Origin of the sequence: Pararhizobium sp. LjRoot238, assembly GCF_964252955.1 — a bacterium.
Lineage (GTDB): Bacteria > Pseudomonadota > Alphaproteobacteria > Rhizobiales > Rhizobiaceae > Pararhizobium.
In genome coordinates, this window is the sequence record NZ_CAXUPP020000001.1 from 273429 (window position 1) to 328348 (window position 54920).

The 54920-nt window shown below is 61.2% G+C and carries 57 protein-coding genes, 1 pseudogene and 1 riboswitch (2 of these 59 cut by a window edge); of the genes and pseudogenes, 25 read left to right on the plus strand and 33 right to left on the minus strand.

Going from position 1 to position 54920, the window contains the following annotated elements:
• Together ACSQ3F_RS01480 and ACSQ3F_RS01485 are read left to right on the plus strand one after the other, a co-directional pair.
• Positions 1–1066 (plus strand): annotated as a pseudogene (locus ACSQ3F_RS01480) (methyl-accepting chemotaxis protein) (it extends 806 nt beyond the left edge of the window).
• Between the two features lie 221 nt (positions 1067–1287).
• The gene (locus ACSQ3F_RS01485; RefSeq protein WP_436098582.1) at positions 1288–1452 is read left to right on the plus strand and encodes a hypothetical protein; all 165 of its coding nucleotides are present in this window, start codon (positions 1288–1290) and stop codon (positions 1450–1452) included.
• A gap of 97 nt (positions 1453–1549) precedes the next feature.
• Here ACSQ3F_RS01485 and ACSQ3F_RS01490 read toward each other — a convergent pair whose 3' ends face one another.
• Together ACSQ3F_RS01490 and ACSQ3F_RS01495 are read right to left on the minus strand one after the other, a co-directional pair.
• The gene (locus ACSQ3F_RS01490) at positions 1550–2644 is read right to left on the minus strand and encodes a 2Fe-2S iron-sulfur cluster-binding protein (RefSeq protein WP_436098583.1); all 1095 of its coding nucleotides are present in this window, start codon (positions 2642–2644) and stop codon (positions 1550–1552) included.
• Position 2645: 1 nt separating this feature from the next.
• Positions 2646–3890: an aromatic ring-hydroxylating oxygenase subunit alpha gene (locus tag ACSQ3F_RS01495; protein WP_436098584.1), complete on the minus strand. Its 1245-nt coding sequence runs from the start codon at positions 3888–3890 to the stop codon at positions 2646–2648.
• 118 nt (positions 3891–4008) lie between these two features.
• A riboswitch (cobalamin riboswitch) is annotated at positions 4009–4206 on the minus strand.
• Positions 4207–4561: 355 nt separating this feature from the next.
• Here ACSQ3F_RS01495 and ACSQ3F_RS01500 point away from each other — a divergent pair.
• A complete protein-coding gene (locus tag ACSQ3F_RS01500) occupies positions 4562–5164 on the plus strand; it encodes a DUF6656 family protein (RefSeq protein WP_436098585.1) in 603 nt (200 codons plus the stop codon).
• Between the two features lie 18 nt (positions 5165–5182).
• Here the strand turns inward: ACSQ3F_RS01500 and ACSQ3F_RS01505 are convergent, their stop codons facing one another.
• Positions 5183–6244 (minus strand): diguanylate cyclase domain-containing protein, encoded by a 1062-nt coding sequence (locus tag ACSQ3F_RS01505; RefSeq protein WP_436098586.1) that lies wholly within the window; start codon positions 6242–6244, stop codon positions 5183–5185.
• Positions 6245–6463: 219 nt separating this feature from the next.
• On the opposite strand from ACSQ3F_RS01505, the gene ACSQ3F_RS01510 reads away from it, so the two are divergent.
• Positions 6464–7450 carry an L-threonylcarbamoyladenylate synthase gene (locus ACSQ3F_RS01510; protein WP_436098587.1) on the plus strand — a complete coding sequence of 329 codons (987 nt, stop codon included), beginning with the start codon at positions 6464–6466 and terminating at the stop codon, positions 7448–7450.
• Between the two features lie 190 nt (positions 7451–7640).
• Positions 7641–9071 (plus strand): FAD-binding oxidoreductase, encoded by a 1431-nt coding sequence (locus ACSQ3F_RS01515; protein WP_436098588.1) that lies wholly within the window; start codon positions 7641–7643, stop codon positions 9069–9071.
• Positions 9072–9080: 9 nt separating this feature from the next.
• Here the strand turns inward: ACSQ3F_RS01515 and ACSQ3F_RS01520 are convergent, their stop codons facing one another.
• Positions 9081–11387, minus strand: a complete 2307-nt coding sequence (locus ACSQ3F_RS01520) for a DUF1217 domain-containing protein (RefSeq protein ID WP_436098589.1) — start codon at positions 11385–11387, stop codon at positions 9081–9083.
• Positions 11388–11735: 348 nt separating this feature from the next.
• Here ACSQ3F_RS01520 and ACSQ3F_RS01525 point away from each other — a divergent pair, with 348 nt between their 5' ends.
• Positions 11736–12302 (plus strand): DUF6101 family protein, encoded by a 567-nt coding sequence (locus ACSQ3F_RS01525; RefSeq protein WP_436098590.1) that lies wholly within the window; start codon positions 11736–11738, stop codon positions 12300–12302.
• A gap of 168 nt (positions 12303–12470) precedes the next feature.
• Positions 12471–12665, plus strand: a complete 195-nt coding sequence (locus ACSQ3F_RS01530) for a hypothetical protein (protein ID WP_436098591.1) — start codon at positions 12471–12473, stop codon at positions 12663–12665.
• A gap of 50 nt (positions 12666–12715) precedes the next feature.
• Here ACSQ3F_RS01530 and ubiA read toward each other — a convergent pair whose 3' ends face one another.
• From ubiA to ACSQ3F_RS01545, 3 genes are all read right to left on the minus strand, one after another.
• The gene (ubiA, locus tag ACSQ3F_RS01535; RefSeq protein WP_436098592.1) at positions 12716–13675 is read right to left on the minus strand and encodes a 4-hydroxybenzoate octaprenyltransferase; all 960 of its coding nucleotides are present in this window, start codon (positions 13673–13675) and stop codon (positions 12716–12718) included.
• 66 nt (positions 13676–13741) lie between these two features.
• A complete protein-coding gene (locus ACSQ3F_RS01540) occupies positions 13742–14551 on the minus strand; it encodes a MipA/OmpV family protein (protein WP_436098593.1) in 810 nt (269 codons plus the stop codon).
• Between the two features lie 253 nt (positions 14552–14804).
• Positions 14805–15617, minus strand: a complete 813-nt coding sequence (locus ACSQ3F_RS01545) for an AraC family transcriptional regulator (RefSeq protein WP_436098594.1) — start codon at positions 15615–15617, stop codon at positions 14805–14807.
• Between the two features lie 110 nt (positions 15618–15727).
• Here ACSQ3F_RS01545 and ACSQ3F_RS01550 point away from each other — a divergent pair, with 110 nt between their 5' ends.
• The 5 genes from ACSQ3F_RS01550 to ACSQ3F_RS01570 all read left to right on the plus strand — a co-directional run bounded on the left by ACSQ3F_RS01550 (position 15728) and on the right by ACSQ3F_RS01570 (position 22488).
• A complete protein-coding gene (locus ACSQ3F_RS01550; RefSeq protein WP_436098595.1) occupies positions 15728–16927 on the plus strand; it encodes an MFS transporter in 1200 nt (399 codons plus the stop codon).
• 124 nt (positions 16928–17051) lie between these two features.
• Complete coding sequence (locus tag ACSQ3F_RS01555) at positions 17052–18095, plus strand: polyamine ABC transporter substrate-binding protein (RefSeq protein ID WP_436098596.1); 1044 nt, start codon at positions 17052–17054, stop codon at positions 18093–18095.
• Complete coding sequence (locus ACSQ3F_RS01560; protein WP_436098597.1) at positions 18092–20485, plus strand: putative bifunctional diguanylate cyclase/phosphodiesterase; 2394 nt, start codon at positions 18092–18094, stop codon at positions 20483–20485. Before ACSQ3F_RS01555 ends, ACSQ3F_RS01560 begins: the two co-directional genes overlap by 4 nt.
• Positions 20486–20580: 95 nt before the next feature.
• Complete coding sequence (gene purD, locus ACSQ3F_RS01565) at positions 20581–21852, plus strand: phosphoribosylamine--glycine ligase (RefSeq protein WP_436098598.1); 1272 nt, start codon at positions 20581–20583, stop codon at positions 21850–21852.
• Positions 21853–21963: 111 nt separating this feature from the next.
• On the plus strand, positions 21964–22488 hold the full coding sequence (locus ACSQ3F_RS01570) for a plant virulence effector HPE1-like domain-containing protein (protein ID WP_436098599.1): 525 nt from the start codon (positions 21964–21966) through the stop codon (positions 22486–22488).
• 163 nt (positions 22489–22651) lie between these two features.
• Here ACSQ3F_RS01570 and ACSQ3F_RS01575 read toward each other — a convergent pair whose 3' ends face one another.
• The 7 genes from ACSQ3F_RS01575 to ACSQ3F_RS01605 form a co-directional block, all read right to left on the minus strand.
• Positions 22652–23143, minus strand: coding sequence for a DUF523 domain-containing protein (locus ACSQ3F_RS01575; protein WP_436098600.1), 492 nt, complete (start codon positions 23141–23143; stop codon positions 22652–22654).
• 12 nt (positions 23144–23155) lie between these two features.
• The gene (gene glyS / locus ACSQ3F_RS01580) at positions 23156–25510 is read right to left on the minus strand and encodes a glycine--tRNA ligase subunit beta (protein ID WP_436098601.1); all 2355 of its coding nucleotides are present in this window, start codon (positions 25508–25510) and stop codon (positions 23156–23158) included.
• Positions 25511–25603: 93 nt separating this feature from the next.
• Entirely contained in the window at positions 25604–25903 is a 300-nt protein-coding gene (locus ACSQ3F_RS01585) for a HigA family addiction module antitoxin (RefSeq protein WP_436098602.1), read from the minus strand.
• Positions 25904–25919: 16 nt separating this feature from the next.
• On the minus strand, positions 25920–26201 hold the full coding sequence (locus ACSQ3F_RS01590) for a type II toxin-antitoxin system RelE/ParE family toxin (protein WP_436098603.1): 282 nt from the start codon (positions 26199–26201) through the stop codon (positions 25920–25922).
• 97 nt (positions 26202–26298) lie between these two features.
• A complete protein-coding gene (locus tag ACSQ3F_RS01595; RefSeq protein WP_436098604.1) occupies positions 26299–28227 on the minus strand; it encodes a DUF2207 domain-containing protein in 1929 nt (642 codons plus the stop codon).
• 42 nt (positions 28228–28269) lie between these two features.
• Entirely contained in the window at positions 28270–29544 is a 1275-nt protein-coding gene (locus ACSQ3F_RS01600) for a 3-phosphoshikimate 1-carboxyvinyltransferase (RefSeq protein ID WP_436098605.1), read from the minus strand.
• A 93-nt stretch (positions 29545–29637) separates the two neighbouring features.
• Entirely contained in the window at positions 29638–30186 is a 549-nt protein-coding gene (locus tag ACSQ3F_RS01605) for a LemA family protein (protein WP_436098606.1), read from the minus strand.
• Between the two features lie 203 nt (positions 30187–30389).
• On the opposite strand from ACSQ3F_RS01605, the gene ACSQ3F_RS01610 reads away from it, so the two are divergent.
• Positions 30390–30587, plus strand: a complete 198-nt coding sequence (locus tag ACSQ3F_RS01610; protein WP_436098607.1) for a hypothetical protein — start codon at positions 30390–30392, stop codon at positions 30585–30587.
• Between the two features lie 100 nt (positions 30588–30687).
• Here ACSQ3F_RS01610 and ACSQ3F_RS01615 read toward each other — a convergent pair whose 3' ends face one another.
• Positions 30688–31026 carry an antibiotic biosynthesis monooxygenase gene (locus ACSQ3F_RS01615; RefSeq protein ID WP_436098608.1) on the minus strand — a complete coding sequence of 113 codons (339 nt, stop codon included), beginning with the start codon at positions 31024–31026 and terminating at the stop codon, positions 30688–30690.
• A gap of 333 nt (positions 31027–31359) precedes the next feature.
• Between ACSQ3F_RS01615 and ACSQ3F_RS01620 the strand changes: the two genes are divergently transcribed.
• Positions 31360–31497, plus strand: coding sequence for a hypothetical protein (locus ACSQ3F_RS01620; protein ID WP_436098609.1), 138 nt, complete (start codon positions 31360–31362; stop codon positions 31495–31497).
• Between the two features lie 212 nt (positions 31498–31709).
• Here the strand turns inward: ACSQ3F_RS01620 and ACSQ3F_RS01625 are convergent, their stop codons facing one another.
• The 3 genes from ACSQ3F_RS01625 to ACSQ3F_RS01635 form a co-directional block, all read right to left on the minus strand.
• Positions 31710–32672 (minus strand): glycine--tRNA ligase subunit alpha, encoded by a 963-nt coding sequence (locus tag ACSQ3F_RS01625; RefSeq protein WP_436098610.1) that lies wholly within the window; start codon positions 32670–32672, stop codon positions 31710–31712.
• 104 nt (positions 32673–32776) lie between these two features.
• Positions 32777–33187: a PIN domain-containing protein gene (locus tag ACSQ3F_RS01630; RefSeq protein WP_436098611.1), complete on the minus strand. Its 411-nt coding sequence runs from the start codon at positions 33185–33187 to the stop codon at positions 32777–32779.
• The gene (locus ACSQ3F_RS01635; RefSeq protein WP_436098612.1) at positions 33184–33414 is read right to left on the minus strand and encodes an AbrB/MazE/SpoVT family DNA-binding domain-containing protein; all 231 of its coding nucleotides are present in this window, start codon (positions 33412–33414) and stop codon (positions 33184–33186) included. The genes ACSQ3F_RS01630 and ACSQ3F_RS01635 overlap by 4 nt, the downstream gene beginning before the upstream one ends.
• A gap of 185 nt (positions 33415–33599) precedes the next feature.
• On the opposite strand from ACSQ3F_RS01635, the gene ACSQ3F_RS01640 reads away from it, so the two are divergent.
• Both ACSQ3F_RS01640 and ACSQ3F_RS01645 read left to right on the plus strand, forming a co-directional pair.
• A complete protein-coding gene (locus tag ACSQ3F_RS01640) occupies positions 33600–33890 on the plus strand; it encodes a hypothetical protein (RefSeq protein ID WP_436098613.1) in 291 nt (96 codons plus the stop codon).
• Positions 33880–34194: a type II toxin-antitoxin system RelE/ParE family toxin gene (locus ACSQ3F_RS01645; RefSeq protein ID WP_436098614.1), complete on the plus strand. Its 315-nt coding sequence runs from the start codon at positions 33880–33882 to the stop codon at positions 34192–34194. The genes ACSQ3F_RS01640 and ACSQ3F_RS01645 overlap by 11 nt, the downstream gene beginning before the upstream one ends.
• 35 nt (positions 34195–34229) lie before the next feature.
• Here ACSQ3F_RS01645 and ACSQ3F_RS01650 read toward each other — a convergent pair whose 3' ends face one another.
• The 4 genes from ACSQ3F_RS01650 to ACSQ3F_RS01665 all read right to left on the minus strand — a co-directional run bounded on the left by ACSQ3F_RS01650 (position 34230) and on the right by ACSQ3F_RS01665 (position 36620).
• Positions 34230–34421 (minus strand): hypothetical protein, encoded by a 192-nt coding sequence (locus tag ACSQ3F_RS01650; protein ID WP_436098615.1) that lies wholly within the window; start codon positions 34419–34421, stop codon positions 34230–34232.
• Positions 34422–34451: 30 nt separating this feature from the next.
• Positions 34452–35318, minus strand: a complete 867-nt coding sequence (locus tag ACSQ3F_RS01655; RefSeq protein ID WP_436098616.1) for a S49 family peptidase — start codon at positions 35316–35318, stop codon at positions 34452–34454.
• A gap of 85 nt (positions 35319–35403) precedes the next feature.
• On the minus strand, positions 35404–36174 hold the full coding sequence (locus tag ACSQ3F_RS01660) for a tRNA1(Val) (adenine(37)-N6)-methyltransferase (RefSeq protein ID WP_436098617.1): 771 nt from the start codon (positions 36172–36174) through the stop codon (positions 35404–35406).
• Between the two features lie 221 nt (positions 36175–36395).
• The gene (locus ACSQ3F_RS01665) at positions 36396–36620 is read right to left on the minus strand and encodes a putative signal transducing protein (protein ID WP_349437548.1); all 225 of its coding nucleotides are present in this window, start codon (positions 36618–36620) and stop codon (positions 36396–36398) included.
• A gap of 109 nt (positions 36621–36729) precedes the next feature.
• Between ACSQ3F_RS01665 and ACSQ3F_RS01670 the strand changes: the two genes are divergently transcribed.
• The 4 genes from ACSQ3F_RS01670 to moaB all read left to right on the plus strand — a co-directional run bounded on the left by ACSQ3F_RS01670 (position 36730) and on the right by moaB (position 41309).
• Positions 36730–37746: a polyprenyl synthetase family protein gene (locus ACSQ3F_RS01670; protein WP_436102011.1), complete on the plus strand. Its 1017-nt coding sequence runs from the start codon at positions 36730–36732 to the stop codon at positions 37744–37746.
• Between the two features lie 271 nt (positions 37747–38017).
• On the plus strand, positions 38018–39838 hold the full coding sequence (locus ACSQ3F_RS01675; RefSeq protein ID WP_436098618.1) for a tetratricopeptide repeat protein: 1821 nt from the start codon (positions 38018–38020) through the stop codon (positions 39836–39838).
• A 12-nt stretch (positions 39839–39850) separates the two neighbouring features.
• Complete coding sequence (locus tag ACSQ3F_RS01680; RefSeq protein WP_436098619.1) at positions 39851–40780, plus strand: 4-(cytidine 5'-diphospho)-2-C-methyl-D-erythritol kinase; 930 nt, start codon at positions 39851–39853, stop codon at positions 40778–40780.
• On the plus strand, positions 40767–41309 hold the full coding sequence (gene moaB, locus ACSQ3F_RS01685) for a molybdenum cofactor biosynthesis protein B (RefSeq protein ID WP_436098620.1): 543 nt from the start codon (positions 40767–40769) through the stop codon (positions 41307–41309). Before ACSQ3F_RS01680 ends, moaB begins: the two co-directional genes overlap by 14 nt.
• Positions 41310–41579: 270 nt before the next feature.
• On the opposite strand, the gene ACSQ3F_RS01690 is transcribed toward moaB, so the two are convergent.
• Positions 41580–42488: a LysR family transcriptional regulator gene (locus ACSQ3F_RS01690; protein WP_436098621.1), complete on the minus strand. Its 909-nt coding sequence runs from the start codon at positions 42486–42488 to the stop codon at positions 41580–41582.
• 1017 nt (positions 42489–43505) lie between these two features.
• Entirely contained in the window at positions 43506–43637 is a 132-nt protein-coding gene (locus ACSQ3F_RS01695; protein WP_436098622.1) for a hypothetical protein, read from the minus strand.
• A gap of 51 nt (positions 43638–43688) precedes the next feature.
• Here ACSQ3F_RS01695 and ACSQ3F_RS01700 point away from each other — a divergent pair, with 51 nt between their 5' ends.
• Together ACSQ3F_RS01700 and ACSQ3F_RS01705 are read left to right on the plus strand one after the other, a co-directional pair.
• Positions 43689–44033 (plus strand): ArsR/SmtB family transcription factor, encoded by a 345-nt coding sequence (locus tag ACSQ3F_RS01700; RefSeq protein WP_436098623.1) that lies wholly within the window; start codon positions 43689–43691, stop codon positions 44031–44033.
• A complete protein-coding gene (locus ACSQ3F_RS01705) occupies positions 44026–44445 on the plus strand; it encodes an SRPBCC family protein (protein WP_436098624.1) in 420 nt (139 codons plus the stop codon). Before ACSQ3F_RS01700 ends, ACSQ3F_RS01705 begins: the two co-directional genes overlap by 8 nt.
• 22 nt (positions 44446–44467) lie before the next feature.
• On the opposite strand, the gene ACSQ3F_RS01710 is transcribed toward ACSQ3F_RS01705, so the two are convergent.
• Positions 44468–45004, minus strand: coding sequence for a glycosyl transferase (locus tag ACSQ3F_RS01710; protein WP_436098625.1), 537 nt, complete (start codon positions 45002–45004; stop codon positions 44468–44470).
• A 238-nt stretch (positions 45005–45242) separates the two neighbouring features.
• On the opposite strand from ACSQ3F_RS01710, the gene ACSQ3F_RS01715 reads away from it, so the two are divergent.
• From ACSQ3F_RS01715 to ACSQ3F_RS01725, 3 genes are all read left to right on the plus strand, one after another.
• Positions 45243–46400 carry a PA0069 family radical SAM protein gene (locus tag ACSQ3F_RS01715; protein ID WP_436098626.1) on the plus strand — a complete coding sequence of 386 codons (1158 nt, stop codon included), beginning with the start codon at positions 45243–45245 and terminating at the stop codon, positions 46398–46400.
• A 150-nt stretch (positions 46401–46550) separates the two neighbouring features.
• Positions 46551–47234: a ribonuclease HII gene (locus ACSQ3F_RS01720; RefSeq protein ID WP_436098627.1), complete on the plus strand. Its 684-nt coding sequence runs from the start codon at positions 46551–46553 to the stop codon at positions 47232–47234.
• 203 nt (positions 47235–47437) lie between these two features.
• Entirely contained in the window at positions 47438–47731 is a 294-nt protein-coding gene (locus tag ACSQ3F_RS01725; RefSeq protein ID WP_436098628.1) for a hypothetical protein, read from the plus strand.
• A 103-nt stretch (positions 47732–47834) separates the two neighbouring features.
• On the opposite strand, the gene ACSQ3F_RS01730 is transcribed toward ACSQ3F_RS01725, so the two are convergent.
• The 8 genes from ACSQ3F_RS01730 to ACSQ3F_RS01765 form a co-directional block, all read right to left on the minus strand.
• Positions 47835–48326: a F0F1 ATP synthase subunit B gene (locus ACSQ3F_RS01730; protein WP_436098629.1), complete on the minus strand. Its 492-nt coding sequence runs from the start codon at positions 48324–48326 to the stop codon at positions 47835–47837.
• Between the two features lie 10 nt (positions 48327–48336).
• Positions 48337–48945, minus strand: coding sequence for a F0F1 ATP synthase subunit B (locus ACSQ3F_RS01735; RefSeq protein ID WP_436098630.1), 609 nt, complete (start codon positions 48943–48945; stop codon positions 48337–48339).
• Positions 48946–49017: 72 nt separating this feature from the next.
• A complete protein-coding gene (locus tag ACSQ3F_RS01740; protein ID WP_018330055.1) occupies positions 49018–49245 on the minus strand; it encodes a F0F1 ATP synthase subunit C in 228 nt (75 codons plus the stop codon).
• Positions 49246–49327: 82 nt separating this feature from the next.
• Positions 49328–50089, minus strand: coding sequence for a F0F1 ATP synthase subunit A (locus ACSQ3F_RS01745; RefSeq protein ID WP_436098631.1), 762 nt, complete (start codon positions 50087–50089; stop codon positions 49328–49330).
• A gap of 62 nt (positions 50090–50151) precedes the next feature.
• Positions 50152–50517, minus strand: coding sequence for an AtpZ/AtpI family protein (locus ACSQ3F_RS01750; RefSeq protein ID WP_436098632.1), 366 nt, complete (start codon positions 50515–50517; stop codon positions 50152–50154).
• 294 nt (positions 50518–50811) lie between these two features.
• Positions 50812–51966 carry a cell wall hydrolase gene (locus tag ACSQ3F_RS01755; RefSeq protein ID WP_436098633.1) on the minus strand — a complete coding sequence of 385 codons (1155 nt, stop codon included), beginning with the start codon at positions 51964–51966 and terminating at the stop codon, positions 50812–50814.
• 267 nt (positions 51967–52233) lie between these two features.
• Positions 52234–54135: a potassium transporter Kup gene (locus ACSQ3F_RS01760; RefSeq protein WP_436098634.1), complete on the minus strand. Its 1902-nt coding sequence runs from the start codon at positions 54133–54135 to the stop codon at positions 52234–52236.
• A 17-nt stretch (positions 54136–54152) separates the two neighbouring features.
• Positions 54153–54920: the 3' portion of a magnesium transporter CorA family protein gene (locus tag ACSQ3F_RS01765; RefSeq protein WP_436098635.1), read on the minus strand. Its footprint extends 210 nt past the window's final position; only the last 768 of its 978 coding nucleotides appear in the window; its start codon lies off the right edge, out of view; it ends in the stop codon at positions 54153–54155.

Here is a 54920-nt window from a genome sequence, read left to right on the forward strand (position 1 = left end):
TGCGGCGCAGAAGCGTCTTCAGGAAGCGACGTCGGGTCTGGCGGCTGGCCTGCGCCGTCTCGCATCTGGTGATCTTGCCTTCGAACTGAACGAACCCTTCGCTCCTGATTTTGAAGCGCTGCGCCATGATCTGAACGCCGCTGTTGCCCAGCTTGGTGAAACGTTGCGTGCCGTTGCGCAATCCACAGTCTCTCTTGACAGCGGCACCCGTTAGATCGGGCAGAGTGCCGAAGACCTGTCGAAGCGCACCGAGCAACAGGCGGCATCCCTGGAGGAAACCGCCGCTGCCCTCGACCAGATTACAGTCAACGTGACCAATTCCTCGAAACGTGCGGATGAGGCACGCACCATTGCAGTGCAGGCCAACACGAGCGCCACCCAGTCCGGCGCGGTCGTTGCCGATGCGGTCGATGCGATGGGACGGATCGAGCAATCCTCGAACCAGATTTCCAATATCATCGGCGTCATCGATGAGATCGCTTTCCAGACCAACCTGCTGGCACTGAATGCGGGCGTCGAGGCGGCACGCGCGGGTGATGCCGGAAAGGGCTTCGCTGTCGTAGCACAGGAGGTTCGGGAACTTGCGCAGCGCTCCGCCCAGGCCGCCAAGGAGATCAAGGACCTGATACGGAATTCCAGCGTCGAGGTGCAAAGCGGGGTGAAGCTGGTGCGCGAGACCGGTGATGCGCTCAAGACCATCGAAGGTTTCGTCGTGACGATCAATCATCATATGGATGCAATCGCGACATCCGCCCGCGAACAGTCGGTCGGTCTTTCCGAGGTCAACACGGCGGTTAACCAGATGGACCAGGTGACGCAGCAAAACGCGGCGATGGTGGAAGAGACCAATGCTGCGAGTGCAACCCTTGCCAACGAGGCAGGACGCCTGCGCGAACTGATCAGCCAGTTCCAGCTTGGAGGCAACAGTTCGTCGCAAGCGGCGGCACTGCGCCAGACCGCATCGGTCATGGCGTCGTCAAGTCAGCCACGCAGAACCGCGTCCGCCAGCCGTCCCGTCTCAAATGGCAATGTCGCCGTGAAACAGGAAGAATGGGCGGAATTCTGACGGCCGCGCCGCTCACAATCGCTGAAACATAGTCACAACGGCGAAACGGCTGGAACCATCACAGTCCGGCTTGGGGCCAGAATCCCCGGAAGACCGGCGCCGTTGTGACTGATCATCTCGCACGTCTGCAAGACAGCCCGGCTTGCCATCGAAGGTCACTTGCGAGAGAATCCCTGTCCGTCCTGTTGAGGCTTCGCAAGCTGCCATGATTGGAGAAAATTATGCCTTTGAAGTTTCTCATCGCAGCCGCCGCAATCGTGCTTTTGGCGCTTTCGGGCTGCGCAAGTACCGGCGCGAACAATACGACCTATAGCCAGTGGCAAGGCGCATACCCGCAGCCGGATTTCGGCGCTTCGAGTTCCGGCGGCGTGCGCGTTTCCTACTAACGCCCGGTTCGGCACTGGTTCGAGTTGACGCCCCGAACCTCGCCCCTTTGAAAGGGCACCACCCGTCAAACACGTCGTGCGGGGAAGCCCGGTGTCCTCACGCCTCGATCTGCACGTCCCCGAGTGGCCGCGAACAGCAGGCGAGGATGTAGCCTTCGTCGATCTCGTCGTCGAGGATGCCACCATTGTGGTGCATCTCGACCTCACCGGAGACCTTCATGACGCGGCAGGTGCCGCAGAGGCCGCCTTCGCAGGCGGCACCGATGCGGACTCCGGCGGCGCGCGCCGTCTGCAGGATGGTCTGGCCCGGCTGGCACTTGGCCTCCTTGCCGGCCATAGTGAAGGTGACGGTGGAGACGGCGGCGGCGTCGACCTCGGCTCCTGCACCGACCGCAAATTCTTCCGATGCAGGCGCTGCGGCCGGCTGAAAACTTTCCTCGTGGTAGCGGTTCATGTCGAAGCCGACGCTTTCCAGCATCGATTTCACGCCGCGCATGAACGGCTCCGGCCCGCAACAGAAGACGGTGCGGTCGCGGAAATCCGGGGAAAGCAGTGCGAGCTTCGACGTCTCGATACGGCCGCGCAGGCCGTGCCAGCCGTGGCGCGGCGCGTGGGTTTCGACGATGAAGCCGAGATTGAGGTTCGGCATGTTACGGGAGATGTTCTCGAGTTCATCGCGGAACAGGAGATCGTCCGGCTGCCGGGCGCAGGAGAGGAAGGTGACGTCCGTCTGCGGGGCGCAATCAGCCATCCAGCGGGTCATCGACATCATCGGCGTGATGCCGGAGCCCGCCGAGATGAACAGGTATTTTTCGCCCGGATGGCGCGCGAAGGAGAAATCGCCGAGCGGGCCGAAGGCCTTCAGCTTCATGCCGGGCTTCAGGTTCTCGAACATCCAGCGCGTGCCGATGCTCGATGCCTGCGCCTTGACGGTCACGGCCACCGAGAAGGGCCGCGACGGCGTCGAAGACAGCGTGTAGGTGCGCATCACCGGATCGTCCGGCTTAACCGGCAGCTCAAGCGTGACGAACTGGCCCGGCAGGTAGCGGAACCAGCTGTCCTTGTCGGCCTTGAAGCCGAAGGTCATCACATCCGGAGCCTCGGCGGTGACGGAGATGCATTCCAGGAGATGCTGCCGGTCGTTGAACGGCAGCAATTCGTCGAAGTGCCGGAAGGATGAAGCAATCGTCATGTCAGGCAACCCGGACCAGAGGGGTGGAGGCTCCGTGCAGGCGATCCTGCATGAAGTTGACGTACCATTCGACGAACTGCATCACGCCGCCTTCATGCTCCTGCGAATAGGGGCCGGGCTGATAGGCGGGCGAGCGGATGCCGAAGGCGTTTTCCTCGACGATCTGGCGGTCCTGATCGTTGGTCTCGGTCCAGACATGCGTCAGTTCTTCAAGGTTATAGTCGACACCTTCGACGGCGTCCTTGTGCACCAACCATTTCGTCGTCACCTGGGTCAATTCAGGGCCGAGCGGCAGCACGCGGAAGGTGATGGCGTGGTCGGCCAGAATGTGGTTCCAGGTGCTCGGATAGTGGAACATCAGCAGCGTGCCGATATGGCTCTGGCTGACATCGTCGGAGAGTTGACGCTTGACGGCGCGCTTGCCGGACATCGTGTAGCTCTCGGCCTCCTGGATCAGCGGCATGCGGGCGACGCGGAACTGACCGGTCGGCGACATCCTGAACTCGCTCGGCAGGCCCTGGGCCTCGCATTTCGCCCAGTGCTCGGCGATGATCGGATCGTCCTTGGCGCCCTGCACGCCGGTCGCGGTCGGCGCTTCCGGATAGGTGCGGCAGAGCTCGGGATGGTTGGCGGCGCAGTGGTAACACTCGCGGTTGTTTTCCCAGACGAGCTTCCAGTTGCCCTTTTCGATGATCGTGCTTTCGAAGGCGACCTTGGTGTCCTTCAGGTTATGCGGCGTCACATAGGACGACACCATGTCGCGCATCGGCTGGAAATCCATCGGCTCCTCGGCGAGGCAGATGAAGATATAGCCGCCGATGGTTTCGCAATGGATGGGCTTCAGGCTGTGCTGCGCCTTGTCGAAATCCTCGCCCATCTGGCGTGCGAAGAGCAGCTTGCCGTCGAGCTCATAGGTCCACTGGTGATAGGGACAGACAAGCTTGGCCGACGAGCCCTTCTGCCCGGCACAGACGCGCGAACCGCGGTGGCGGCAGGAATTGTGAAGCGCCCGGACAGCGCCCTGGCGATCGCGGACGACGACGACCGGATAATCGCCGACCTGGACGGTGAAATAGTTGCCGGCCTTGGGGATTTCGCAGTCATGACCGATGAACAGCCAGTCCTTGTACCAGATCTGCTCCATGTCGAGCTTGTAGAGATCGGGATCGGTGTAGAAGGCCTGTTCCAGGCTGTGCCCGTCGCGGCGGGTCTTGAGTTTGCGGAGGACTTCGCTGCGGAGATCCATGTTCGTTTCCTTGTGCTCGCCACTTTTCGGTTGAGCGAGCAGGAAAGGAACCACCGCCGCGCCGGGAGTGCGCGTGGATATACTGGTTCTCCTTCCGGCTGCCCGCCGCAACCCAGACATCAATTTCACAAACAAGGCTGGTTTCCGGGCTCAGGAGCTGTCCTTTCGGACCGTCGCGGCGCCTTCCCGGATCTCTCCAGTGGCCTTTTGCCGAGGTTTCGCTCCACCACCGTTGCGGGGGCAGCGCCGGATTTCGACCGGCTTCCCAATTCTCCGCCCTCCCTATAAAGGCGGCACCTTGAGTGTCTTCATCTAATCTGCAGATCTGGCCGGACAGCCGCCGATTAGCGACATCCGGTTCCAGAATGGCGACACACGCACAGTTGCGTTTCCAGATGACCGGAGTGGCTATTTTATAAGCAGAAACAACGGAGTTTCCTGATTTTTCGGCAGATGGCGCCTTTTCCGCCACACACCGCCAAATTCTGTGCAGAGACTGTCTCTTTGCGACATATTGCGGCGCGACGGGCCGGTTGAAAGCGCAAGCCTCGCACCATGGAGGGCGGGTAATGCTTGGAAAGACTGCATTAACCCTCGCAATGTAGCTTTTCCTCATGAACGTTTCCGCCGCGGTGTGCCCCAGCACTCCGACGCAATCCTGGTGCAGGCCGATGGCAAACTTGAGATATTTCGACGCTGCTGCCGTCAAGAAACCGGTTCAATCGCCGAAGAGCGCTGTCCACACCGAATTCCTGCGCACCGGGCGCATCAACCGGCCGCAGCAATGGAGCGCCGAGGAAAAACGCTACCTAACCCATCAGGAAGTGGCCGCCCGCACCGGCCGCAGGCTCGAGGCTGCCGGCACCGTAACGCACGAACGCATCAACGGCTTCCATGCCTCCATCCGCTTCCCGAAGCTGATTTTCCATCGCACGCTTTCGGGCAGCCCGCATCTCGGCTATTGCCACGTGACCGCGGCGCGGACGAAGTTCGCCAAGTTCGACGATGTCCGGTGGTCGTTCTACATCGCCAACTTCTTCTCCGACATCGGCGACGACGAGCACTTCTTCGAGAAGATCAAGATGGGCTATTCGCGAATGTATTTCGCCGTCGCGACCGAACTCGACGCGGAGGAAGGCAAGCTCACGCTCAACCGCAGCGTCCACGAAAACGGCCTCCTGTTTCGCACTCGCGATCCGAAGGAAGCCCTGAAAAACGTGCTTTTGCTCGGCGCCTGCAACGAACAGCTTCGCAAGATCATCAACAGCCTCTGACGCTTTCGCGGCAGCCGCCTATCGCTTGTAGATCAGCCAGTCCCGCCCCGCCGGCTGCTCGTCCTCTGCTCCGTGAACGACGGTATAGTCGCCGCCCTTGGCCTGTGCCTTGGCAAGCGCCTTTTCGGCAGTTCCCACAAGATCGAACGCATTGCCGGCGCTGTGCGACATGCACACGCCGACTGAAAGCGTGACGCTGCCAAGGCTGCGGCCGGTTTTCGGATGCTTGAAATGGACGCCGCGCAGGGCCGAACGCAGCAGCGCCATCAGGCGCACGACTTCGCGCTCCTCGCCCGCATTGATCAGGAAGCCGAAGCGGACGCCGTCGAAACGCGCCGCCAGTTCGCTCGGCGGAAAGGCCTGCTGGGTGATGCCGCCGATATGGCGGGCGAGATGATCGGCGATCGCGGCGGCCTGTTCACCGGAGAGCCGCTGGCTGGTATCCGGCTCGGCAATCGCAACGCCGCAGGCGAGCGGCAGCTCGGGATCGGCATAGACCTTGGCCAGCGCCTTGTTGAAAGCGCGGCGGTTGGCAAGGCCGGTCACGGCATCCGAGAATTTCGTCGCCTCGAAATCGGCAAGCTCCTTCTGGACGCCGGCGATGACGTTGGATTGGGCCGTGACGCTCTGCTCCAGTTCGGCGTTTTGCGATACCTGCCGTTCGGTTGCCCGCTTCAGAGCCTGGATCGAGTTCTTCAATGCCGCCTGGCTTGCCTCGTCCGAAACGACGAGTGCCTTCGACGCCTCGCCGATCAACCGGCCATAATCGTCGAGCGAGTTCTTTTCGCGCGAGAGCAAATTCATGAAGTTGCTCATCTCATCACGCACGATCGTCGTCGAGCGCGCCAGAACGCTCGCCTCATGGTGATGCGGCAGGTATTTGCGGCCGAGTTCGTCGAGCGCGGCCTGCGACTTGTTTTTGCCGAGCGCGATGAAGTCCCGCACGAGTTCGGGGTTGGCACCCGCATAGGCCTCGTAGACCAGTTCGTAGTTTCTCGGGACAGCGTCGATGCCCATCTGGTGCATGGCAGTGGCGATGCGCAGGGCAAGGTCGTTGGGCATGGATTTCTTGTTGGCCATTTGCGCTCCGGCAGGGTGTAGGACGCAACAGCTAGCATGTCCAACTTTCAGCTCCGCTAATCGAAGCTGTCGCATTTTAAGAAATCTTGAAGCGGGCTGTATCGATCAGGCACAGTCCGCGACGCCCGCCGAATGCGCTTGGCAATATCCCGCCGAGCCCTGTAATAGAGACCGCAAAGCCCTGCCCTTTCGGGCCTCCCATCGACTTTTGGAAGCTGCATGACCCTCATCATCGACACCAGGACCGAACCGGAGCGCGCATTGACGGTGGCGTGCGAAACGCTGGCCCAAGGCCTGCCGGTCGCGATCCCGACGGAGACGGTCTATGGCCTGGCGGCCGACGCGACAAACCCGGACGCGATCAGCCGCATCTACGAAATGAAGGGCCGCCCACGCTTCAACCCGTTGATCTGCCATGTCGCCGACTTCGACATGGCGCGACGTTATGTCGATTTTGATCCGATCTCGCAAAAGCTCGCCGGGGCCTTCTGGCCGGGGCCGTTGACGCTGATCCTGCCGATGAAACCGGCAAGCGGCGTTCATCCGCTTGCCTCCGCCGGTCTCGACACGCTCGGCATCCGCATGCCCGAAGGGTTTTCGCGGTCGGTAATCAAGCGCTACGGCAAGCCGCTGGCAGCGCCGAGCGCCAACACCTCCGGCAAGATCAGCCCCACCAGCGCCCAGCATGTCGAGGCCGATCTCGGCGGCAAGCTGGCGCTGATCCTCGATGCCGGGCCGGCCGAAATCGGCCTGGAATCGACGATCATCAAGGTCGACGGCGACGAAATCCGGCTGCTGCGGCCGGGCGGGCTCGAAGTCGCTGACATCGAGAAACTGACCGGAAAGACGGTCCTGCGTCCCGATACGGCCGGTGCGGCGATCGAGGCGCCGGGCATGCTCGCCTCCCACTATGCGCCGGGAGCGGCGGTGCGGCTGAACGCGACGGATGTGAAGCCGGGCGAAGCGCTGATCCGCTTTGGCGGCGCGGCTCTGCCCGGGGAAGAAAAGGCCGCTGTGGTTCTTGATCTCAGCCCGTCCGCCAGCCTGCGCGAGGCGGCCGCCAATCTGTTTGCCTATATGAAAAAGGCCGACACTTCCGGCGCCGCGACGATCGCCTTCGGCGCCATTCCAAATGAGGGACTGGGCGAAGCCATCATCGACCGGATCGAACGCGCGGCAGCCCCGAGAGAGGGTAACGGGGCATGAATCTACGCCGAAAATACCCCCCTCTGCCCTGTCGGGCATCTCCCCCTCAAGGGGGGAGATCCTTTCAGGCTTGCCCCTGGCCCCAATCACAAATCTTGGCCGTTGAGCACGATCGATCTCCCCCCTTGTGGGGGAGATGTCCCGAAGGGACAGAGGGGGGTGAAGCGGCTAGCAGCAAGGTATCGATCACATGACGAACACCATCCCCTCCCCCGACATCATTGCCCGCTTCGCCGCCATCGTCGGCGACCGCAACGCGCTGACCGAGCAGGAGGACATCGCACCCTATCTCATCGAATCGCGCGGCCTCTACGAGGGCAACACGCCGCTGGTGCTGAAGCCGGGCAGCGTCGACGAGGTCTCGCAGATCCTCAAACTTGCCAGCGAAACCGGCGTAGCGATCGTGCCGCAGGGTGGCAATACCGGGCACGTCGCCGGCCAGATCCCGCGCACCGGAGCGGCCGATATCGTTCTGTCGCTGGAGCGGCTGAACCGCATCCGCGACATCGACCCGGTCGGCAACGTCATCGTCGCCGACGCGGGCTGTATCCTTGCCGATATCCAGAAGGCGGCCGAAGCGCACAACAGGCTGTTTCCGCTGTCGCTCGGCTCGGAAGGCTCCTGCCGGATCGGCGGCAATCTCTCCACCAATGCCGGCGGTACCGCCGTGCTTGCCTATGGCAACATGCGGCAATTGTGCCTTGGCCTGGAGGTCGTGCTTCCGACCGGCGATATCTGGGACGGGCTGCGGCGGCTGAAAAAGGACAATACCGGCTATGACCTGCGCGACCTGTTCATCGGTGCCGAGGGCACGCTCGGCGTCATCACCGGCGCGGTGCTGAAACTCTTTCCGCAGCCGCTTGGCCATCAGGTCGCCTTTGCCGGCCTGAAAAGCGTTGCCGACGCGCTTGCGCTTTTCGACAAGGCATCGAGCCTCTGCGGTCCGGCCTTGACCGGCTTCGAACTGATGCCGCGGCTTGGCGTCGAGTTTACGGCGAAACACATTCCGGGCGTTCGCGACCCGTTGGACACGGTGCATGCCTGGTACGCGCTGATCGACATCTCGACTTCGGATTCGGCAGAAACCGCCGAACGGATGATGAGCGAACTATTGGAAACGGAGATTTCAGGCGGTCTCGTCGAAAACGCCGCGGTGGCTGCCAGCGAGGCCCAGCGCAAGAGCCTCTGGCACATGCGCGAAAGCATGTCGCCGGCGCAGAAGCGGGAGGGCGGCTCGATCAAGCATGATGTCTCCGTGCCGGTATCGAGCATCCCGGCCTTCATGGCTGAGGCGGATGCGGCGGTGATGGCAGCCATTCCCGGCGCCCGCATCTGCGCCTTCGGACACATGGGCGACGGCAATATCCATTACAACATTTCCCAGCCGATCGCTGCCGACAGGCAAGCCTTCCTTTCCCGCTGGCGCGAGATGAACACGATCATACATGGCATCGTGCTGAACTATAACGGCTCGATCTCGGCGGAACACGGCATCGGACAGTTGAAACGCGACGAACTGGCGAAGGTGCGTTCACCGATCGAGATCGACCTGATGCAGCGCATCAAACACGCCTTCGACCCCGCCGGGATCATGAATCCCGACAAGGTGCTGAAAGCCTGACGAATAGAATCAAGCGCCGCCCGTGCGAAGCTGGGTGAGGCTGAGCAGCGTATCGGCGCTGATGCCGTTGCGCCCGCTTCCGGACATGATCAATTCCGCGGCTGAGACATCGGTGTTGTTCTCGACGTCATAGAGCGCGGCGAAACGCACGAGCAGCTTTTCCAACTTTTCCGGATCGTGCAGGTCTTCAACATCGAGCACCCGATTGATGTAGGCATATTGGACATCCACATCGGCGCTCGACATTTCTTCCGGAATGCTGAATGTCGTCTGGATGACCTGCAGCAGCGCGCTATCGGCCAAAAGGTCGTAAGCCGTGTTGATGCCAGAGGCCATGCGCCGGAAGTAGAGCGCAAGGCGCAGGCCGGCATTGTCCTCGCCCTTTTGTTCTTCCAGCGTCTGGTTGAGATAGAGATCCTCGGTCTCGAGCAGGCCGCGCTTGGTTTGAATCCCGTCTGCCGGCTTTGCCAGGTTGCCTTCGCTGTCGAAATTGTAGGAGGCGACGATTTCCTTGAAGATCGTCGTGTCCGGCTCGGTGTTGATGAAGCTCTTGGGGTCGCTGAAATCGGATTCGAACATCTGCCGGACATAGTCCGTCGTATACTCTTCCGGATCGAGCCCGGCGGCGACGAGAATGAAATCGACCATGCGCCGGTTCGACAGAAGACCGTCCCGAGTTTCGATCTTCTCGATCTCGGCGCTGTAATACTGAGATTCCTCCGTCGCCTCGGTCTTTTCCTCCTCCGTGCCGAAGCGGCTCTTTTCGACGACATAGGACTTGGCGGTGTTGAGGATTTCGGTTTCCGACTGCGCCAGCATCGGCACGCCGAGCGTCCCGTCGGTGTTGAAGTTGAACGCCTTGGCCAGTTCGACGTAGCGGTCGTCCTTCAGCGTATAGACATAGCTTTTCGGATCGGTGAGGTCACTGGTCAGCACCTTCTTCAGCTTGCGCGTCGTATCGCCTTCATCCTCAAGGCCGACGGCCGTCAGCGCCAGTTGCATGATCTTGGTGTCGGCAAGCAGGTCGTCAACATCTGCGACAACGCTGATCAGGGTCTTGTAGGAGGCGATCAGGCTCTCGTCGGCGGCTTCGTCGGCGTCGTTATAGCGATCGGTCCAGTAGGCGGAAGTGGTAGCGGTCTGCTCCGTCGTCTGCGCGGTGTCTCCGGAGGCAAGCGTTCCGTCGGTCTGGAAATTGAAGGCGGCCGCAAGCTCCTTGTAGATCGCATTATACTCGCCACCTTGCGTATTGGCATAGCTCGTAGAATCGCTGAGATCGCTGGTAAGGATGTTCTCCATCGTCGACGTCAGGAAGCCAGACGGCAGGCCGTAGGCGATGCGGATATAGGCAAACAGCCTGCTGTTGCTCGTGATGTCATCGACCGTTGTGACGCTTCCTATGGTCGATTCATAATATTCCTTGTTGAGCAGAGCAGCGGACGAGGAAAGCCGCGGCTGCGCGAATGCATAGGCTTCGTTGACCGACGCCTTCTGGGTGTCCGTCATCGGCAGGTCGCCGGCGGCGAGCGTTCCATCGCTCTGGAAATTGAAGGCGGCGGCAAGCGGCGTGTAATCGGGCGCACTGTCGATCGCCGCCTGGTACTGCGCGATCTGCTGGCTCGCCGTGCTGGTGCTGTCGGCCAGATCCGCGGCGGAGGCGCTGGCTTCTATGGCATCGATCTTGTCCTGGTAGCCCTGCTCGTAGGCCGCCGCTGCCGTATTCACATAACTGCTCGAGTCGCTTTCATCGCTGGTGACGACGCCCTTGAAATGCGCATAGGACATGTAGTCCGGGTCGAAGCCGAGCGCGGTCAGGACATAATTTTTAAGTTTCTCGTTCTGCCAGAGCTGGTCGGCAGTCGTGACCGTGTCGATCGCTGCGTTAAAATAGTTCGTGTCATCCGTGACTGCGTCATCCTGGTTGGCGATGCTCTGGTTGTAGAGACCGATGAGCGCATCTTCCTGTGCATCACTTTGGACCACCTCGGTCGACTGCGAAAAACTGAAGGCCATCGCGAAATTGCGGTAGCGTTCGTCAGTCAGCATGTTGGCGTAGCTGCTGTCGTCGCTGAGGTCGCTTTCCATGACCTTGCGCATGAAGGCTTTGGCATAGGTCATGTCTTCCAGCCCATGCGCCTTCATCGCGTAGGAATAGAGCCGGTAGTCGTCGAGGAACTCGTCGATCGAGGTGACGTTGCCGATATTGGCCTTGTAATACTCGGTTTCGCGGGCAACCAGCACCTGCTCGGCAGTGCGCCGAATGCTCGTCTTCATATCGCGGGTAATGAGGTTGTAGTCGATATAGGTGGAAACCATTGCCGTTCTGCCGATCGCCTGAATTGCCTGACGGAATGCTGTCCGGACGGACGCAATGCCGCACGCTGCGGCCATAACCTCAGGCACCATCGCCTTTCAGCCTTGTGCGTGGCTTTTCCTCAAGGCCGCAGCGCCCCGCCGAGGGATCGGCAGAATGCTGCCGATTTTCTTCAGATTTGGGAAACCCTGTCGCGTTGGTCTTTGCTAACCATCAGGAAATGCAAAGTTTTTTAACTGCGATTTTTAAGCGGTCTCAAACCGCCGCCGCCTATGCTCCAGCCATAGAGGACGAAAAGTCCCGAAGAGAAGACCGGAAACCGGCTCTCAAGGAAAACAAGGGCGATTGAAATGCTGAAGACACTTTCCCAACCGGCTTGGGTCGAAACCACGCTGCGACTGGATCCGAAACGCTTCCCCCAGCAGGCAAGCTACAACTTGCACGGACAATCGAACAATGTCACCATCAGTCTGGATGAGCGCGGAGCGGTGTTGCGCAAGGTCCTGCCCTCCAGCGGACTGCCCCTCTCGATCGCGCTGCCGGCACGTGCCTTCAAGGGCGTTGCGGCCCGTGCGATCGACCATGGAGACGGAGAGGTGACCGTGACGCTGGAACTTCATCATGACGACCCGGATCTCTGCATCCCGCTTCTCGTCGCACATGACCTTTCCGACATCGCTGCCGATTGGCGCGCATGGTCGGAAGCCTACCGTACCCCGATGCTGATGGTGGAGGCCGACGGCGTTGCCCGGCCGCTGGAAGAGCATCTCGGCGAAGTGCGCACTCGCGATATCAAGCCGCGCCGCCGCCTTTCACTTTTCAACGATCGCCGCCCGCGCTTCCTGATGCGCCGCTCCACCGGTAGTCTCGGCGTCAACATGAAGATCAACGGCCGGGAAATTATCGCGCGCAGCTGATTTTCGACACAATTTCCGCGCGTTCCTCCAGTGCAAAAGACCGGCCGTCCCTGCGGCCGGTCTTTTGTCTTTGTTTTCAGCCTGTTATCACCGATTCGGAAAACGCGGCGAATGCCTTCTTGATGCCATATGCAACCTGCACATTGCCGGCACGAGAAGGAGACATCCATGCGCAAATTCATCCCGCTGCATAATTCCTTAAATCGGAATCGATTTAAGGGTAAAATTATGCGGCAAATTCAAAGTGCTACAGCGTCCGTTGCGCGTCTTTTGACGCGCGGCGCTGTAGGGGCCATCGCCGCCTTTTCCGCCCGCCTGGCCAAGAAGAAGAACAGCCGCGACACGGAGCTGAGCTGGGCTTGAGTTGATATTGCTGCGGCGACCCCTTGCCCTCAAGCCAACCGGGGGGATTTTTATAGCAACCGCACCAGGAGAGCGCCGCAAAGCGCCGCAAAGACGATCAATCCGACGACACTGTTGAACTTGAACAGGGCAAGGCACTGCGTCGCGTCGTGGATGTCCAAGACGAGGATCTGATAGAACAGCATCACCGCCGCGACGAGCAGGCCGATATAGGCCAGGAATCCCGCCCCCGCGATCGCGAATGAGACGAACAGCAGAAAAACCGTCAGACCGTAGAGGCCGAACAGCCAGGGGCGTGGATGCTCGCCGAAGCGCCGCGCCGTCGAGCGCACCCCGATGAGCTCGTCATCCTCCTTGTCCTGATAGGCATAGATCGTATCGTAGCCGACCGTCCAGGCGATGGCGCCCAGATAAAGAATGATCGGCGCCATCCCCAACCCGCCGAACTCGGCCGACCATCCCATCAGCGCGCCCCAGGAAAAGGCAAGGCCGAGGAAAAATTGCGGCCAGTCGGTAAAGCGCTTGGCAAAGGGATAAACCGCAACGAAGACAAGCGAGAAGACGCCGAGGAAGATAGAAAAGCCGTTGAACTGCAGGAGAACAATGAGGCCGGCGAGTGCCTGCAGCACCATAAAGATCTTGGCCTGCAGCCGCGTGACACGACCGGACGGCAGCGGCCGCGACCGGGTGCGCGCCACTTCCATGTCGATGTCGTGATCGACGATATCGTTGTAGGTACAGCCGGCACCGCGCATCGCGACCGCGCCGATGAAGAACAGGATCAGGTGAAGGACGAAACGACCGAGCGAGAATGTACCGAGCGGGGCCGCAGCATTGGCTGCCAGCCCCACTGACCAGAAGCAGGGCCACATCAGCAACTGCCAGCCGATCGGCCGGTCCCAGCGGGCAAGCTGCGCATAGGGCCAGAGCGGCCTCGGCAGGACGCGGTAGACCCAATTGTTGGAGGGCGCATCGTGGACGCGCCCGGAATCGGCTGGACTGGTGCTCATGCCATCTGTTTGCAACTGCAAAAGAGCGCGGTCAAGCGATCAGGCGTCGATGTCGAGACGTAGAACTCAATCCAGCGTGAAATCGAAGCGGTAGGTGGCGGAAAGGCCGACCAGAAACTGGTTGCGGCTGCCGCCTTCCTTGACGATGCTCGAATCCGCGGCGGGGCCCATCAGCCGCTTGTATTCGGCAAAGGCGCTGGTCTCGAGCTTTTCTGTCGCCTGCCAGGTGATGGCCGCTCCGGCCCCGACGGAGTTCAGGCCTCCCGACGGCGTATATTTCGAATAACCGGATTTTGCCGCTTCCGCTGAACTCACTCCGTAATAGGCATCGAAATAGTCGCTGGTCGCAGCCGACAGGCGAGGGCCGGCGGAGATGCGGACATTGTCGCTGACATCGACGAAGCCATCCGCTGCGACATCGGCGACAAGGCCGTGATGGCTGCGGATGCCCTGGCGAAGCTCTGCACGGATGCGCAGCCAGTCGGTGGGATAGACTTCCGCAAAACCACCGAGTTCGCCGCCGAAACGCACGGGGTCGAGGCCCTCGAGCTTGGAGGAGGTATCCTCGTCTCGCTCGAAGATCAGCTTGCCGACGACGCCGGCGCGGAAGGCACCCTTGTCGACGAAGGCAAAGGACGGGTTGTCGTTGCGCGAAGAGAACCGCACCGTGCTGCCGGCGCGCCCGAGCGAGATCAGCGGTGCGGCCTGGAACAGGCGGTCGGAGCCGCCATCATATTTCGGTCCGAGGAAGCCCGCCGCGCCGACTTTCAGATACCAATCACCCGACCAGAAATACTGACCGTCCTGAGCCTGGGAGGCAGAGGAGAAGCCGAGAAAAACACCAACGGAAAGAGCAAAGGCAGATCGGCGGGACAAGTCGGAACTCCGGATACAAAACCCCTTTGAGGCCGGACACCGGCGCAACACACCGGCCGCGGAGAAGGGGCAAACTGAACCGGTTCGTTTCTGCGCGGTTGTAGGCCTTATCTCACTACCATTCCGTTAACCAGAGACCTTCAGGCTTTCTTTTCCATATTTGCGCAACGCGATATAAGAAATCGTTTATTTACAAAATGATAGGAAGACCGCAATTTCCGGATTCAGGCCGCGAAGTGGCAAAATTGCATCGTCAGGCCCGCAATTTCAGATAGGTGCTGGGCGAGCTGCCGAGCATGCGGCGAAACATCGTGGTAAAGGCCGCAATGTTTTCGTAGCCGGCATCAAGCGCAACATTCGTGACCGGCTCGCCGGCGGCCAGCCTCGGCAGCGAGGCGAAGATGCAGGCCTGCTGCCGCCAGGTGACGAAGCTGACACCGGTCTCGGCACGAAACAGCCGGGTAAACGAGCGGCGGCTTATGCCGAGCTCCCGCGCCCAGTCGTCAATGCCCGCATTGGCGGCCGGCGATTTCAGGAAATGGCGGCAGAGGCGGCTCAACCGCGCATCACCCGGAAACGGCAGGCCGAGCGGCCGCTCCGGCAGTTGGCCGATCTCGTCGAGCAGCAGTTCCATGATCAGCCGCTTGCGCCGCTGCGGCAGCGGCTTCTCGTCGGACTGTACCAGTTCCTCGATCAGGCTGCCGGCCAGCGCCGTGACTTCAAGCACACGCGGACCATGCGGGCCGATGACCGACGGATCGACGTAGATGGAATGCATGTGCACTTCGCTGATCATCTCGCTGAAATGTTCGAGACCCGCCGGAATAAGCAGTCCGTGACCGGGCGGTATCATCCAGCGACCGCCGGCGGTGCTGACCAGCACCACACCACCGCGGGCGCACCAGAGTTGCGTCTTTGTGTGGCTGTGCGGCGGCCCCCGGAAGCCGGCGGGATAGACTCGACCAAGTGCAAGCACCGGCTCTTCGGCGCTTTCGATCCAGGAAAGGCTGGCGAAATGCTCGTCGTCGCTCTGGCTGACCTGTGCGGTGAGATCGATGACGCGCATTTGGCCCACTCTCGAAAGGATGCGACCAGAGCACAAAAGCAGGCCAGACACAAGCGAGGTACAGAGAGCGACACACGCAAAACACGATATTCGACGGCGAGGAGAACAACATGGCGACGGTATCATCGGCCAACGGCATCAGCGCCGAGAAGACGGCGTTTTCCGTCATCGTCGCCGTCAGCTTCTGCCACATGATGAACGACATCATGCAATCGCTCCTAACCTCTCTCTATCCGCTGCTGAAGGCCAATTACGCGCTCGATTTCGTGCAGATCGGCCTTCTGACCTTCGCCTTTCAGGTTACGGCCTCGCTGCTGCAGCCCGCCGTCGGCGTCGTCACCGATCGCTGGCCGATGCCTTTCTCGCTGCCGGCGGCCATGCTTTCCACCTGCGCCGGGCTGATCACGCTCGCCAATGCTCATCACTTCTATGTCCTTGTCGCCGGTGCCGGCATGATCGGCATCGGCTCTGCCATCTTCCACCCCGAGGCGTCGCGTGTCGCGCGGCTCGCCTCCGGCGGGCGGCATGGCCTTGCCCAGTCGCTGTTTCAGGTGGGCGGCAACACCGGCACCGCGATCGGGCCGCTGCTCGCGGCCTTCATCGTCATTCCGCGTGGCCAGGAGAGCCTGAGCTGGTTCTCGGTCATTGCATTGACCGGCTTCATGGTCTTGTCCGGGGTCAGCGTCTGGTACACGCGCCATCGCCGCAGTTCCGCAGGCAGCAAGGCCGTTAGCCGCACCCTGCCCCTGCCGCGCAACCAGGTCATCTGGACGCTGATCGTCCTCGTCATCCTGACGGCGACGAAGAATGCCTATCTTGCCAGCCTTTCCAGCTATTTCACCTTCTTCACCATCGAGAAGTTCGACCTCGGCGTCCAGGACGCGCAGCTGCTGTTGTTCCTGTTCCTCGGCGCGTCGGCGGCCGGCGTGATCTTCGGCGGGCCAATCGGCGACCGTTTCGGCGCGCGCTTCGTCATCTGGTTCTCGATCCTCGGCGTCATTCCCTTCGCGCTGATCCTGCCTTACGCCAACCTGTTCTGGACCGCGGCCCTCGTCATCCTGATCGGCTTCATCTTCTCCTCCGCGTTTTCCGCGATCGTGGTCTTTGCGCAGGAACTGGTGCCGGGGCGCGTCGGGCTGATCGCCGGCATGTTCTTCGGCTTTGCCTTTGGCTTCGGTGGCATCGGCGCTGCCGTGCTCGGTGTCGTTGCGGATCACAAAGGTATATCGTTCGTCTACACGATCTGCTCATACTTGCCGCTGCTCGGCCTGCTCACGATCTTTCTGCCGAGGCTTCCCCGCCACCGGTAAGCGAGGATCCAAACATCCAACGCTGCGACATTTCATGGCAATCCCAGTCCAACGCCATCCCCTTGTAAGTATTCATCAAGCATTGCGGGCTAAGGTTCTCCCGGGGACTGTCGGGGTAGCTTCAATGCGCAAGACGTTTATTGCCGTTTCCATCGCGCTGGGGGCGCCGTTCGCTGCCTCGCCCGGGCACGCGGAGACGCTCAACCTGTTGATCTGGGAATCCTATATCGACCAGAAGATCCTTGACCGCTGGACGGAGAAGTCCGGTGTTGCCGTCAACCAGACCTACTACGACAGCGGCGATGCGCGCGACGAAGTGCTGTCCGATCCCAACAGCAATATTGATCTTGTCGTCGTTGGCGAGAACGGCGCGGAACTTTTCGGAAAACGCGGCATTCTGGAGCCGCTGGCGGAAAAGAACGTGCCTTCGCTGAAAGGCTACAAACCCGAGTGGACCTCGCGCTGCGCCGGCTACGCCATGCCCTATCTGTGGGGGACGATGGGCATCGTCTACCGCGCCGACATGGTCAAGACAGCGCCCGCCTCCTGGAAAGACCTGATGTCGCCGGCGCCGGAGTTGAAAAAGCACATCGCCATGTATGACGACCACAACGAGGCGTTCATCGCGCCGCTGGTGCTGCTCGGCAAGTCGATCAACGCCAACGACAACGAGACGCTGAAGCAAGCCTTTGAGGTGATGAAGAAGCAGGCGCCCTTCGTGCTGACCTATGACTACGTCATCACCGCGATCCAGAATCCCGACCTCGGCAAGGACATCTACATGGCGATCGCCTATAGCGGCGACCAGCATGTGCTCAACGACAAGGCGGGAACGCCTGGTGTCTGGCGTTACGCGGTACCGAAGGAAGGCACGCTCTCCTGGCTCGATTGCATGGCGGTGACGACAGGCTCGCCCCGCAAACAGCTCGCACTGCAACTGCTCGACTTCATCGGGTCGCCGGAAAGTGCCGCCGCCAACGCCGAGGCGCTGACCATGCCGACCGCAAGCGAAGCGGCGCTGAAACTCATCCCGGCCGAGATGCGTTCGAACACGGAAATCTATCCACCGGCCGAAATCCTGGCGAAGAGCCAGTATCAGAAGGAATTGTCCGTCCAGTCGATCCAGACCCGCCGGCGTATCATCAGCTCGATGGCAAATTTCCAGTGACGCTCGGCAAACGCGCCTTTTTCCTGATATTTCCTGTGGTGCTGACGGGATATCTGCTCGCGGCGCTGTCGGTCTATATCGCGCAGAGCCATTCGGTGCTTGCGCTCGAGCGGGCGCGGCTTTCGCAGCAACTCGACCATATCGCGGCCCTGTTCCGCAACGAGGTCAGCCAGAGCCGGAGTTTCCTCTATTCGCTCCTTGAGGGCAATGCGGTCCGGCTGTTCGTCTCCGAAACCGATGAAGCCTACCGCAACAATGCACTTGGGCTGCGACTGCAGCAGAGCATCCGCTCGCTCTCCGACGATCCGAAGAAGTTCATCTCCTTCGCCATCCTCAATCCGGACCTGACGCCCGGTTACTATTTCGAAAACAGCGACGATCCATTTGCCGAGATCGGCCAAGCACAGTTTGCGCTGGCACGCCGGCTGGCCGGCGGCAGCCAGCTCCGGGACTGGACCTATCTTCATGACAACCAGGCCCGACCGCTGATCGTCTATTCGGAATTCATCGACCCGATAACCTTCAGCCGACCGCTGCCGAGTGCCAAGAAAAGCGCGCTCCTGGTTCAGGTGGCCGTCGAGCCAACGCAGTTTCTCGGCATGCAGCGCAAGCTGCAGAACGAGTATGAAACCGCGATCGACTTCGACACGGCGCCGCAACAATCCCTGCCCGGCGACCTTGCGGCGTCCGTGCGGCTGGCGCCATCGCTGTTTGCCACGCTGACCGTGCCGCCGTCTCACAATGCGGGTGATATGCAGCAGTTGAAGCTGCTTCTGGGCCTTGGCGCACTGGCCATGAGCCTCATCTCCGTCGGCCTGATGATCATCCTCATCCGCCGCTTCATCACCAATCCGATCTCCGCACTCGACCGGCAGGTCACGGCGGTGATGAGCGGCGAGCACGATGGCATCACGCAAACCGGCGCTGCCGGCGAAATCGGCCGATTGACCGGAAACATCAAGCAGTTGCACGATCAGTCCCGGCGCGCGCTGCACCTGGTTCAGCACGCCTCCTGGACGGATACGCTGACCGGCATCAGCAATCGCGGCCATTTCAACGCGCTCGCCGCAGAGGTCGTCCACAAGGTCACGACCGAGGGCGGTCACTGCAGCCTGCTCTTCATCGACATCGATAACTTCAAGTTCGTCAACGACAAATACGGCCATGAGGTCGGCGACGAACTCCTGAAAATGCTCGCGCTCAGGATCGAAGGCGCCGTCGGCGAGATCACCATGCGCCAGTCCCTTCCGCAGGTCGTCTTTGCGCGCCTTTCCGGCGATGAGTTTGCCGTTCTCGTGCAATCGGCGTCCGGTGACGGCACGATCCGCGAAATGTGCGCCGTCATCCTGGCGCTGTTTTCCGGCGGTTTTGAAGTGCGCGGCAAACACTACCCGGTCACCGCCAGCATCGGCGTTGCCATCTGTCCGACGGATGCAACGAACCTGGCCGAGCTCATCTCGAATGCCGATGCGGCCATGTACCAGGCCAAGACCAACGGCAAGAACCGTTCGTCCCGCTTCTCGCGTGCCCTCCAGGACAAACGCGACCGGATTCGCCATATTCAGGAGGAACTGCGGCTGGTCGATCCGGACGAGCAATTCCATCTCGTCTACATGCCGATCGTCGACACGCGCGGCAGAGTGACCGGCTGCGAGGCGCTGCTGCGCTGGATTTCCCCGACGCTTGGCAACATCACACCGGACGAATTTGTGCCGATCGCCGAAAGCACTGGCCAGTTCACCAAGATCGACTGGTGGGTGATCAACAAGGCGATGTCGGACCACCAGCCTCTGAAGGCGTTGTTCGGACCGGAGACGGTGCTTGCCATCAACATCTCGTCGGCGGAACTGCACTCGAAATCGATCAGCGACTATTTCAGCGATTGCCTCGACCGGCACGGGCTCGACGCACGGACGATCGAGATCGAACTGACGGAGACCTATGCCGTCAAGCTTGGAGATCAGTTGCATCGGAACATCGAAACCCTGCGTGAAAAAGGTTTCCGTATCTCCATCGACGATTTCGGCGCCGGTTACACCTCAGTACAGCAGATCATCGAATACACCGCCGATACCATCAAGCTCGACCGGATGCTGGTGGAAAACCTTGCCAACGAGGAATCCCTGCCGGCGCTGAAGGCAATGATCGCCCTCTGCCATGCGCAACAGATGTCGGTGATCGGCGAAGGCATCGACAGCTACGAAAAGCTCGCCCTGCTGACGGCGGCCGGTTGCGATCATTTCCAGGGCTATCTCATCAGCAAGCCGCTGGCATTGCCGGACCTCTCGATCTGGGCACTGAAGCAGGCAGCGGAAATGGCTGAGCGCGACGGAGCCCACGCTGTCGTCAACGGCGGCAGGCGCCGCGCCGGTTCCTCAAAATTGCTCTGAATGACCCGTCATCCGGGCACAGGCCAGATTTTGCCTTGACCTTCAGCCGCCCTCACCTTAACCGCACCTCAACAACGCGGCAGCGGGAGTAGGCGATGAGAGTTCTGTTGATCGGGTCGGGCGGACGCGAGCATGCGCTGGCGTGGAAACTGGCGCAATCGCCGCGTCTGACGGCACTTTACGCGGCGCCCGGCAATCCCGGCATTGGCGAAGAAGCGACGCTCGTCGACGTCGACGTCACCGACGACAGCGCCGTGCTCGCCTTCTGCCGGAAGGAAGCGATCGACTTCGTCGTGGTCGGCCCGGAAGCGCCGCTGGTGGCGGGGCTTGCCGATACACTGCGCGAGGGCGGCATCGCCGTCTTCGGCCCTTCGGCGGCCGCGGCCCAGCTCGAGGGCTCCAAGGGTTTCACCAAGGACATCTGCGCCAAATACAATATCCCGACCGGCGCCTATCAGCGCTTCACTTCTGCCGGGCCGGCCAAGGTCTACGTGCGTGAACAGGGCGCGCCGATCGTCATCAAGGCCGATGGCCTTGCCGCCGGCAAGGGCGTGACGGTGGCGATGACGCTCGACGAGGCGCTTGACGCCGTCGACAGCTGCTTTTCCGGCACCTTTGGCGCGGCTGGTGCCGAGGTCGTGGTCGAGGCTTATCTCGATGGCGAGGAGGCGAGCTTCTTCTGCCTCTGCGACGGCAAGACCGCCTTGCCGCTTGCCTCGGCGCAGGACCACAAGCGCGTCGGCGATGGCGATACCGGGCCGAACACCGGCGGCATGGGCGCCTATTCGCCGGCCCCTGTCATGACCCCGGACATGGTCGAGCGGACGATGCGCGAGATCATCGAGCCGACGATCGCCGGCATGGCCGATAGCGGCCATCCCTTCACAGGCGTGCTTTTCGCCGGACTGATGATTACCGCCAAGGGTCCCGAACTGATCGAATACAATGTCCGCTTCGGCGATCCGGAATGCCAGGTGCTGATGATGCGGCTGAAGAGCGATCTTTTGCCGCTGCTCTATGCCGCAGCGACCGGAACGCTTGCATCCGAGAGCGCAGAATGGCGCGACGAGGTGGCGCTGACGGTGGTGATGGCATCGAAGGGCTATCCGGGTTCCTACGAGAAGAACACGCCGATCCGGAAATTGCCCGCGGAAGACGGCGCGACCAAGGTCTTCCATGCCGGAACGGCACTCAAGGACGGGCAATTGGTGGCGACGGGCGGCCGCGTGCTGAACGTCACCGCCATGGGCGCGACCGTCAGCGCGGCCAAGGAGACGGCGTACGCCGCCCTCGACCGGGTCGAGTGGGAGAACGGCTTCTGCCGCCGCGATATCGGCTGGCAGGCGGTCGAGCGCGAGAAGGCCTGACGGCGGGAGCGCTGGAAATCGAAAAACTCACTCAATTTTTACCAATTCTCCTGACGGGAACGTAACGGAGAATGAATAGTCTCCTCGCACGGATTATCGAGGAGAATGCCGATGCGCAGCCTGTTGTTCACAATCGCCAGCCTGCTTGCCGCCGGTTCGGCCAGCGCGTCGTCGGTTGAAGTCGTGAAGGCAGGACACGCAAACAGCAGCGTTTCGCAGCTTTCCTGCACCCATTGCCCGCCGCCGGTCGTCACCAAGAAGACGAGCTATGTCGTTCCCGAGGTCGCGCCCGGCACTGAACGTGTGGAACTCAGGCAAATCAACGGCGAGATGAAGCTGGTGCGAACCGAGGCCTGGCTCGGCGGCTCGCCGGTCGTCTTCATCACCAAGGCTTCGGAGGAAGCCGTCAAGGCGGCGCAGCTCGAAATGGCGCCGGTCGAGCATCTGGCGAAGGCTGCAACCGTAGATGCACTGCCGGCCGAGGCCCAGGCAACGGCCACTCTTTCCATCATCGACGGCACGGTGAAAACCAGCGCGGTCTCGACCGCATCGATGGCCGGCATGGCCGCGGTAACGCCGCAAGACAGCCGTTCACAAGAAGTTGATCTGGAAAATTTCCAACTTCGGCTAAAATAGTTTGGGAGTTCCCTGTCCCTGCCCTAGCCAGCCGCGCTGAAAAGGCTGATCGGGCATTCGCCTTCCAAGGCGAGAAATTGCGCCCCTGAGAGAAGCAGGGGCGTAATTTTTTTGTGGTGCTGCCACCCTGGACGACCGCGCCACCTGCGCAGACGGCCGCCTGTCATTCCCCTTCGATCAGCGCTGCCAGCTTTTCGATTTCGCTGCCGGAAAAGACCTTGATGCCCTTTTGCCTAAGCAGGGCTGCCGTGACGCCCACGCCCGGCTGGCGGTCACCGGAAAAGCTGCCGTCATAGACGAAGCCTGAGCCGCAGGACGGGCTGCCGTCGATCAGAAGCGCATAGGCGCAGCCGGCTTCGATTGCCAGCGCCAGGGCATTTTCCGCCGCCTGCCGGAACTCGGCCGTCACATCGCCGCCGTTGCTCTCCAGCACGCGGGCGTCACCGGACAGGACCTCGGCGGCGGATCGCCCCGGTTCGATCTCTGCCGGCAGCCGCGGCACCGGCATGCCGGCCGACATCTCCGGACAGATCGTCACCAGCCGCCCTTCCCTGCACCACCGATCGAGCGCCGGATGGACGAGCGGCTTTGCCTGCCCGTCATAACGAACGGCATGGCCCGTGAGGCAGGCGCTGACGAGGATTTTTGCCCCCATCGGCCCGTTCCCTCAGCCGCTGATCTTCGAGAAGTCCGCGACCGTACCCGTGGCCGAGCGGATCAGGCCGAGCAGCGCAAGGCGGTTTGCGCGGATTACCGGATCTTCGTCGTTGACGAGGACATCGTCGAAGAACTGGTCGACCGGGCCGCGCAGCTTCGACAGCGCTTCCATGGCCGAGCGGAAATCTTCCTGCGCAATCGCCGCGGCCGCTCCCTGCGACGCCTCGGTGACGGCTTTGTAAAGCGCCTTTTCCTGATCGAGCCTGAAGAGCGCCGGATCGACTGCCTCCGCGACTTCCGTGCCCTTCTTTTCCTCAGCGGCCAGGATTTGTGTGGCGCGCTTGGTGCCGGCGAGCAGGTTCTGGCCGTCTTCCGAGGTGATGAAGGCCGTCAGCGCCTCGACGCGGCGGGCGACCATCAGGAGGTCGTCGTTTGCGGAAAGGTCGCCCCCCTCACCCGGCGCATGCGCGCCACCCTCTCCCCGCTGGGGAGAGGAGGTCTCTGCGGCCGCCCCTTGCTCCCTCTTCTCCCCAGCGGGGAGAAGGTGGCCCCCGCGGGTCTTGCCTTTGGCAAGCCCGAGGACTGGCTCCGGGCCGGATGAGGGGGTCTGCCCCGAGGCCAATACGGCGTCGATCAGGTCATAGCGGGCACCGAGATCGCGGAGGTAAACTTTCAGGCGGTCGTGGAAGAAGGAGAGGAGGTCGACCTGAAGAGCATCAATGTCCGGTCCACTTATCCCATCAGGATTTCCAAGCACTAGAATCGTTGCCTGCCTAAATGGCTTCGCAAGCGGCAGCCGCACCTTCCGCTCCAGCATGATACGAACTACTCCCAGAGCAGCGCGGCGCAACGCATAGGGGTCCTTCGAACCCGTCGGCTTTTCATCGATCGCCCAGAAGCCGACGAGGGTGTCGAGCTTGTCAGCAAGCGCCACGGTGATTGCGACCTTGTCGTCCGGCACGCGGTCCGAAGGGCCCTGCGGCTTGTAGTGATCTTCGATCGCGGCGGCGACGGAGGCATCCTCGCCCTGCAGGAGCGCATATTTGCGGCCCATGATGCCCTGAAGCTCGGGGAACTCGCCAACGGCCTCGGTGCGCAGATCGGCCTTGGCAAGGACGACGGCGCGATCAACCAACGCGGCATCGGCGCCGGTGACCTTCGCCAGTTCGCCGGCCAGCGTCCGGATGCGGGCGACACGCTCTCCCTGCGTACCAAGCTTCGCATGGAACGTCACATTCAGCGCGTCCAGCTTGGCCATGCGCTGGTCGAGCGGCTTTTTCAGGTCGAGACCGAATTTCGCAGCCGACGCTTCCAGCGTTTCGAGGTCCGGCAGGTTGCCCTGGTCGCGGGTCCAGAAATGCTTGGCGTCCGAGAGACGTGCGCGAACAACCTTGCCGTTGCCGTGGGCGATTTCGCGGCCGCCGTCCTTCGCCTCGATATTGGCGACGAGGATGAACTTGTTCGACAGGGTCTCCTCGCCCGGCCGGCGCGTGACGAAACACTTCTGGTTGGTCTTGATGGTCAGGCGGATGATTTCCGACGGGATGGCCAGATACTCCTCCTCGAAGGTGCCCATCAGCACGCGCGGCCATTCGACGAGGCCGGAAACTTCCTCGAGAAGCCCTTCGTCCTCCACCAGTTCAAGGCCGTTGGCAAAGGCGACATCGCGGGCATCGTGGAGGATGATATCCTTGCGGCGCTCGGCATCGAGCATGACCTTGGCCTTTTGCAGCTTCTCGGCGTAATCGGCGAAGCGGCGGACGGTGATCGCTTCCGGCGCATGGAACCGGTGGCCATAGGTGACGTTGGATGCGGTGATGCCGTCGATCGCGAACGGGATGACGTGGGTTTCCTCGTGTTCCGGGCCGAACAGGCAGATGATCGACTGCAGCGGCCGCACCCAGCGTATGGCACCGGCCTTTGCCGAGGCGGCACCGGAGCGCATCGACTTCGGCCAGGCGAAATTGCGGATGATGCCGGGCATCACTTCGGCGATGATCTCTTCGGCCGGGCGGCCGGGCTTGACGATGTGGGCGACGTAGAAATCGCCCTTCTTCGGATCGCTGTGGACATGCGCCTGATCGATCGACGTGAGACCAGCGCCGCGCAAAAAGCCTTCGATTGCCTTTTCGTTGGCATCGGTGCGCGGGCCCTTGCGCTCCTCGCGCACATCCGCCGAGCGGGTGTTCAGTCCGCGGATATCCAGCGTCAACCGCCGCGGCGTCCAGTATTCGCGCGCGCCCTCATAGGTCAGCCCCGCCTCGACCAAGGCATCGGTCAAGAGCTTCTTCAGGTCGCCGGCAGCCTTGCGCTGCATGCGAGCCGGGATTTCCTCGGAGCGGAGTTCAAGCAGAAGATCGGGCATGGAATGGATGCTTTTCTGAGGGATCGATAGACTGCGGGGGACTTAGCAAGCCCGGCAGCAAAAGTCATCCATGCAAAATGGAAAAGTCAGGGGTCAAGCGGCGTCGCGTACAGGAATGCGTTCGATCTCGGCGCGTTTTCGCTCGGCCTCGATCTTCAGATCGTAACTCACTTGCAGATTCATCCAGAGTTCGGGCGTGGTGTCGAAGAATCTCGCGAGGCGCAGCGCGGTATCGGATGTCACGCCAGTCTTTCCCGTGACGATACGCTCTATGCGGGTCCTTGGAACATTCAGCTTCTTGGCAAGCATACCGGCACTCATCTCGAGGGGATCGAGATAAAGGTCCTTCAGAATTTCGCCCGGATGGATCGCCGGCAGGCCGATATCACTCATCTGATTTTCCCAAGCTTCAATGATAGTCCACGATTTCCACGTCATCGGCGCCGCCGTTCGACCATACGAAACAGATGCGCCATTGCTGATTGATACGGATCGAATACTGACCTTCCCGATCTCCCGACAAGTTCTCCAGCCGATTACCTGGCGGCGAACGCAGATCCTTCACATCTGCCGCCGCGTTCAACAAGACCAACAGTTGCCGCGCGCGGCGAACGAGATCCACTGGAAAACCCTTCTTTACGCTGCCGTCGGCCACGGATTGAGAGAGCTTGCCCTTAAAGGAACGGATCACCAGTCATCTCCAGCATCGTATCACATGATGATACATCCGCTTGGATGCGTCAAGCATCATCGCGGAATGCGTTCCTTCCCGGCAGTGGACAGGCGGCCTACCACCCTCCTCCTCCACCACCGCCTCCCCCGCCGCCGGAAAAGCCGCCGCCGCTGGAGAAGCCGGAGGACGAGCTTTTGGGTGGCGGCGGCAGCGAGGAGGTCATGGTATCGGCCATCGAGCCGGCAAAGCCGCCCATGCGGTCGCCGAAGGATCCGGCGGTGAAGCTATCGCCGTGGTACCAGGCGGGCTGGTAGGCGGCAGCACCCGCGGCCGCGGTGAGCAGCCAGCGGTCGAAGGTTTCCGACCAGGGCTTTTCGACGCCGAGGGCAACGGCATAGGGAAGCAGTTTTTCGAAATGCTGCGGCGACATTTCAGGGGCGCCGGCCATGTTCATCCGCTCCTTTTCGGCGAGCGTCAGGTACTGGCGAAGGCCGTCGATGCCGTCCATCATCTTCGTCCCGAGCGGCGTCGGTGCGCCCATCAGGTAGAAGAACAGGAGATTGACGAGAACGATGCCGCCGATGCCGATCAGAAGCGGCAGCTCATGCGTCTGCACGGCCTGAAAGATCGTGACCGCCGAGACGGCAAGGAAGACGGAAACGGCGATGAAGCCGAAAAGACCGATCGCCAGAACTGCGGCGACCCTTGCAGCGAGGCTTCTCTTCCGGCGAAAGGCCTGGCCGAAGACGGCAGAGAGGATGGCAATGACGATCGAGGCGACAACCGGCAGGATGACGAGGACGATGTTGTCGCCGAGCCTGCCGAAGACGAGGATCGCGCCGATGAACAAGACCGACAACAGGACGCCGCCGATCACATGGAGCGTATTGGCGCGGTAATATTTGTTGCGGTGTTCCTTTTCCATGGCGCTGCGGAAATCCGAGCCGGCCCTCTGCACCTCGGGGCCATTCGCCTTGTCGATCGTCAGCCTGCCGCCGTTGCGCTTCACGGCGGCAAGGATGGCCGCTTCGCCGGCCGGAAATGCGGCGGGCTGGGGCTTTTCGGTGCGGGCGATGACGAGCGACGACTTCAGGTCTTCCAGGACGACATAGCCGCCGACCGCCAAATTGAGGGCTGCGGCCGAGAGCGCCGTCCAACCCTGGCCGGAAAAGCCCTTGTTGTCGATGTAGTTTACCAGCGCCGGCGAGATGCCGTCGGGCGCATCCCATCGCGGAACGAGGACGCCGCGAGCCGGGTCGCGGCCGACCTTCAGCCACATGCGGGCGTAATAGCCGGAGACGATGGCGAACCCGGCGCCCCCCAGAATCCAGTGCAGGTTATCCTGCACCCACCAGATGTTTTCTTGCGACGCAGAGGGTGGGTCGATGCTGCCCTTCGGCATCTTGACGGCAATGGTCAGCCCCTCGCCCGGCTGCAGCCGGCGCGTCGTGGTGAACACCAGCCGATCGCCATCCTCGAGGGCGCGGGCATTCTTGTCGGTTGCGCCATAGCGGCCGGTAAAGACATCGAGCGCCTGCGTTCTCACGCCTTCCGGCAGGGTGACGGTGGCGGACGCCTCCTCGATCGGAAACGCCCATTCCGTGCCGGTGACGTTCCAGTAGAACTCGTCGTGATCATCGAAGAAACGTATCTGGCGGGCGGTCTCATAGGTGAACTGGAAGGTGTGCTCACCGGCAGGGAGAAACACGTCGGCATCACCGGTATAGATGCGGATGCCGCCATTGATGCCTTCGGTGCGATAAGGCTCTTCGTTGCCGTCGCGTTCGACGGAAATGAGCTTGAAATCGACCTTGGCGGCGCGACCGCGGCTATCGGTGAAAGTCAGCGGAAAATCGCGGTAGATGCCGCGCTTGATCCGGTTGCCTTCGACATTGGCCTTGATCGTCTCCGTCACCGTCAACGCGCCGTTTTTCGCAACGTCGATAGCCGAATGATAGGAGGAGAAGACCTCTTCCGCCCGCACCGCGCCGGCCTGCGCCAGAAGCAGGCAGACAAGACCGAGGGCCGCAAACAGACGTCTCATGCGAAATCTCCAGTCGAGCCTCAGGCCTCTGTCAGCAAAGTGTCACGGCCGGTCGCCCTCAAATTCAACGCCGAGCGAGGCAAGCTCGTCCCAGTAGCGCGGATAGGTTTTCGCCACGCAGCCTGGATCGAGGATGGAGATGCCGTTGATCTTCAGCCCCGCCAGCGCAAAGCTCATGGCGATGCGGTGATCGGCGAAGGTGTCGATGTCGGCGGGCAGTGTCTGGCCCGCGAGTGCCGGGTCCGAGGCGACGAGAAGATCGTCGCCCTCCTCCACGCCGAGGCCGGGGCGGATATTCGACAGGCCGGTGGAAAGCGCCCGCACCCGGTCGCATTCCTTGACGCGCAGATTGGCAAGCCCGGTGAAGCGCACCGGCGTCTCGTTGAAGGCGGCGAGCACGGCGAGCGTCGGCACCGCATCCTGCATCTGCGAGCCGTCGATGACGGCGGGCATATGCGGGAAGCTGGCGATCACCTCATAGGACTTGGCATCCGGCTGCGAGAACGAGGTTGCGGCAACACCGAGATCGATGCTGCCGCCGGTCAGCACTTCGGCCGCCCAGAGATAGGTTGCGGCCGATGCGTCCGGCTCGATGACATAATCGGTGGCGCGATAGCCGGTCGGGGCGACCTGCCAGATCGACGGGCTGACTTGGCGGACATCGGCGCCGAAGGCACGCATGGCGGCCACGGTCAGGTCGACATAGCCGCGCGCGCCAATCTCTTCGCCGGCAAGCTCGATATTGACCGGCCGCGTGCCGCCGGCTGCCGCCATCAAAAGGGCCGAGACATACTGGCTGGACAGGCCGGCATCGATGGTGACGCGATCCTTGCCGAAATCACCCGTGCCGGACACCGTCACCGGCGGGCAGCCCGTTTCAGCCTCGACCGTCACGCCGAGCGAGCGCAGGGCCGTCACCAACGGGGCGATCGGGCGCTTGCGCATGTGCTGATCGCCGTCGACCACCACCACGCCGTCGACGAGGGCTGCGGCAGCCGTCAGGAAGCGCGTGGCGGTACCGGCATTGCCGAGGAAGAGCGGCTTTTCCGGTGGCAACAGTTTGCCGGTTCCAGTGACGACGAATGTCGTATCGTCCGGTTCGGAAATCTCCACCCCCATGGCGCGCAGGGCGTCGGCCATGTAGCGGGTGTCATCGCTCTTCAGCGCACCGGTCAGACGGCTCGTGCCGCTCGCGAGGCCGGCGAGCAGCAGCGCCCGGTTGGTGATCGACTTCGACCCCGGCGGGCTGACGCGGCCTTCAAGCGGATGGCCTGGCGGGAGGATGGTCAATTTCTGGTCAGCGTTGCTCATGCTCATGTCTCTTGATGCCTGCGGCACTGCCTGGTCTCGGCGGCGCGCCTCTACCGATTATCGACAGCCGTCTACGACGGAATGGCGTTTCGGGATAGATCAAAACTTCACGACCGGCACGGCGCGGTCGGCTTCGTTGGTGATCTCGAAGAAGGCGGCCTTGGCGAAGCCGAAGGGGCCGGCGATGAAATTCGACGGAAAACTCTCGACCTTGACGTTCAGGTCGCGGGCCGCACCATTGTAATAACGGCGGGCCATCTGCACTTCGCTTTCGATCTCCTCCAGCGACTGCTGCAGTTCGGAGAAATTCTGGTTGGCCTTCAAGTCCGGATAGGCTTCCGCCAGCGCAAAGAGCTTGCCGAGCGCCTGGCTGAGCATGCCTTCTGCGGCAGCCCGCCCGGCGACATCGCCCGCGGGCACGGCCTGCGCCTTGTTTCGCAGGTCGACGATCTCCTGCAGCGTCCCCTTCTCATGGGCGGCATAGCCTTTGACGGTCTCGATCAGGTTTGGAATGAGATCGGCGCGGCGCTTCAGTTGCACGTCGATGCCGGACCACGCCTCCTCCTTGACCTGCCGCGCCTTGACCAGGCCGTTATAGATGAAAATCAGGTACAGGATCACGACCGCAGCGATGGCGAGACCGATCATCGAGGTTTCCTTCCTAAGAGACAGGTTTTCCGCAACTTAAGCATCGTCCGCCGCCGTTGGAAGACAATTTTCCGCTGCTGTGTCTTCACCCGCTTTTCGCATTGCGATCGCGCCTTGCCTGTTCCTTCGGGAACCGCGCGACGGCGCCGTTTGGACGATAGTCAGTCCATCAGATCAACACCAAACCGCAAAGCAACAGTCCCATGAAACCGCTCGCAACCTTCATCAACGTCATCGCCTTCTCGGCCTTGTTCTTCGCCTATGCGAGCGGCGCTTCCGTGGAAAAGCCGACTGGCGTCCGCCGCGCCCTGCAGACCTATGCCGGCCAGCTTCCGACCAGCGCCTATCCGACCCTGAAGCCGGTCTGGCAGATCGGCGTCGATGCCAGCGATCGGGTCTGAACTCTCTGCGTGCACCCAATACCGACCACATAAAACGGGCCGCAAGTCGCCATATGGGAGCGACTTTGACGGCCCGCTTGCGTGCAGATGCAGCCGATGATCAAATGTCCAGGCTGCGATAGAGCCCCATATCTGCCTTGATGCCAAGACCGGCCATCGCCTGCTGGCGATCGATGCCCTCCCGCTGGTCGAATGTGGCAACAGCGGCGATTATACCCTCTATCACCTCCGGTCCACTGAACTCGATCGTGGTCACGAAATTGAACACGCCGGGGCCGGATTGCTGCTCAAGGATCTGATCCGCGACAAATCCCTCCTGCTTGCGCAGGACTGCATGCGTTCTGGCGATCAGATCAAGAAAGCCATCGCGGCTTTCCGTGGGTACCGAGAATTTGTTGATTCGATAAAGCGGCGCTTGGCCGGATTGCTGGATGCTCATCTGCGTCTCCCTTGGCTGGCGGCCACACACCGCGGCCCGACGCAGGGGGTTCTACGACCTCAAGTAAAGTTGAGGTCAAGAGCGCTCTCGTCAGTTTTCTGGAAAAAGGCACACGCAGTTCATCGGCCAGTCAACCATCGCAGCGTGCCGGCAAACGATCTAGTTAAAACTCGCGATTGCGGGCGGCCGGGTAAAGCGTATCCTTATTCCATATTATCCGCATGCACGGCCAATTGAGGCCATGATCCAGGCCATAGGGGCCGGCCCGAAAACCTTACGGCGCAATGCGGGGCAAAAGCGTCGCCAAACCATCAATGAAGTGCGATTTGAAACATGACCATAATCTCCATGATCACCCTCTCGGCACTCATTCTCATCGGCCTGAGCCATATCGCGGCCAGTCGGACGCAGGAACGGGAACAGCGGCAGAAGAGCCTCGTGCCGGTCCGCATCCACACGGACAGGCGCTGAGTGCACCCGAGGCTGCCGCCAGCCCGCCTATGCCTGGCTTAAACCGCCGAGGCCAGCCGGTTTCGACCAGCTTCCCGCGCCGGTTCGGCCGGGCCTGCTGCATAATTCCTTAAATCGGAATCGATTTAAGGAATTATGCAGCAGATCAAAGTGTTACATCGACCTTTGCGCGTCTGGACAGACGCGCGGCGCTGTAGTGTTGAGGCTGCCGCTTAAGCAGCCTCATTTGCGAGGTTCACACCGCCCGCATCCGTTAGCAGAAACGCCTCGCCGCAGGCCTTGGCGAGCGTGCGCACCCGCAGGATATAGCTCTGGCGTTCGGTCACCGAGATCACGCCGCGGGCGTCGAGCAGGTTGAAGACGTGGCTGGCCTTGATGCACTGGTCATAGGCCGGGAACACGCATTTGTGCAGCGTGGCGTTGGCGCCGGTATCCGGCGCGCCGGCGGCGAGAAGCGCCAGGCATTCCTTTTCGGCGTCGACGAAATGCTGCTGGAGCATCGCGGTGTTGGCATATTCGAAATTATGGCGTGAATATTCCTGCTCGGCCTGCAGGAAGACGTCGCCATAGCTGATCTTCTCGTCACCTTCGCGGCCGTTGAAGTTGAGGTCGTAGACGTTGTCGACGCCCTGCACATACATCGCAAGGCGTTCGAGGCCGTAGGTCAGCTCGCCCGAGACAGGCGAGCATTCGATGCCGCAGACCTGCTGGAAGTAGGTGAACTGCGAGACCTCCATGCCGTCGCACCAGCATTCCCAGCCGAGGCCCCAGGCGCCGAGCGTCGGGCTTTCCCAGTCGTCCTCGACGAAGCGGATGTCGTGCAGCAACGGGTCGAGCCCAATTGCCGCGAGCGAGCCGAGATAGAGTTCCTGCAGGTTCGAAGGATTGGGCTTCAGAAGCACCTGATACTGGTAATAATGCTGCAGACGGTTCGGGTTTTCGCCGTAGCGGCCATCGGTCGGACGGCGCGACGGCTGCACATAGGCGGCCCGCCAGGGCTTAGGCCCAAGCGCCCGCAGCGTCGTTGCCGGATGGAAGGTGCCGGCGCCGACTTCCATGTCATAGGGCTGCAGAACCGCGCATCCCTTGTTCGCCCAGTAATTGTGCAGCGTCAGGATCAGCGCCTGAAAGGAGCGCTTGGGGTTCATATGGTCCGGCAGGGCGGCGGTGGTCATGGCGTCAGTCCAGGTTGAAATTTGCTGGCTGTCTGGTGCCATGCTGGGCGAAGAGGGTCAAGGGCGGAGAAACGCAGGCGCAAAAGGATAGTCGTCGATGATGCCTATATTCCCGCCGTCAAGAATGGATTGAGGACAGTGAGGCGCCTGTCAATGAGCAATCCATGCTGCATGTCTTCCGAAAAACACTGCGTCGATCCCGCTTGAAGCGCGGCTGCAATCATCAGTGCATCGAAGATCGAAAAGTTGAATCGTGCAGCAAGATCAAGAGCCAACAAATTGCATTCTCTGTCGAGAGGCACGATCTCCGTCGCGAGCGTGCTTATGTCGCCGATCGCACTTTGGATTTCTGCCCAATTCATGCCCAGTTTGCGCCGGGCAACATTGGCAAATTCATTCAATGCTTGAACGCTCAGAATAAAAGGCTCCGACAAAAGCTGCTGTGCCCGGGCGGCACGCGGATCGCCGGTAAAGGCGTAGATCAGGATGTTGGTGTCAAGCAGTGGCCCGGTCACCGCGCGTTTGCCTCGTCGCGATCAAATCTCCAATCAGCGGGCAGGCGCTTGGCGAAAGCCTTTATGCGCTCAAGGGCCCTTTCCCGGGTTTGATCGCGCCCGATCTCAAAATCACGTTCGCCCGCTATACGGACGGCAACCTCATCGCCTTCCTTCAACTGAAGCGCTTCGACCACCGACGAGGGAATGCGAATGGCGAGACTGTTTCCCCACTTCGAAACCTGCATTGCCGACCTCCTGATATACAATGGAAAGAGTATATCATGGCGAATGGCGACACCTCAAGGACGGTGAAATTACCCGTCTTCTCATTTGCCTATGCCGCTCGATTTTCACTCAGCACGTTCCCTCCTGGTTTATTGCGGCAAGTTCGCGGCCTGTGATACGCTCACCAGCAAACAAGGATCGGGTCATGACCGTCAAGATTGCCATTGAATTGGACGACAGCCACCGTGAGTTCGCCGAAAAAATGGTGAAGGACGGCGTGTACCCGTCGATTTCCAGTGTCGTTCAGGCCGGCATCGAGCAGATGATGCTGAATGACGAGGTTCCCGCCGATGCATTGGCCGGAATGGCTGACGAAATTCACCGGCGGATGGAACTGCCGAAGGATCAGTGGATCCCCTTGGAGGGAGACACGATGTTCGAAGAAGTTCGCGCTCTTATCCGCCAAAAAAAGGCTGAAAAGCAGAATGGCGTATAAGGTTATCCGCCATCCGCTCGTCAAAAGCGATCTTTTCAAGATAACCATCTTCATCGGTGACTATGCCGGATATGACATCGCCGATGAAAAAGTTGATGAGATTGAAGACAGCCTTCTCTCCTTGACCGACTTCCCGCATATCGGCACCATCCGCAGCGAAATCTATCCGGGGCTTCGCGTCATTTCCGCCTCGGGTAAGGCCGTCATCTGCTTTACGGTCGATGATGAAACAAAGATAGTAGACGTCATCTCCATCACCTATGGCGGAGCAGACTGGCAGGCACGAATCCGGGAACGTCGCTGAGACCGCCGTTCAAGCCGCGCGTAGCTTCCCAGCGCTCACGCCTCCGGCTTCTTCAGCCTGTATTCCCCCGTCACCGGATCCTTGACCAGCGTGCCTTGCGTGCCGGTTTCCTGCCGGCGGCGGACTTCCTGCTGGCGGCGGGTGAGTTTCTCGGCGTCGGCCACGAATTTTCGGTAGCCGATCCAGGCGATGGCTGCAAACAGCAGCAGAAGAATGATTTGCGGCATTCGCTTCTCCCCCCGTTTCCTTAAAGATGATCAAAGGCCGAAGCGGCCCCATAATGCTCTTTCTTCGGCCACCTCTGCAAGGCCGGAAACGGCGGATGCCGCGAAGCGCTCGGCGATTGCGCCCGCCGCAGACGTACCGGGCTGCCGCCTGCCGAACAGGCCGCGCGACGCGGAGATGAGCTGCAACTGGGTTTTCTCGCCGAAACGCTTCTTCAACTCGCCGCGCATGTCGCCGAGACTATCGACAAGGCCGAGTTCCTGGCCGCGCTTTCCGGTCCAGAACAGGCCGGAGAAGATATCGGGCGTATCGGCAAGCAGATGGCCGCGCCGCGCCTTGACCATGCCGATGAAGACATCGTGGATTTCGAGCTGCAGGCCCTTTAGATACTCGATGTCCGTTTCCTTTTCCGGCTGGAACGGATCGAGCATCGCCTTGTTGGTGCCGGCGGTATAGACGCGCCGCTCGACGCCGATTTTCTTCAGCAATTCAGGGAAGCCGAAGCCGCCGGAGACGACGCCGATGGAGCCGACGATCGAGGTCGGGTCGGCAATGATCTCATCGCCGGCCAGCGCGATCATGTAGCCGCCGGACGCCGCGACGTCCTCGACGAAGATGATGACGCGCTTCTTCTTCTCTTCGGCGAGATCACGGATGCGCTGGTAGATCAGCCGCGACTGTACCGGCGATCCGCCAGGCGAATTGACCGAGATGGCGACGGCCGGCGTGCCCTTCATCGAAAAGGCCTTGTCCAGCACCGGAGCAACCGAGGCAAGGTTGAGCAGCGGGCGAAACTGGCTGCCACCTGCCATGATCGCGCCGTGCAGCCTGACGACCGGGATCGTCATACCCTCCTTGCGAAAACGCCTCGGCAACAGCTTCCTGAAAAATCCGGCCATCTCAACTCCCTGCGTTTCATTCTTTGGCTTTGCGTGATGGCATGTATGCATTGACAGGCCAAACGCAATGGCGGCGCCATGAAAATCATCGCCGGCGGCGATAGGCGGCGCGGCCGTTGTTCAGATCGTCCACGAATGCGGAGAATTTGTGCGTGTCTTCCTCGTGCATGATCAGCGGCGCCCGCAGTGCCAAGCGGGCGCGGCTTTGCTTGATCGCCGTCACGAGGATGCGCACCGCATTTTCGCCTGTTCGCGGATGCAAAGCGGTGATCTCGATGCCGCCGAAACGGCGGCCGCAGGCGGAAACGATCTTGGCGATCGATTCCGGCCGGGCGATCAGCGACAACTGTCCACCGGGCTTCATGATCGCGCCCGCCGTGCGGATCCAGATGTCGAACAGCCCGTCGTGCATCGCATGCGCCTCTGCCTTCAAGGCATCGGGCGTCTTGCGGTCGGATGCGTCGTTGAAGGGCGGGTTCATGATGACGTGGTCGAAATGGTCGTCAGCGAGGCCAGCAGCGACCCGCGCCCGGCCGGTTAGCGCGACATCGGCTTCAAGCACGGACACGCGGGAACTGAAACGCTCGTTCTCCGCAAGCGCGAGGCTCTTGCGGGCAAAATCCGCCATCAGCGGCGACCGCTCTACCAGCAGGACCTCGGCATTCTCCAGCCGCGAGGCAACGGCCATGCCGGCGGCCCCGGCGCCGGCACCGAGATCGGCAACCCGGCACGGCTTGTCCGAGGCAACCAGCGAGGCGAGCAGCATCGCGTCCATGCCGGACCGGTGCCCCTGCCCCAGCGGCTGGATCACATGGAATTGACCGCGGTGGAAGCTGTCGGTGGTTTGGGTTTTCATGCGGGGAGGCCCCCGGCGCGTTTGCGCGCGCGGCGGCTATACCCCCCTCTGTCAGCTTCGCTGACATCTCCCCCGCAAGGGGGGAGATCGTTCATTTCCCTTATACGATCTCTCCGGAAATACCATGTAAGGTGAAGCTCTCGGCCAATCTCCCCCCTTGTGGGGGAGATGTCCCGGAGGGACAGAGGGGGGTAAGCCTGCCAGGAGAGATGCATGCGCCGTCAAACCTCCCGCAATTCCGCAGCCAACCCCGCATCGATCAATATCTGCCTCGCTTCGTCGGCTTCCTCGTCGGCCACGAGAAAACGGCGGGGCAGGAGGCCGAGCGAGCCTTCGAGGATGCTCATGCCCTGATCGGCGATGAAACAGCCGATGCCTGCTTCCTTCATCAGGCTTTCGGCGAAAGAAAGCACGACGGCGTCGTTGGTGCGGATCAATTCCTTCATTCCGGATCGTTTTCCTGCCTAATTTGAAGAAGCGGGACAATTCGCCTCTTGCCGCCACAAGCCCCCCTTTCTATTGTCCGAACTGGAATTTGAACAGGAGTCCCTTGTGTTGGGCGTAGTGATACCGCTGGAAGACAGCAAAAACAAACAGGCATCCGTGAAGCCGCTCGTCGACCTGACGAAGGCGGACATGGAGCGCGTCAACCAGTTGATCCTGTCCAAGGCCGGTTCCGACGTCCAGATGATCCCGGAGGTGGCGAACCATCTGATTTCATCCGGCGGCAAGCGCCTGCGGCCGATGCTGACACTCGCTTCCGCCTCGATGTTCGGTTTTACCGGCGATGCCCACGTGAAGCTCGCCACCAGCGTCGAATTCATGCACACGGCCACCCTGCTGCACGACGACGTGGTCGATGAAAGCGATCTTCGGCGCGGCAAATCGACGGCGCGGATGATCTGGGGCAACCAGGCAAGCGTTCTCGTCGGCGACTTCCTGCTCGGCCAGGCTTTCCGCATGATGGTCGATGTCGGCGCGCTGGAAGCGCTCGACGTGCTTTCGACGGCAGCCTCGGTGATCGCCGAGGGCGAGGTGCTGCAGCTTTCCGTTGCCAAGAACATGGAGACGACCGAGGACGACTATCTCTCGGTCATCCGCGCCAAGACGGCGGCGCTGTTTGCCGCTGCCGCCGAAGTCGGCCCGATCGTCGCCAAGACCGACAAGGCAAGCCGCAATGCGCTGAAATCCTACGGCATGAATCTCGGCCTCGCCTTCCAGCTGGTCGATGACGTGCTCGATTACGGCGGCAAGGCCGCCGATCTCGGCAAGAATGTCGGCGACGATTTCCGTGAAGGCAAGATCACTCTGCCGGTCATTCTCTCCTATCGCCGCGGCACGTCTGACGAACGCAGCTTCTGGCGTGAGGCGATCGAGGGCGGCAAGAGCGACGACCAGAACCTGGAAAAGGCGCTCGGCCTCATCACCCGCTATGGCGGCCTGACCGACACCATCGCCCGGGCGCAGCACTACGGCACCATCGCCCGCGATGCGCTTGCGCCCCTGCCGCAATCACCCTGGAAAGCAGCGCTTCTCGAGGTGATCGATTTCTGCATCGAGCGGGTGAGCTGATCCGGCGCTCAGCTGATGTGCTGGAGTCCCCTAGAGGAAATTCTTGCCGCACCGCGCCAAAAAAGCCATTCTGTACGTTCATGATGGCATCGTTGCCGCGTCGCCGGCGCAACCGAAGGCAGTGGATCTTGACGGCAACATGTCGAATTGCGTTTGCCCCGCGTTCAAACCGATTCCGGTTTACCGGGTAATACGCTAATGATTTTGGGACTGATTCCGCGCGAATCCGGCGTCGGCGCCAAGGGGCGCCGCCCGTAACGAAAGGCTTGTCATGCGGCAAAAACACCTTCTTCGCCTGCTCAGCGGCGCAGCGTTCCTGGCCCTGGCGTCGTTTTGCGGCGCTTCCCAGAGCTTTGCCGAGGAAAAGGCCGCGGTGGAGGAAAGCAAGCCCTTCGATGTGGATTCGGTCAACAGCTTCTCGGGCTCTTTCCTCGCCGCCCGGACCGCCGATGTCGATCACGACCTCGATACCGCGACCAAGCTCTACCGGACGGCGCTCGAATTCGAGCCCGACAATGTCGAGGTCAAGCAGCGCCTGATGATCACGAGCTTGATGAACGGCGACTTCGATGAAGGCGTGAAGATCGCCGAGGAGCTGAAGTCCGACAGTTCCGTCGAGCGCATCACCACGATCGCCCGCGCGGTCGAAGCGATCCGCAAGCGGGAATATCGCCATGCGCAGAAGATCCTCAACTATGACGGTCCGAACGATCTCGACCGGCTGATGAATGGGCTGCTGCTCGGCTGGGCCAAGGCTGGCGAAGGCAAGCCGAAGGAAGCGATCGCCCAGATCAGCGCCATGGAAGGCCCCGAATGGTTCAAGATCTTCAAGTCCTACCATGCAGGCGCCATCGCGCTGGCCGCCGGCGACAAGTCCACCGCGCGTTCGAAGCTGAACGATGCGGTGCTTGACCGCGAGGGGGGCAGTGCGGCGCCGGACACCTTCATGCGCGCGGTCGTCGCGCTGGCGAAACTTGAAGCGCGCGACGGCAACAAGCGCAAAGCACTCGACGCCATTTCAGTGGGTGAAGGTTTCATCAGCAACTACGCTCCGCTGAAAGCGTTGCGCAAGAGCATCGAAGATGGCAAGCCGCAGGAGCAGCAGGTGCGCAGCGCGGCCCAGGGCGCCGCTGCCGTGCTCTTCTCGATCGGCGCAGCCCTCAACCGCGACGGCGCGGAAGACATCGTTTCGCTCTATCTGCAGACAGCCCGTGCGGTGGATCCGGAAAGCGCCGATATCCTCGTCATGCTCGGCGGCATTGCCGAAAACCTGAAGCAGCCGGAACGGGCAATCGCGCTCTACCGGAGCGTGCCGGAAAATTCGCCGATGCGGCGACTTTCCGAGATGCAACTGGGCTTGAGCCTCGCCTCGATCGGCAAAGTGGACGAAGCCAAGAAGCACCTGAAGGCGCTGATCGATCTCGATCCGAAAGACGTGCGCAGCTATATCGCCTATGGCAGCGTGCTGTCCGACGCCAAGGATTACAAGGAGATGGGGCTGGTCTACGACCGCGCCGTCGAGGCGATCGGCCCGGTGCCGCAGCGTGGCGACTGGACGATCTTCTTCCAGCGCGGCATCGCCTATGAACGCCAGAAAATCTGGGACAAGGCCGAGCCGAGCTTCAAGAAGGCGCTGGAACTCAACCCCGACCAGCCGCAGGTGCTGAACTATCTTGGCTATTCCTGGGTCGACATGAACATCAATCTCGAAGAAGGCCTCGGCATGATCCGCAAGGCGGTCGATCTGAAGCCGGATGACGGCTACATCGTCGATTCGCTCGGCTGGGCCTATTACCGGATGAACCGGTTCGATGATGCCGTGGTCGAACTCGAGCGTGCCGCCGAGTTGATGGCCGGCGATGCGACCATCAACGATCATCTCGGCGATGCCTACTGGCGCGTCGGGCGCAAGCTCGAAGCCGTGTTCCAGTGGAACCAGGCGCTGGCGCTGAAGCCTGAAGAAGCGGAGATCCCGAAGATCAAGGCGAAGATCGAAAACGGCCTGCCGCCGGTCGAGGCCAAGGTTCCGGCAGCGGCGGAAACCCTGCCCGAGAAGGTTGCACCGGACGTGGCAACGGGCAAGAAATCCTGACCGCGCCTTGCGATGGCAAATGAAGGCGGCATACCGGGCTTCGCGCTGACGCGGCTTGCGCCGGCGAAGATCAATCTTGCTCTGCATGTCGTCGGTCAGAGGCCGGATGGCTATCATCTGCTCGAAAGCCTGGTGACATTCGCCGATGCGGGAGACCGCATCGGCTTCTCCCGTTCGACGGAAGATCGCTTCACCGTTTCCGGTCCGTTTTCCACCGATCTGCCGCTGACGGGTGAAGGCGCGTCCGGCAATCTGGTGCTCCGGGCGCGTGACCTCTTGCGGGCGCATCTGGTTGCTACAGGCATCGCGGCAGGGCCGGTTCACCTTCATCTCGAAAAGAACCTGCCCGTCGCCTCCGGCATCGGCGGCGGCTCGGCGGATGCCGCAGCGGCGCTTCTGGGCTTGCTGGAGCTTTGGGACGCTTCTGCGGATCGCGGCAACTTGCACGACATAGCGCTGAAGCTGGGGGCGGACGTGCCGATGTGTCTCAAGGGCCGGCCGCTTATCGCAAGCGGCATCGGTGATGAGCTTCAGCCTATACCGCTTCCGTGCTTTCCTATGCTTCTGGTCAACCCGCTCGTTGCGGTATCGACGCCTGCGATTTTCCGGATGCTGACGAACAAGACCAATCCATCGCTTGCGATGGCCCACCGAGCGGTTGCCGCGAGCGACTGGATCGAGGCTTTGAAAGGCATGCGCAACGACCTTGAGCCGCCTGCCCGGCTTCTGGAACCGGCGATCACCGCGGTGGCGGATGCGCTTTTGCAGGCGGGAGCGGCGTTCGTCCGCATGTCCGGCTCTGGCGCCACCTGCTTCGGGCTGTTTACGACTGTTGCCGAAAGAGACGCCGCTGCTGGCGTTCTTTCAACGCAAAACCCGAACTGGTACGTTCTTGCCTGCAACAGCGTCAGCGGAGAGGAAGACGATCATGGCCGGGATTGACGAGACGAGACCCTTCGTTCCGGTCGGCATCGCCGTGCTGACGGTCTCCGATACCCGCACGCTTGCCGACGATCGCTCCGGCGATACGCTCGCTGCCCGCATCACCGACGCCGGACACCGGCTTGAGGCCCGCGCCATCGTGCCTGACGACAAGAAGCGGATTGCCGCCCAGGTCAAAGCATGGACGCTGGACGATGCGATCGACGTGGTGATCACCACAGGCGGCACGGGCTTTACCGGGCGCGACGTGACACCGGAGGCGCTGGAGCCGTTGTTCGAGAAGCGCATGGACGGTTTTTCCGAGGTCTTCCATCGCATCTCCTACGACAAGATCGGTACCTCCACCATCCAGTCTCGCGCAACCGGCGGCGTCGCCAACGCCACCTTCATCTTCGTGCTGCCGGGATCGCCCGGCGCCTGCCGCGACGCCTGGGACGGCATCCTGAAACAGCAACTCGACTACCGGCACATGCCCTGCAACTTCATCGAGATCATGCCAAGGCTCGGCGAGCACCTGAAGCGCGGCTAACGTAGTTCGCGAAATGTCTCCTGCGGGACAGTGGATGATGCTCACTTTCATGCGGGACGGCACTATCGGCATTGACGCAGACTATAGAATAGATGAACACGTGCCCGCACATACAGCGCCGCGCGTCTTTTCAGACGCGCAAAGGTCGCTGTAACGCTTTGGAATGCTGCATAATTTTATCCTTAAATCGATTCCGATTTAAGGAATTATGCAGTAGCCTGCTGACACGACAATCTCGGTCAACACCGGCTGCAGTCGCCTCGACCGCGATTAGAACGCGTCATATTGCTGCGCAAGTGAAGCGGAAAGCTGGTCGGCGAAGCGATCGGCGGCGGTCGGCAGAGTGCGCCCCTTGAGCTGGCCGACATACAGCACGCCGGCGGGAACATCGCGAGGGTCGAGCGGGCAGGAGATCATGTCGCCGGTCATTGTGTGGTCGGAAAGGCCGATCGGGAAATGGAAGGTTACGATATTTTCCGAGATCGCGTGGTTGCGCAGAAATTCGAAGCTGTCGGACTGAATCACCGGCTCCAGCTGCAACGACGACGACTGCGCCGCAATATCGAGCAGATAGCGGACGCCATAAGATGACGTGGGCAACGCGATCGGATAGTCAAGGCATGCGCGCAGTCGCACAGTCTTGTGGGCAGCTAGCGGATGATCCGGCCGTACGACCGCCTGAATGGGCTGGTGGACCCGCACACGGGTCATGAAAGCGCCAAGCCGCGCCGGCTCGTATACGATTGCGATATCGGCCGTGTGATCGACCAGCGCTTGCTCCGCTTCCTCGCGGTCGCGCAGGTGCACGCTGAAGGTCACGTTCGGATGTGACTTCCGGTAAAGTGCGATCTGGGTCGGCAGGTAATAGGGCAATAGCGCCTGGCTGCAGGCAATCGCGACATGGCCGCGCCGGGCGCCGGCGAGATCCGCAATCTGCGCCTTCACCCGCTCCATGTCGGAGAGTTGGTTGCGCATGTGATGCACAAGAAGCTCGCCCGCGGTGGACAGCCGCACTCCATGCGGCAGCCGCTCGAAAATTGCAACGCCGAGTTCCGCCTCCATCGCCAGAATGCGGCGATTGAGCGCCGTCGATGTTATGGATAGCGATTCCGCAGCGGCACGGATTGAACCGGTCTTCGAAACCATATCGATGTAGTGAGCGGAGTTCAGATAACGCATGGCCACCTCCGCGTCACCGCTGCAATTTTTGCAGCGGTGTGAAGAAAACATAGCACAAGACAGAAGCATCGCCATCTGGATAATTGATCGTGCCGCGACGGCAACAAGACGTTGATCTTCGAAGCCGCAACAAAGTAATTCTAGCTACTTCACAGACCATCGTTCTTTCATCAACTTAAAGGAGCTGATCATGCGTTATCTGCGGATTGGAACTCGCTTGGCTTCCCTCGTTTTACTCGGCCTTGCAAATTTGCCGGCCATTGCTGCAGAAGAATGCGGCAAAATCCCCCGGGACCTGGCGGCTTATTCATATCAATGTAGTGTGAATTCCAAGATTAACGTCAATGACGGAAATCCTCTTCGTTTAGCCGAGTCCGACGAGCGGACAAGTTGCCTTTCAAATTGCATACAAGTTTACAGCACGTGCAAGACGAGCCGGGGTAGAGACTGCCGCCAAGAATACAAAACATGCTCATGGACATGTTGAAGCTTCGCGTCCGATGCTACAGCGCCGCGCGTCTTTTCAGACGCGCAAAGGTCGCTGTAACACTTTGGAATGCTGCATAATTTTATCCTTAAATCGATTCCGATTTAAGGAATTATGCAGTAGCTCCAGCGACGCGGCGGCGAGTAGCTGGAGGTTTTTCCGCTTTGTATCGAACCCCGCCTTTTGCGGATGGTGAAGTGGCGAACCGTTCCCATCCGCAGCGCCGTTCACTATTCGCAACCGCCGCATCGGCGCCGGGCATTGTTCTAGGCGTCATGGCCTTCGGCGCCGCCGGCTTCATGAGCGCCGGTGGTCCTGATTTCAAACTTCGCCAGGCCCGCGATAAAACGCCTCTCCCTGCCGCTCCTGCTCTCCCTGTTCCATCCGGAACAGCGCCTGCGCGCGCGCCGGTATAAAACTCTCCTCATCGGCAAAACGGGGTGAGGAAGCCGCACATAGCACCGAGACGCATCGACCGATCCACTCCCGCTGCGCCAAAGCTTTAGCAGCGGAATACTGCGGGAAGTATACTACGGCGCGGCTTCGGCCGCTCGGCAAGACCTTTTCAGCCATTCATTTTCATCAAGTCCGGGCAGGCCTGAAAGGGCCTGCTCTTTTGCTGTTTCCAGGGTCAGGACCCAAAAGACGATGGGTGCCGGCATTCATTCATCCATATAGTTGACTGAGGACGCCTCGTATGATAATTCATCCATATGATTGAACGAACCGACTCTGACCAACTGACCCTGATCCTCAAAGCCGCAAGCGACGTCACGCGCCGTGCGATACTGACGCATCTCGCACAAGAAGGCCCAGCGCGTGTGACCGATATTGCGGCCCGCTTCGACATGAGTCTGAACGCCGTGTCAAAGCACATCATGGTCCTGGAAAAAGCCGGGCTGGTCAGCCGCCGCACCCAGTGGCGCGAACACCTGATCGAAGTGCAGATGGCACCGCTGGCCGAGATCGACCAGTGGTTCTCGGGTCTGCGGTCGATCTGGGACCTCCGCCTCGAAACCCTTGGAACACTGCTGACAAAGGAGCCGGACAATGACTGACCTTAGCCTCACCTGCCGCCGCACCATCAAAGCCAGCCCAAAGCAGGTCTACAACGCCTGGCTCGATCCGGCGATGATGACCCGTTTCATGTCACCGCGCCCGGACATGCATGTCGCCGAGGCCCGCTCGGACGCACGCGAAGGCGGGCGGTTCTTCGTGCTGATGGTGGGCGACAAGGAATATCCGCATGAAGGCACCTACAAGGAACTTACCCCGTTCTCGCGGATCGTCTTTACCTGGGAGGCGCCCTGGTCTGCCCCTGATACGCAGGTCGAACTGGTGCTGAACCCCGTCGCGGACGGCACCGAAGTGGTGCTGACCCACGTGAAGTTCATGTCCGAGGAAAGCCGCGACAATCATGAGAAGGGGTGGAATGGCATCCTGGGCAAACTCGACGCCCTGCTGTCGTGAAGGCGGCGGCGCTGCGCGCCCCCTACCGATCGTCCGCGCCGGGGCGATTGCCGATCGCGACCCAGGCCGGCACGAGTTCGCTGCCGAGGCGGCGCACCGCCCTGCCGGTCGCGAAATCGCTGAGCCGCATGCCGGATTTTGCGATCGCCGTCGCCTGTTGCCGCGACAAGAGGAAACCGAGTTCAAGCGGCGCCAGGCGGGTCACGACACGCTTTAGGAACGGCCGGCGATGCAGCCGCGAGGGCGAAAAACGCGCCGGTGTCCTGCTAAGGGACATATATTCCGCCACGTCATCGATCCAGCGGCCTGCCGGTCTTGCACCCGCCTCCAGCAGCAGCAGCCAGTCGCCGCGGGCGGAGCGAACGATGTCCTTCATATCCCAGTTCGTGCAGAAACGCGCGCCGGCGGCATCGGCGACACGGCTGGAACCGTCCCGCGAGCCGTGATCGAGGATGATCACGTCGCTCACCAGGCCTTCCACGGCACCTGAGACCAGCGCCGACAGCGTCTGCGCCAGTTCGGCTTCGTTGTTGCGGGTTTCGATTATGATCGTCAGCATCGCCGTCCATACCGCATCGCACCGGCAATTTCCATAAAGCCTTCGTTTCCGGGCAATTAACTTTTCATTCATGATGAATCCGCGCGCAAACGAAGGCTGAATTGCTCATCCGCCTCATCCTCACCCCGCGCTGACGACACCATTTCGTCATTTTGTTCTTGTCTTGTTCTCTTTTTTGGGCTAGGAAAATAATCAGAGGACAACGGATCGTCCGCAAGGACAGTCCCCGGAGAACCCCATGAACGAGCTGTCTCAGATCAGGCAGGGCGCCCTTGCGCCCGCCAACACAGCAGATATGGCCGAAGCGATGATCGCCGGTTCCGGTCTGCGAATCGAGATCGACCGCAGGCGTGGCCGGGGAGCCGCCCTCAATACGTCAGGACGTTTCGAACCGGCCTCCCGGGTGCTTGAAGATGACGGCTGGGACTCGCTGGAGGATCTTCCAGCGCTTAAGACCGATGTTCAGGTCGAAAAGCCGCGCTCGATCATCAGCCGCAACGATTCCCCCGACCTCCCTTTTGATCGCTCGGTCAATCCCTATCGGGGCTGCGAGCATGGCTGCATCTATTGCTTCGCCCGGCCGACCCACGCCTATATGGGCCTGTCGCCGGGGCTTGATTTCGAAACGAAACTCTATGCCAAGCCGGATGCGGCAAAACTCCTCGAACGCGAACTGGCCAAACCCGGCTACAAGGTGCGCCCGATCGCGATCGGCACCAATACCGATCCCTACCAGCCGATCGAGAAGGAATGGCGGATCATGCGCCAGGTCCTCGAGGTGCTGAAGGCCTGCGACCATCCGGTGATGATCGTCACCAAATCGGCGATGGTCATGCGCGACATCGATCTTCTCGCGCCGATGGCCGAGAAGGGGCTGGCGAAAGTCGGCCTGTCCGTGACAACGCTCGACCGCAAGCTCGCCCGACTGATGGAACCGCGCACCTCGACGCCATCGAAGCGCCTCGAAGCGATCAAGGCGCTGTCGGAAGCCGGCATTCCGGCAACGGTGATGATGGCGCCGGTCATCCCGGCCCTCAACGACCACGAGATCGAGCGGGTGCTGGATTCCGGCAAGACAGCCGGCGCGACCCATGCGAGCTACGTGCTCCTGCGCCTGCCGCTCGAGGTGAGCCCATTGTTTCGCGACTGGCTGCTCCGCAACTATCCGGACCGCTACCGCCACGTCATGTCGCTGGTACGCTCGATGCGCGGCGGCAAGGATTATGATGCCGAGTTCGGCAAGCGCATGAAGGGCGCCGGTCCCTATGCCTGGCAGATCGGCCGGCGCTTCGAACTGGCGGCCAAGCGGCTCGAACTGAACGTGGCGAAGCGCCCGCTGAACTGCGACCTGTTCGTTCCGCCACTTGGAACCGGCGTTCAACTATCGCTGCTCTAGTGGCGTCTTGACGTTTTCGTCCGGGCTTCTCCCCGGATATCGAATACCGATCCTGTTTCTTGCCCCGAGGCTCGATCGGTCCATCCTCCGGCAGCCGCCTCATTGCCGGAGGACTTGCAGGGAATCGGGCTTGTGTGCAAGTTTCGCCGCATGTCACGAAGCACACCGCCCGATTCCCCCTTTCTCTTCGAAACCATCGAGGGGCCCGACTTCAGCTTTGAGGCCGGCGCGCGGCGCGATGGTCTCTGGCCGGTCGCCGGCACCGACGAAGCCGGACGCGGACCACTCGCGGGTCCCGTGGTTGCGGCTGCCGTGATCCTCGATCCGGAGAACATTCCGGAAGGGCTGAACGACAGCAAGCAGCTTTCGGTCGCCCGGCGCGAGGAACTGTTCGACATCATCCTTTCCTCGGCCATCGTCTCGATCGCCTCCTCGGCCGCGGGCAGGATCGACGGCACGGATATCCGCAAGGCCAGCCTCGATGCCATGCGCCGGGCGGTGCTCGGGCTGTCGTCGCGCCCTGCCCTGGTGCTCGCCGATGGCCGCGACGTGCCGCCGGGGCTTCCCTGCCAGGGCAAGGCCGTCGTCAAGGGCGATGCGCGATCGCTTTCGATCGCCGCCGCCTCGATCGTCGCCAAGGTGGCGCGCGACCGGATGATGACCCGGGCCGATCTTGTATTCCCCGCTTATGGCTTTGCCATGCATGCCGGCTATGCCACCGCCCGCCACCGCAAGGCCATCGACCACCACGGCCCCTGCCCGCTGCACCGCATGAGCTTCCGCCCGCTGCGGCAGGATGGAGAAGATGCGCCGGACGACGACTTTGCCGCCTGACAGCCTTTTGCCGGGCAGGACGAGAGCGACACCCGCGCAGCGCGGATTTTAGACAACACTCATAAATACCTGCGGAAAACCCCGATATTTTCGCCCCAATGGCTACCCACGGCAACAAACCGGGGGTTTGCTGCGTTATAGAGTCCATGCGCCTGGCTCGCGAATCACTTGGAAGGATCGGGATCTTGATCTTTGGCCTGATTATGTTGTCAATCACAGCGGCGACGGATGCGTCGGCAGCCGCGCCGCCGACTGCAGATGACCTCCAAGCCGACCTGCAGACAGCCTACGCCTGCAAGGAGATCGATGGCCGCAAGGTCTGGAAGGGCGGGCTGGCTTATTACATCCAGTCCTATGTCTACGACGGTCAATCGACTGATGATGCAACGGACATTGCCACGGACGCAGTCCTGCCGGCTGACAATGCGCCGGAAACGATGCGGGAGTTCGAGGAAGCCTGCCTCACGCTTGCGCCTGTGACAATCAAAGGCAACTGAAACAATCGCCGCCCTTTCATCCGCGCGCCGATAATCCTCCCCACCGACAACAAAAAAAGGCCGGCGCGAGCCGACCTTCTTCCATGCTTTATGAAGCGACTGTTCAGTTCAGACGGGTCTTCACGTGGCCGATTGCCTTGGCGAACAGCGCGGCCTGGGTCGCGGCATCCGACTTCGCGGTGATGACGCTTTCAGCGGCGGCAATCGCGATGTCGACGGCGGTCGCGCGGACCGAGTTGATGGCGTCGGTTTCGGCCTGCTTGATCTTCTGTTCCGACAGGGCCGTGCGGCGGGCGACGAATTCCTCGGTCTTCTGCTTGGCTTCGGCGGTCAGCATTTCGGCTTCGCGTTCGGCTGCAGCAACGATGTTGGCAGCTTCCGCTTCGGCTTCCTTGCGCTTGCTCTGGTATTCGGCAAGCAGCGACTGGGCTTCGGCGCGCAGGCGCTTGGCTTCAACGAGTTCGTTGGTGATGCGAGCCGCGCGGTTGTCGAGCGACTTGGCGAGCATGCCCGGAACCTTGAGGTAGACGATGAGCGCGAGGAAAAGCACCAGGCCGACGAAAGCCCAGAATGTGGCCAGTGAGGTCAAATCCATGATGCGCTCCTTACTTCGCCGATGCCTTGACCGCGGATGCGATCTCGGTCTTCGATACCTTGCCGCCGATCAGCTGCTCGACGACGGCGCTTGCCGTTTCCTCAGCGATCGAACCGACGTCGGCCAGCGCCTTCGCCTTGATATCGGCGATACGAGCTTCAGCGGCGGAAATCTTGTCGTTCAGGCTGGTTTCGACTGCGGTGCGGTCGGCTGCAGCCTTTGCCTTGGCGGCTTCGCGGGCGGTCGAGGCAATCGCGTTGCCCTTGGCCTTGGCCGTTGCCAGCTCCTGCTCGTAAGCGGCGACTGCAGCGTCTGCCTCGGCCTTCGAGCGAGCAGCGTCGTCCAGATCGCGGGCGATCGTATCGTGGCGCGTTTCGAGAATGCTGCCGATGCGCGGCATGACGACCTTCGACATCAGAAGATAGAAAAGACCGAAGCTGATCGCCAGCCACAGAAGCTGCGATGCGAATGTCGAAGAATCGAAGGGCGGGAACACTCCCGAGCCATGTCCGCCTTCTTGGGCTACACCAGTCTCGGTGTGGACCTCGCCGGCAGCGGCGTCGTGGGTCTCTGCGCCTTCGGTGGTGGTTGACTGGGCATAGGCCGCGGTCACAAACATGCTCACCTCCAGGTGCATTCAGAAAAGATGCGGGCCGCGGCTTAAAACCGCGACCCTGCCTTCAAGCCGGTCTTAGACGGCGAAAAGGAGCAGCAGTGCTACGAGCAGCGAGAAGATGCCCAGAGCTTCCGTAACGGCGAAGCCGAATACGAGGCGGCCGAACTGGCTGTCAGCGGCCGACGGGTTGCGCAGAGCGCCGGACAGGTAGCTGCCGAAGATGTTGCCGAGGCCGAGAGCCGTGCCGGCCATGCCGAGGCAAGCGAGACCTGCGCCGATGAACTTTGCTGCTTCCGCTTCCATGATTTTCTCCTTCGAAATGGTTGTTGCGGCTAACTTTGGCGCCTTCACCGGCCGCGGCCGGGAAAGCCCACGACTTTATTCCTTAGTGGCCACCCGGATGCACTGCGTCGTTGAGGTACATGCATGTTAGCACCGCAAAGACATAGGCCTGGAGGAAGGCGACGAGGAATTCGAGGCCCGTAAGGGCCACGGTCATGATGAGCGGCAGAACCGCCCCTCCGATACCCAACGCGCCGAGGGTTCCGAGCGAGGCGACGAAGCCTGCGAACACCTTCAGCGTGATGTGACCTGCCAGCATGTTCGCGAAGAGACGAACGGAAAGGCTGATCGGGCGGGACAGGAAGGAGATGATTTCGATGGAAATCACGAGTGGCAGAAGAATGCCGGGTACGCCAGCGGGCACGAACACGTTGAGGAAGCCAAGGCCGTGCTTATAAAAACCGTAGACCAGAACCGTGCCGATGACGAAGATCGCAAGCGCAAAGGTCACGATGATCTGGCTGGTAATGGTGAAAAAATAGGGAACCATGCCGAGCATGTTTGCCGTCAGGATGAACATGAACAGCGAGAACACCATCGGGAAGAATTTCATGCCGTGGGAGCCGGCGCCTTCGCGCAGCATGGAGGCGATGAATTCATAGGACAGTTCCGAGACGGACTGCATGCGGCCCGGAACCAGGCTGCGCGTCGACGTCGTGAAGTAGAGGAAGCCGGCTGCGACGGCGAGCGTCACGACCATGAACAGAGATGCGTTGGTGAAGGAGAAATCAATCCCGCCAATTTCGATCGGAACGATCTTGTTGACCACAAACTGGTGTACCGGATCTACCTTGTCGCCTGCCACAGCCGCTCTCTCTCGTTCTGGACCGCCAACGCGGCGGACATCCCTGTCTCTGCGACAGCCGCTTACGCGCCGTCACTCTTGTTGTTGCCGCCCTTGCCCGGCTGATCCGCGGGATGGGGTGCTGCCACCATGCCCGCCGAACGCAGGACGTTCAGCACACCGGCACAGAAACCAAGGAGGAGAAGTATGATCATCCCACACGGCCCTGTACCCGCAAAACGGTCCAAAAGATAGCCCAGAAGTGCGCCGACGATGATGGCCGCCACAAATTCGCTCGAAAGCTTCACGGCGACCTGATAGCCCTTGCGGTTCTCCGCCGCCCGCGCCTCGTCCGCAGCATACTTCGGATCTTCCTTGCGCTTCTCCGACAGTTCCGCACCGAGGCGTTTCAGCCGATCTTCCAGACCCTCTTTCCGGTTGTCCGTCATGTGGCACCCTCCCTTTTGTTTCCTCTCACGGCGATAAGCCGCGAGCTAGGTCACACAAAGGCCGGATTTGAAGCCACCGTTCGGCCCGTTTTGAAGTCGGCCGCAACATAGTTTTAGGTGCCCCTATAGTCAAGGCACCAAAGGCCCTTGTCAGGCCACAATATTATCACATAAAAACAATATCTTATACATTTTTCAGGAAGCCGGAGCGGGAATCGCAGGGAATCGCTTGCGAACTTCCCGAGAACGACGAATGGCCGGAGTTTGACCGACCATTGCCAATCCCGGACGATTTCAGCTCCATCCGCCGCCATAGGTTCGGTAGAAGATGTGCTTGCCGATCTTCGAGACCCGTTTCATCGTCGGCCCCCAGTCGGGCTTCACATAGGTCGCGTGGTAATGCGTGGCGGAGCCGACTTCCGGAAGCCAGATCTTGCCCGCCGTGACCGCAAGGGCGATCTCCTTGGCTGTCTGCCAATGGGAGCGCGACCAGACGATATCGGGAATGCGGTCGCAGGCAAACGAGAACTGGCAGCGATTGTACCAGCCCTTGTTCTGGTAAACGACCGCGCAGATCGTATCCGGATAGGCGGGATTGCGGACACGGTTGAGAATGACCTGCGCCACCGCCGCCTGGCCCTTGACCGATTCGCCGCGGGATTCGAAATAGATGCCCGAGGTCAGGCATTTCTGCTCGGCTTCGGAAAACACCCATGCCGGCAGCGGGTTTGCCGCCCAGGCGTGATCTTGCGGCGATATCTCGGGAATGAACCGGCCGCCGGTCTTGTCGTCGCGCAGGATCGAATCGAACGGCGACTGGCGGGCATAGTCCGGCTCCGGCGGCGCATAGGCGGTCGCCAGCACGTCCGCCGCCTGGTTGGTCACCAGGCTTGCCAGCATCGGCGAAATGGCGGGGTCCCGCTTCGGCGCCTTCTTCTTGTAGAAAGCCGTGGCAATCTGGATTTCCTTGCCCTTGATCCTGGGCTTGGAGAAGACCATGCGCTCCTCGGTGTCGAAGAGCGTGTCTGTTAGTGAACTGGTGCGCTGCAGGATCGAGCCTGCGGTAAAATCCTTCGGCGGCGTCACCGGCGCCACGGCGACGATGCGGCCTTTCTTGTCCTTGCGGTTCACCCGCTCTTCGTCCGTGCGCGGGTCGGCCTGCTTCTCTGCCGCCGTCAGCGACACCTGCCCGCCGCCCGGCATGTCGATCCCAGCCCCATCGGCGATCGCGCCAGTGGCGATCGGGTCGTTGAACACCATCTCCACCTCGTGCAGCGAACCGGCCGGAGAACGGGTCATGTACATGCGCCAGCGTTCGCCGCCGCGATTGATGCCGGAGAGAAAGGTCGCGAGATCCGAATGGGCCGAGACCGACGGGAGGCCGACGAAAAGACCGATGCCGAGCATCAGGGGAGCAGTCCAGCGCGCGGGCGATAAACGGAACTTCATACTCTTACGCACCAACCGTACTCCACGTACTGGCAGACGCAGGGTTCCATCCGGCAAAACGATCCGGTACGCATTTCCCCGCGAAAGTGAATCGGACAAGCGGTACCCCGGCGCTTAACCGCGCGATTGCCGCTTCAACATGGTTCGACAATGAAGCATTAACCTTGATGCTTGGTTAATGACGGTCGCCGGGAATTGGGGGGGGGCAACGGAAAACGCCTCCCGCAACCGTCTGGCCGCAGGAGGCGTTCGCGTCGATGCAGCCGGTCAGATGATGACGTGCGAACCCAGTTCGACCACGCGGTTGGCCGGCAGGCGGAAATAGTCGGACGGGTCGATCGCGGCGTTGGCAAGCGCAATGAACAGCCTGTCCTGCCAGTAGGGCATGCCCGATTCCGCGTCCGGCACCAGCTTGCGGCGGCCCAGATAGAACGAGGTCGACATGATGTCGAACTTCAAGCCGGTCTTGCGGAACAGGCCGAGAGCCTGTGACACGTTCTGCGTCTCCATGAAGCCGAAATGCATTTCAAGCAGGTTGAACCGCTCGGAAATGCTGCTGGCCGAGACACGCTGGTCCTTCGGCACGATCGGCACGTTGGCGGTGCGGATCGTCAGGATGAAGTTCTGCGCATGAAGCACATGGTTGTGCTTGATGTTGTGCAGCAGTGCCGCCGGCGTCGATTCCGGATCGCTGGTCAGGAAGATGGCGGTGCCGGGAACGGAAACCGGTGCATGCTCGCTCTTGCGTTCGACGGATTTCACGAAGGACATGAGCGGAATGTCGGTATGCCGCGTCTTGTCGTGCAATATCTTGGTGCCGCGCTTCCACGTCCACATGAGGACCACGAAAGTAACCGCGATCAGTATCGGAACATAGCCGCCATCGTGAATCTTCAGGAGGTTTGCACCGAGGAACACGATCTCGAGCGCAAGGAGCGGCAGCAGGACCAGGCACGCGACATAGAGCGGCCAACGCCAGTGCAGACGAACGAATTCGAAGGCGAGCATTGTCGTCACGACCATCGCGCCGGTGACGGAGACACCATAGGCGGTGGCGAGCGATTCCGACGAGCCGAACATGAAGACCAGCGTCATGACGCCGAACAGAAGCAGCGTATTGACGTTGGGAAGATAGATCTGGCCAGTCTGGGTCTCGGAGGTGTGGAAGATCGCCATGCGCGGCAGGAAGCCGAGGTGGATCGCCTGCCGCGTCAGCGAGAATGCGCCGGTGATGACCGCCTGGCTGGCAATGATCGTGGCCGCCGTGGCGAGAATGACGACCGGCAGCAGCGCCCATTCCGGAAACATCAGGAAGAACGGATCGGACATGGTTTCCGGATGTTTCAGCACAAGCGCGCCCTGCCCGAGATAGTTGAGCGCCAGCGCCGGAAAGACCACACAAAACCAGGCCCACTGGATCGGCTTGCGGCCGAAATGGCCAAGGTCGGCGTAGAGCGCTTCCGCACCGGTCACCGTCAGGAATACCGCGCCGAGGACGACGATGCCAACAAAGCCGGCATGGAACAGGAAGTAGACGGCGTAGTAGGGATTAAAGGCAGCCAGAATGCCGAAATCGTCGCGAATGTGATCGATGCCGGCGGCCGCCATGACCGCAAACCAGATGAGAGTGATCGGCCCGAAGAAGTTCGATACGGCTGCGGTGCCCTTCGACTGGACTGCGAAAAGTGCGACCAGAATAATCACGGAAATCGGCACGACATATGGAGTGAGTGCGGGCGTGACGAGTTTCAGACCTTCGACAGCGGAAAGCACCGAAAGTGCCGGCGTGATCATCGCATCGCCGATAAAGAGGGCGGCACCGGCGATCCCCATGAAGAAAAGCCGGGACGCGTGGCCACTGGCCGCCTTCATCAGGAGTGCGAGGAGCGACAGCGTTCCGCCTTCACCCTGGTTGTCGGCGCGCAGCAGGAACAGCACGTATTTCAACGTCACGATGATCGTCAGAGTCCAGATCATCAGCGAGATCAAGCCGATCACCTCGAAGCGGGTGACGCCGTCGGCTGCGACCGGGCGCAACGCTTCACGGAAGGCATAGAGCGGGCTTGTGCCGATATCGCCGTAGACAACACCCACCGAACCGAGCGCGAGCAGCAGAAGTTTGCGCAATTCCTTATCGCGGCTTGCAGGTTGAGCTACCGAATGGGACATATGAATTCCTCAGGCTCCTAGAGCCAGCCTTTCCAGCGAAAGAAGTAGTAGGGGACAATTGCGGAAATCACCATGGCAACGACAGCCATGGGATAACCGAGGGTCCATTTCAGTTCGGGCATGACATCGAAATTCATGCCGTACAGCGAGGCAACCAGGGTCGGCGGCAGAAAGACCACTGCCGCGATCGAGAAAATCTTGATGATCGCATTCTGCTCGACATTGATCAGCCCGAGAGAGGCATCGAGCAGGAAGGTGATGTTTCCCGAGACGAAGGAGGCATGTTCCGACAGGGACTGGATATCGCGCGAAATGGCGCGGCAGAGTTCCTTGGCGTCCCTGCTTTCCTGCACGGACGGGACTGTATAGAGAAACGTCAGGACACGGGAGAGCGAGGCCAGACTGTCACGCACCTTTGCCACCAGCCGGTGATGCGACGCGACGTCCATCAGCCTGGCTTCGAGATAATGGGGCGGGCGGCGTTTTCCGACAGGACGATCGCCGAAAACCTGCGAGGACAAGGCATCGATCTTGGCGACCGCGATCTCCAGGATCTCCGCCGTGCGATCGGTGACGGTTTCGAAAAGGCGCGTCGCCAGGATCGTTCCTGTCGCGCAGCCGCCAGGGATGCGATGCATCGCAGCAGTAAACAGATCGAACGCCTTCGGCTCCTCGTAACGGACCGTGATCAGCAGGCCGCGTGCCAGGACGAAGGCGACATCCGTCAATTCCGGACGGCCGGTGTCGGCCTTGCAGACGAGTGATGCAGTCATGAACACCGCGTC

What these genes read in the sequence shown, in the direction of transcription:
- ACSQ3F_RS01485 (WP_436098582.1), top strand. Translation starts at nt 1,288, where the DNA reads ATGCCTTTGAAGTTTCTCATCGCAGCCGCCGCAATCGTGCTTTTGGCG.
- ACSQ3F_RS01490 (WP_436098583.1), bottom strand. Translation starts at nt 2,644, where the DNA reads ATGACGATTGCTTCATCCTTCCGGCACTTCGACGAATTGCTGCCGTTC.
- ACSQ3F_RS01495 (WP_436098584.1), bottom strand. Translation starts at nt 3,890, where the DNA reads ATGGATCTCCGCAGCGAAGTCCTCCGCAAACTCAAGACCCGCCGCGAC.
- ACSQ3F_RS01500 (WP_436098585.1), top strand. Translation starts at nt 4,562, where the DNA reads ATGGCAAACTTGAGATATTTCGACGCTGCTGCCGTCAAGAAACCGGTT.
- ACSQ3F_RS01505 (WP_436098586.1), bottom strand. Translation starts at nt 6,244, where the DNA reads ATGGCCAACAAGAAATCCATGCCCAACGACCTTGCCCTGCGCATCGCC.
- ACSQ3F_RS01510 (WP_436098587.1), top strand. Translation starts at nt 6,464, where the DNA reads ATGACCCTCATCATCGACACCAGGACCGAACCGGAGCGCGCATTGACG.
- ACSQ3F_RS01515 (WP_436098588.1), top strand. Translation starts at nt 7,641, where the DNA reads ATGACGAACACCATCCCCTCCCCCGACATCATTGCCCGCTTCGCCGCC.
- ACSQ3F_RS01520 (WP_436098589.1), bottom strand. Translation starts at nt 11,387, where the DNA reads ATGGTTTCCACCTATATCGACTACAACCTCATTACCCGCGATATGAAG.
- ACSQ3F_RS01525 (WP_436098590.1), top strand. Translation starts at nt 11,736, where the DNA reads ATGCTGAAGACACTTTCCCAACCGGCTTGGGTCGAAACCACGCTGCGA.
- ACSQ3F_RS01530 (WP_436098591.1), top strand. Translation starts at nt 12,471, where the DNA reads ATGCGCAAATTCATCCCGCTGCATAATTCCTTAAATCGGAATCGATTT.
- ubiA (WP_436098592.1), bottom strand. Translation starts at nt 13,675, where the DNA reads ATGAGCACCAGTCCAGCCGATTCCGGGCGCGTCCACGATGCGCCCTCC.
- ACSQ3F_RS01545 (WP_436098594.1), bottom strand. Translation starts at nt 15,617, where the DNA reads ATGCGCGTCATCGATCTCACCGCACAGGTCAGCCAGAGCGACGACGAG.
- ACSQ3F_RS01550 (WP_436098595.1), top strand. Translation starts at nt 15,728, where the DNA reads ATGGCGACGGTATCATCGGCCAACGGCATCAGCGCCGAGAAGACGGCG.
- ACSQ3F_RS01555 (WP_436098596.1), top strand. Translation starts at nt 17,052, where the DNA reads ATGCGCAAGACGTTTATTGCCGTTTCCATCGCGCTGGGGGCGCCGTTC.
- purD (WP_436098598.1), top strand. Translation starts at nt 20,581, where the DNA reads ATGAGAGTTCTGTTGATCGGGTCGGGCGGACGCGAGCATGCGCTGGCG.
- ACSQ3F_RS01570 (WP_436098599.1), top strand. Translation starts at nt 21,964, where the DNA reads ATGCGCAGCCTGTTGTTCACAATCGCCAGCCTGCTTGCCGCCGGTTCG.
- ACSQ3F_RS01575 (WP_436098600.1), bottom strand. Translation starts at nt 23,143, where the DNA reads ATGGGGGCAAAAATCCTCGTCAGCGCCTGCCTCACGGGCCATGCCGTT.
- glyS (WP_436098601.1), bottom strand. Translation starts at nt 25,510, where the DNA reads ATGCCCGATCTTCTGCTTGAACTCCGCTCCGAGGAAATCCCGGCTCGC.
- ACSQ3F_RS01585 (WP_436098602.1), bottom strand. Translation starts at nt 25,903, where the DNA reads ATGAGTGATATCGGCCTGCCGGCGATCCATCCGGGCGAAATTCTGAAG.
- ACSQ3F_RS01595 (WP_436098604.1), bottom strand. Translation starts at nt 28,227, where the DNA reads ATGAGACGTCTGTTTGCGGCCCTCGGTCTTGTCTGCCTGCTTCTGGCG.
- ACSQ3F_RS01600 (WP_436098605.1), bottom strand. Translation starts at nt 29,544, where the DNA reads ATGAGCATGAGCAACGCTGACCAGAAATTGACCATCCTCCCGCCAGGC.
- ACSQ3F_RS01605 (WP_436098606.1), bottom strand. Translation starts at nt 30,186, where the DNA reads ATGATCGGTCTCGCCATCGCTGCGGTCGTGATCCTGTACCTGATTTTC.
- ACSQ3F_RS01610 (WP_436098607.1), top strand. Translation starts at nt 30,390, where the DNA reads ATGAAACCGCTCGCAACCTTCATCAACGTCATCGCCTTCTCGGCCTTG.
- ACSQ3F_RS01615 (WP_436098608.1), bottom strand. Translation starts at nt 31,026, where the DNA reads ATGAGCATCCAGCAATCCGGCCAAGCGCCGCTTTATCGAATCAACAAA.
- ACSQ3F_RS01620 (WP_436098609.1), top strand. Translation starts at nt 31,360, where the DNA reads ATGACCATAATCTCCATGATCACCCTCTCGGCACTCATTCTCATCGGC.
- ACSQ3F_RS01625 (WP_436098610.1), bottom strand. Translation starts at nt 32,672, where the DNA reads ATGACCACCGCCGCCCTGCCGGACCATATGAACCCCAAGCGCTCCTTT.
- ACSQ3F_RS01635 (WP_436098612.1), bottom strand. Translation starts at nt 33,414, where the DNA reads ATGCAGGTTTCGAAGTGGGGAAACAGTCTCGCCATTCGCATTCCCTCG.
- ACSQ3F_RS01640 (WP_436098613.1), top strand. Translation starts at nt 33,600, where the DNA reads ATGACCGTCAAGATTGCCATTGAATTGGACGACAGCCACCGTGAGTTC.
- ACSQ3F_RS01645 (WP_436098614.1), top strand. Translation starts at nt 33,880, where the DNA reads ATGGCGTATAAGGTTATCCGCCATCCGCTCGTCAAAAGCGATCTTTTC.
- ACSQ3F_RS01650 (WP_436098615.1), bottom strand. Translation starts at nt 34,421, where the DNA reads ATGCCGCAAATCATTCTTCTGCTGCTGTTTGCAGCCATCGCCTGGATC.
- ACSQ3F_RS01655 (WP_436098616.1), bottom strand. Translation starts at nt 35,318, where the DNA reads ATGGCCGGATTTTTCAGGAAGCTGTTGCCGAGGCGTTTTCGCAAGGAG.
- ACSQ3F_RS01660 (WP_436098617.1), bottom strand. Translation starts at nt 36,174, where the DNA reads ATGAAAACCCAAACCACCGACAGCTTCCACCGCGGTCAATTCCATGTG.
- ACSQ3F_RS01665 (WP_349437548.1), bottom strand. Translation starts at nt 36,620, where the DNA reads ATGAAGGAATTGATCCGCACCAACGACGCCGTCGTGCTTTCTTTCGCC.
- ACSQ3F_RS01675 (WP_436098618.1), top strand. Translation starts at nt 38,018, where the DNA reads ATGCGGCAAAAACACCTTCTTCGCCTGCTCAGCGGCGCAGCGTTCCTG.
- ACSQ3F_RS01680 (WP_436098619.1), top strand. Translation starts at nt 39,851, where the DNA reads ATGGCAAATGAAGGCGGCATACCGGGCTTCGCGCTGACGCGGCTTGCG.
- moaB (WP_436098620.1), top strand. Translation starts at nt 40,767, where the DNA reads ATGGCCGGGATTGACGAGACGAGACCCTTCGTTCCGGTCGGCATCGCC.
- ACSQ3F_RS01690 (WP_436098621.1), bottom strand. Translation starts at nt 42,488, where the DNA reads ATGCGTTATCTGAACTCCGCTCACTACATCGATATGGTTTCGAAGACC.
- ACSQ3F_RS01695 (WP_436098622.1), bottom strand. Translation starts at nt 43,637, where the DNA reads ATGCCGGCACCCATCGTCTTTTGGGTCCTGACCCTGGAAACAGCAAAA.
- ACSQ3F_RS01700 (WP_436098623.1), top strand. Translation starts at nt 43,689, where the DNA reads ATGATTGAACGAACCGACTCTGACCAACTGACCCTGATCCTCAAAGCC.
- ACSQ3F_RS01705 (WP_436098624.1), top strand. Translation starts at nt 44,026, where the DNA reads ATGACTGACCTTAGCCTCACCTGCCGCCGCACCATCAAAGCCAGCCCA.
- ACSQ3F_RS01710 (WP_436098625.1), bottom strand. Translation starts at nt 45,004, where the DNA reads ATGCTGACGATCATAATCGAAACCCGCAACAACGAAGCCGAACTGGCG.
- ACSQ3F_RS01715 (WP_436098626.1), top strand. Translation starts at nt 45,243, where the DNA reads ATGAACGAGCTGTCTCAGATCAGGCAGGGCGCCCTTGCGCCCGCCAAC.
- ACSQ3F_RS01720 (WP_436098627.1), top strand. Translation starts at nt 46,551, where the DNA reads ATGTCACGAAGCACACCGCCCGATTCCCCCTTTCTCTTCGAAACCATC.
- ACSQ3F_RS01725 (WP_436098628.1), top strand. Translation starts at nt 47,438, where the DNA reads ATGTTGTCAATCACAGCGGCGACGGATGCGTCGGCAGCCGCGCCGCCG.
- ACSQ3F_RS01730 (WP_436098629.1), bottom strand. Translation starts at nt 48,326, where the DNA reads ATGGATTTGACCTCACTGGCCACATTCTGGGCTTTCGTCGGCCTGGTG.
- ACSQ3F_RS01735 (WP_436098630.1), bottom strand. Translation starts at nt 48,945, where the DNA reads ATGTTTGTGACCGCGGCCTATGCCCAGTCAACCACCACCGAAGGCGCA.
- ACSQ3F_RS01740 (WP_018330055.1), bottom strand. Translation starts at nt 49,245, where the DNA reads ATGGAAGCGGAAGCAGCAAAGTTCATCGGCGCAGGTCTCGCTTGCCTC.
- ACSQ3F_RS01750 (WP_436098632.1), bottom strand. Translation starts at nt 50,517, where the DNA reads ATGACGGACAACCGGAAAGAGGGTCTGGAAGATCGGCTGAAACGCCTC.
- ACSQ3F_RS01755 (WP_436098633.1), bottom strand. Translation starts at nt 51,966, where the DNA reads ATGAAGTTCCGTTTATCGCCCGCGCGCTGGACTGCTCCCCTGATGCTC.
- ACSQ3F_RS01760 (WP_436098634.1), bottom strand. Translation starts at nt 54,135, where the DNA reads ATGTCCCATTCGGTAGCTCAACCTGCAAGCCGCGATAAGGAATTGCGC.